Here is a 46175-nt window from a genome sequence, read left to right as displayed (position 1 = left end):
AAAGCTAGCTTGACTGCGAGAGTGACGGCTCGAGCAGGTACGAAAGTAGGTCATAGTGATCCGGTGGTTCTGAATGGAAGGGCCATCGCTCAACGGATAAAAGGTACTCCGGGGATAACAGGCTGATACCGCCCAAGAGTTCATATCGACGGCGGTGTTTGGCACCTCGATGTCGGCTCATCACATCCTGGGGCTGAAGTAGGTCCCAAGGGTACGGCTGTTCGCCGTTTAAAGTGGTACGCGAGCTGGGTTTAGAACGTCGTGAGACAGTTCGGTCCCTATCTGCCATGGGCGTAGGAAAATTGAGAGGGTTTGCTTCTAGTACGAGAGGACCGAAGTGAACGCACCGCTGGTGTTCGGGTTGTGATGCCAATTGCATTGCCCGGTAGCTACGTGCGGAATAGATAAGTGCTGAAAGCATCTAAGTACGAAACTAGCCTCGAGATGAGTTTTCCCTGAAGAGATTCAGTAAGGTCCGTTTGAGACTAAGACGTAGATAGGTCAGGTGTGTAAGTGTAGTGATACATTGAGCTAACTGATACTAATGAACCGAGAGTCTTAACCTTACAACTCGGAGTTGTTTTGGGATTATGCGATTGATAGTATAAAAGTTGAAATAACAGTTTGTTCCGGATTGAGAGATTAGTGCAGATATGAGATAATGTAGCTAATTGAAAAGAGTACAGGATATGTCTGGCGGTAATAGCGCGGTGGTCCCACCTGACCCCATGCCGAACTCAGAAGTGAAACGCCGTAGTGCCGATGGTAGTGTGGGTATTACCCATGTGAGAGTAGGGTGCCGCCAGACTTTTAAATTAGAGAGAGCCCAGCAGTGATGCTGGGCTTTTTTGCTTTCAATTATTTTATCGTGAGTAAATTATCATTTATCTATTTATAATAATCTTAATCAAAAATTAGTTATTGAAGATTATCAGTTAATAAGAGAACAAAATGAGTTCATTAATAGCCTTTAATAAACCGTTTAATGTTACGACTCAATTTTCACCACATGAAAAATATCAGACGTTAAAAGACTTTATAAACTTACCTAAGTTCTACCCTGCTGGGCGGTTAGATACCGATAGTGAGGGGTTATTATTGTTAACTAGTGACGGTAAATTACAAGCCAAAATCAGTTCACCAAAGTTTAAATTGCCAAAAACTTATTGGGTACAAGTTGAAGGTGTTATTAATCAACAGGCTATGGATATGCTAAGAAATGGTGTGCAATTAAAAGAATTTTATACAAAGCCAGCCATTGTAACCTTTCTTGATGAACCATTGCAATTGTGGAAAAGAGTTCCTCCTATTAGAGAGCGCAAAACAATACCAACTTCATGGATAAGTATGACAATTTCAGAAGGAAAAAATCGACAAGTTAGAAGAATGTGTGCGGCGGTCGGTTTTCCTTGTTTACGTCTAGTGCGTGTTCAGATTGGAAGGTATAATCTATTTACTCACCAGTTACCATTAAGTGAATGGCGATTCATCACAACTCGAGATCTTTATTTGTAATCAGCGATATTTACTGGTTATGGATCACGAAATATTTCTTTTATAATCTTTTTAAAAGATCGAATGCATTGGGCTTTATTCTAAAATAAGATACAATGATCTTTAAATGATCATGGGATAAATTATTTATGGTTGAACAAAAAAAAGAAGGGTTTTTCTCCCGTTTAAAAAAAGGTCTTTTTAAAACTAAACAGAATATTGGATCTGGTTTTTTAAGTCTGTTTAAAGGAAAAAAGATCGACGATGCTTTATTTGAAGAACTAGAAGAACAGTTACTTATTGCTGATGTTGGTTTTGATACAACACAAAAAATTATAGATAGCTTAACAAAGCAGGCCTCAAGAAAAGAACTAAAAGATGCAGATGCTTTACATGTACTTTTAAAACAAGAAATGAAATCTATTTTAGATGGGGTAGATAAACCACTTGATATTAATACTCATAACCCATTTGTTATCTTAATGGTTGGTGTTAATGGTGTAGGTAAAACAACGACAATTGGCAAATTGGCCCGTCAATTTCAGCAACAAGGTAAATCAGTTATGCTGGCTGCTGGCGATACATTTCGTGCTGCCGCTGTTGAACAATTGCAAGTTTGGGGGGAACGTAATCATATCCCTGTTATTGCACAGCATACCAATGCAGATTCAGCATCAGTTATCTTTGATGCAATACAAGCAGCGAAAGCAAAAAAAATAGATATATTAATAGCTGATACAGCAGGTCGTTTACAAAATAAATCTCATTTAATGGATGAGTTGAAAAAAATAGTACGAGTGATTAAGAAGCAAGATGAAACAGCTCCTCATGAAATCATGTTAACCATTGATGCAGGTACCGGTCAAAATGCGATTAGCCAAACTAAACTATTTAATGAAGCGGTAGGTGTAACAGGAATGACATTGACTAAATTAGATGGTACGGCAAAAGGTGGGATTATTTTTAGCATCGCAGATCAGTTTAATATCCCTATACGTTATATTGGTGTGGGTGAAAAAATTGAAGATTTAAGGCCTTTTGTTGCCAATGATTTTATAAATGCCTTATTTGATGAAGCAGATGAATAGAGAAAGGCCATGATCGAATTTCAGCGTGTAAGTAAAGTTTATTCTGGTGGTAAACCAGCATTACAGAATATAAACTTTACTTTATCATCTGGAGAAATGGCATTTTTATCGGGGCATTCTGGTGCTGGTAAAAGTACTTTAATGCGGTTAATTTGTGGTTTAGAGAAAGCCAATGATGGTCAAGTGTTATTAAATGGTATTAATGTTTCAAACCTAAAAAGACACGATATGCCATTTTTACGTCGCACTATTGGTATGGTATTTCAAGATCATCAGCTATTAATGGATCACACTGTCTATGATAATGTTGCTATTCCATTAATTATTTTAGGTAAACCAGTAGAAGAAATACGCAGACGGGTTTCAGCATCATTGGATAAAGTCGGATTGATAAATAAGATGAAATTTTATCCTATACAGTTATCAGGTGGAGAACAGCAACGAGTGGGTATAGCTCGTGCGATTGTTAATCGCCCTAGTGTCTTGCTTGCTGATGAACCGACCGGTAATTTAGACGATAAGCTTTCCAAAGATATCTTAAAGCTTTTTGAAGAGTTTAATCGGTCAGGTGTAACTGTTTTGATGGCAACGCACAATATGGGGCTTATTCGTCGCAAGCATCATAGAATACTGCATTTGAATCAAGGGCGTTTAGAGATTAAAAATTGATGCGTAATACCACTATCAAATCTACTAAATCGAAAGAAACGAAAAATAGTTTTTTATCACGTTGGAAAAGGCAAATTAGTTATGCTTGGCGCAATGCCTTTAATGATTTTACTCAACATCTTTTTGCATCATTACTGACTATTTTTGTTATTGCGATTTCTATTACGCTACCAACCATTAGTTATTTACTTTGGAAAAATGCCAGTCAGGCTGCACATCAATGGTATCCAACGCCTAATTTAACTATTTATATCAATAAAGAATTAACCTCGGAGCAAACTACAGAATTACTAGTCAAACTCAAATCTTATTCTGAGGTTGATAGCGTTGATTATCTTTCTCGAGATGAAACAAAAGAGGAATTTAAAACATGGTCTGGATTCAGTAGCGCATTGGATTTATTAGATGAAAATCCACTACCGGCAGTAGCCATTGTTACACCTAAAGAAGAAGCAAAAAAAACAGTTGTATTGCATCGATTACAAGTGGAATTACTCAATATTGATGGCATAGATGATATAAAGTTAGATGATAGCTGGTTTACTCGATTAACTGCACTAACTAATATGGTTAGATCTGTTTTTTGGATTATTTCCATCTTTATGATTATTGCTGTGTCACTTGTAATCGGTAATAGTATTCGCTTAAATATTTTTGCTAGAAAACAAACTATAATTGTTATGCAATTAATTGGTGCAACAGAAGGTTTTATTTTACGTCCTTTTTTATATAGTGGAATTTTTATTGGTTTTGTGAGTTCTGTTGTTTCGTTGGTGTTATCGGAAATATTTATCTTTCAAATAGAATCAATTATATTGAATGTTTCTGATGCTTTTGGGACAATTATTCATATTGAAGGCTTATTGTGGGATGAAAGCTTATTAATTATATTTATTACTATTATTATTGGATGGCTTTCATCGTTAGTTGCGACTAAAAAATATTTAAAAATGACACAAATTACCTAGCTATTTCGATATAACTAATTAGAATGTATATTAGTTTTAGTAATATGTAGATCCTCGCAACATGTTTTATTAATTTTAAATAAAAAATATGAACTAATTTATAGCTTGAAGGTCTAACTGATAAGTGAACATCAGTTTAACGTTTTTAATTGTTACATTTTATCAATGTGACAAAAACTAGTTAATTTAAGAGGGGGAGTTAAATGGGTACTGATATAAAAATGCAAGTAAGTGCTTTAATTCCACAAGGTAATATTGAATCATATATTCGTATGATTAATACCTATCCGATGCTAACAGCAGAAGAAGAAAAATTATTAGGTGAAAGACTTTATTATCATGACGATGTTGATGCAGCAAGACAATTGATATTATCTCATTTGCGTTTTGTTGCGCATATTGCTCGTGGGTATTCCGGTTATGGTTTACCGCAAGCTGATTTAATTCAAGAAGGTAATATTGGTTTAATGAAAGCTGTGCGCCGTTTTAATCCAGAGATGGGGGTGCGTTTGGTCTCATTTGCTGTGCATTGGATAAAAGCCGAAATTCATGAATACGTATTAAAAAATTGGCGTATTGTTAAAGTTGCAACGACTAAGGCACAAAGAAAGCTATTTTTTAATTTAAGGAAGACCAAACAACGTTTAGGCTGGTTTAATAATGCTGAAGTTGATATGGTGGCTGATGAGTTAGGTGTAAGCCGGAAAGATGTACTTGAAATGGAATCACGCATGTCAGCACAAGATATGTCATTTGATATAGATAGTGATGACGATGATAATTCAATTGTTGCACCAGCACTTTACCTAGAAGACAGTAATTCTGATTTTTCAAAATCAATAGAAAACGATAATTGGGAAAATGATGCAACAGATAAGTTACACGATGCATTATTAAAATTGGATGAACGTAGCCAAGATATTATCAAAGCTCGTTGGTTAGACTCAGATGATAGCAAATCTACATTACAAGTTTTAGCTGATAAATATAGTGTTTCAGCTGAACGAATTCGCCAACTCGAAAAAAATGCAATGAAAAAATTACGAGTTGCTATTGAAGCCTAATTTTTTCGTTAATGTTAACTTCCTAAGCCTTACCGATAAAAAAGTAAGGTTTTTTTTGTACTTAAATCTAATAAAACAATAAAAAATTATTGTTTTATTTTAATATTTTATTGTTTTAAATTTTGTTTATGTTATATTGTGTACAGTTTTATAAAAGAAAGGATATAAAGATGAACACAGATATGACTAAAACACATTCTCGATTGAATCAATATTGTCGCTTTATGGCATTATTAACATTAATTCCTATTCTAATTATGTTAATTAGCTCAATATTCCCATTCTTGTATTATTTTTTTGATATGCAAAATATTGGGCTTGAATTTGGAGGGTTTTCTTTTATCCAAAGTGGGATTGATAATGTTGATCCTAAATCGTTATCTGGATGGCAAGCGACTATCGCAACCTTAATCGATACTTCATTAATACTTATTTTAGCTTATGCGTTTTATCAACTTAGATTATTGTTTATTAATTACAGTCAATCAGAGTATTTTTCGGTAAAATCAGCTAACCATTGTTACGTATTTGGCAAATTGCTTGTTTTATGGGGGATTATAAATTTTTTATCTGAACCTTTATTGACAATGCTCTTAACTTATAATCAAGACGCATCAGCACGATACTTTTCTATTTCTTTTTCTAGTGATGATATTATAACGCTATTTTCTGCCATGAGTATTATGCTTATAGGTCAAATATTGAAAAAAGCTTGCCAACTAGCTGAAGAAAATAAACAATTTATTTAAAAGGAGCCATATGTGCCAATTATAATAAATTTAGACGTAATGCTAGCAAAACGTAAAATCAAATCCAAAGATTTAGCGGCGGCGATAGGTATTACAGAACAAAATTTATCATTACTTAAGCAAGGTAAAGTAAAAGGATTTAGACTTGCAACACTCGAGGCAATCTGCAAACATCTAGATTGCCAACCAGGTGATATATTAGAATATACAGATAAAGAGTAGATTAATGAAGGCAATGAAATCACAGTTATGGCTTGCAACTACTATTTATTTTATACTCTCCCTTCCCTGCTTTGCTTATCCAAAAGTGATTCATGTTTTGGTGGCACTTTGTGATAACAAATATCAAAAGATTGCACCGGTTCCTAAAGCTATAGGTAATGGTCAAGATCCAAAAAATAATCTTTATTGGGGCGCAGCCTACGGTTTTAAGACCTATTTTGCAAAGCAAAAAGAATGGCAGGTTATTCAAATTAATAAACCAAGCAAAGGTAAAATATTAGAAGAAATAATTTATAAACATCAACATCAAGATGTCTATATCGTAGCGCAAGCATATGATGGCAAATATATAGATGATACTGTTGATGATTTTCTAACCTATTCGGCAGGTAAAAAAAATCAATTGTATTTGCTTGGTGATAAAAAGATTATTGCTGGAGGAAAGGCTGACTTAGTTATTTATATTGGTCATGATTCATTAATGGAGTGGTCATGGCGTAAATATTTACCCGATAGCTTGCGCTGGGATACATTATCAAAAGAACAACAAGAAAAACAAAAATCACGTTATGCGGCGGTATTTGCTTGCAAAAGCCAACAATATTTTACACCACCACTATCTCGTTTAGGTATCACGCCTTTGATTTTGACTATGCATCGAATGGCACCAGAAGCGTATAGTGTTTATGCGATGATTGATAGTTGGTTGAAAGGTGAATCTAAAGAAGCTATCCGACTGAAAGTGGCAACTGCTTACAGCCAATATCAAAGACTAAATAAACCAGCATTACAGATGTTTACTACTGAATACAAGTAATAATTTTATTCACTTTTTTTAAAAAAAGTAATTACTATGGTTGATGTTATAACTTATAACAAAATAATTTAATAGCAAAGGAAAAGGTGTATATATCCATTATGAAGATACCTAAAATTGTCATTTTAACAGGCGCTGGTATTTCAGCTGAGTCTGGGCTATCAACATTCCGTGCACAAGATGGGTTGTGGGAAGGCTATAATGTCGATGATGTTGCCACTTATGAAGGGTATATTCGAGATCCTATAGCGGTTCATCAATTTTATAATATGTTGCGCAATAAATTACAAGATGCCAATGTTAAACCAAATGCAGCACATCTTGCTTTAGCTGAGTTAGAAAGAAAGTTAGGCTCAGAAAATGTATTAATTGTGACACAAAATGTGGATAATTTACATGAGCGAGCTGGATCTAAAAATATTATTCACATGCATGGGGAATTATTAAAAGTCCGTCATGAAAAAACAGGGCAAATTATTGAGTGCGACAAAGATGTGGATTATAAACAAAACCCATTCATTCGCCCGCATATTGTTTGGTTTGGAGAGATCCCACTACAGATGGATGAAATCTATGATGCACTTTCGCAAGCTGATCATTTTATTGCAATTGGTACATCAGGTAATGTTTATCCTGCTGCCGGTTTTGTGCAAGAGGCCAATTTATCTGGTGCTGAAACGATTGAACTTAATCTAGAACCTAGTCTTAAACAAAGTTTATTTCAAACAAAAATTTATGGTTCAGCAAGTAAAATTGTGCCTGAATTTATCCAAAAATTTATTTAGGAATAGGTGGCTATTTTAGTTTTTTGAGATAATTGTTATTGCCTAAATTACGCATTTGGGCATGAATCCATTTTGCTCTTTTTTGGACTCTCTCGCTTGGTGTTATTGGGCTCCAGCGTCTTGGATTAGGTAATACTGCTGCAAGTAAGCTTGCTTGCTGTGATGTTAACTGGCTGGCACTGACATTAAAATAGTGCTGAGATGCGGCTTCAATGCCAAAAATACCTTCTCCCCATTCTGCACAATTTAAATAGAGTTCGAGTATACGTTCTTTTGACCAAAATAGCTCTATCCATAATGTAAACCAAGACTCAATTCCTTTACGAATCCAACTGCGAGATGGCCATAAAAAGATATTTTTAGCCACTTGCTGAGTAATTGTGCTAGCGCCTTTAATCTTTTTACTATTTTGATTATGGTCTAGCGCTAGGCGAATGGCTTTAAAATCAAATCCCCAATGGGTAGGAAAATTCTGATCTTCTGACGCTATTACTGCAATTTTTATATTATCTGAAATTTTATCTAAATCTTTCCAGATTCGTTGTTGTGGTGTGTTCCAATGCATTATCTTGCGCTCTATCATTAACATAGAACCGAATGGAGGATTTACCCAGCGCATAACTAAGGTAGAAAAGAGAGATAGCAACATGAGTCCTATTATTACTTTTTTGCTAATGATTAAAATGCGTTTTAATTTTTTTAATACAGGAATCATGTAAATTTTATAGACTATAAAGTAAAAAACTGGTAAATAAGATACGCTATATTATTGTTTAAATAAATAGTTTTTTATAAATTCAACAATTTGAAGGGGGTGATTGATATCCAATACTGGTAAAGAAGTAGTTAACGGCTCATCACTGGCAACCGCTATTGTAAACTCATCAATATAAAGTGCTTTTTTATTTGTTTTGCGGTGGCAAATAATTTTAGGAATCTTTTCATGTTTAAAACCTTCTATCAGTATTATATCAATATCGTTAAATTGATTAATGAGTGTGATTAAATCAGTTGGCTTATTTGGTGTTTCATGAAACACAGCATATCGTTTATCACAAGCAACAATTGTTTGTAACGAGCCAGCCTTACGTAATTCATAACTATCTTTACCTGGAATATCGACTTCAATATCGTGATGAGCGTGTTTTATTGAGCCGACTTTAAAATTTTGTTCAACAAGCAATGCAATGATCTTTTTCAGCAATGTTGTTTTACCGCTGCCACTATAGCCACTAATGCCGATAATTTTTTGGTTGTTCATAGAACCCATCTTTTAAAAGTGTTATATTTATGTGTAATTAATATTACATTATTTTATACAAAGCTAAACGATAAAGGTAATCATATGTATGATTTTTTGAATGATTATAATCAGACTATTCATCCTACATTGCTCAAAAGTGTTATTGATATTACTGATAAGAAGTTCAGTGGATATGGTTTAGATCAATGTTGTAACCAGGCAAGAGAAAACATAAAAATACAGTTACAGTCGTCTAATGCTGATATTCATTTTATGCCGGGGGGGACGATTACTAATTTAGTGGTCATTTCACATATCTTAAGACCTTATCAGGCGGTGGTTGCAGCTGATACTGGGCACGTCAATGTGCATGAAACTGGGGCTATCGAGGCAACTGGGCATAAAGTATTAACAGTACAAACAGAAGATGGAAAGCTAACGCCAGAACTGATTAAGCCCGTTTTAGCTGATCATTGTGATGAACATATGGTGCAACCTAAGCTTGTATATATCTCAAATACAACAGAACTTGGCACTATATATACCAAGCAGGAGATCAAAAAATTATATCAATTTTGTCAAAAAAATGACCTTTATCTTTATTTAGATGGAGCGCGTTTAGCTATGGCTTTAGCGGCGAAGGATAATGATATATCTTTTCCTGACTTAGCAAAATACACAGATATATTTTATATCGGTGGTACTAAAGTTGGTGCTTTGGCTGGTGAAGCGGTGGTATTTAATAACCTTTCTATTAATCAAGATTTTCGTTTCAGTATGAAGCAAAAAGGTGCAATATTCGCGAAAAGTTGGATTGTGGCAGCACAAATGAATGCGCTAATGCAAAATAACCTTTATTTTGAGCTAGGCAAGCATAGTAATCAGATGGCCGATAAATTAAAAACGATATTTGAGAAAGCAGGATTAACATTTGCAGCTAAACCACAAAGTAATCAGTTATTTGTTAATTTCCCTAATCAATTGGCTGAAAAAATTCTCGCTCATTATTCTGTTGATAATCTTGGCCAAACTGATTGTAATCATATTGGCTTGCGTTTTTGTACTTCATGGTCTACTCAAAATGAAGAGATAGAATTATTTACTGAGCAATTTAAAAAATGGTTAACCTAATGTGTTGCTAGGTATTAGAAGCGGGCATGAACGAATTACCTTAGATCAGTGTTTCGGTGAAATTAACTATTGATAAATTATTGTTATATGGATTATATCGTTATCCTATTTGTATGTTTGGTTACTATGTCAGCTGATTTACTTGTTTAAGTTCTTCAGGCGTATTGATATTAATAAAACAAGACGCTTGATCATTAAAGTCGACCGATTTTGCATGGATTTGTTCTAAAAATAATATTAATTTACGATTACCCTGTTCTAAATAACTTCTAAGTTGTTGAATAACGCTCTTGTGAATAAGTAGAATGGTTGGGTGATGATATTTACCATCAATAGGATAAATTGCTTTATGGGTTAAGGTATGCACAGCTAAACGTGCGATTAAATCATTTGGTAAAAAGGGAGTATCACAACTAACAAATAAATTCCAATCAGTTGTACTATATAATAACCCACTGTAAATACCTGATAATGGACCAAAGTACCCGGTTAAAACATCGCTAAACACTGGATATCCAGCTGTTTGATATTGGTTAACATTATTATTACAATTAATCATGATTGAATCAGTTTGATGTTTGATGCGGTCAATGACATGCTGATACAGCGGTTTTTGATTTAATAACAATAAACCTTTGTCATCACCATTCATGCGTGTGCTTTTTCCTCCTGCTAAAATGATTGCAGTAATAGACAGTTTTTCCATAAATTATTTCTCTTTTACATTGCGAAAAAACAAAATAACATTACTATATAGCAAAGTTATTTTAAATTGCAGCATACACATTTTAAACAGATTGACTCAACTATTATTGAAACTGAGTATATATCAGTCTCTTTTTAAGGTGTAGTTTAATCAATTAAATATTATTATGATGTCGATTTTTAGGTTAGCAATAATGGGTATGCGAGTTATTGCCTTATGTTTTGGAATAATTTATTTAGATATATGTCAATAAGATTTTATATCATCTTCAATTAATTTGAGGATTAAAAAAGGTATTAATTATGAAATGTCACCGTATTGATGAAGTAATGGAATTATTACAACCAGCTTGGGAAAGTGATTCTGATCTTAACTTATTACAATTTTTGGCTAAATTAGGTCAAGAGGCTGGTTTTGAAGGTGAATTAAAAGATTTAAGTGACGAAGTTTTAATTTATCATTTAAAAATGCGAGGTTCAGATAAAAATGAGGCTATTCCTGGCCTAAAAAAAGATTATGAAGAAGATTTTAAATCCGCATTGTTAAAAGCTCGTGGGATTATAAAAGAATAAGGAGAATTATTAAGATGAAAAAAACACTTATTGCAATTAGTATTTTGCTTTCTTCTGTAAACTGTTTTGCAAATGAAAGTCCAACCATTACTAAAACTAACACACCACAAACAGCGGCTGCGAATGTACTTGATCCGATTGAATTAGGCAAACAATATGCGGCACTGCCAACTAATCCATCACCCGATAAAGAAGTTATTGAGTTCTTTTCGTTTAATTGCCCAAGCTGTTTTAGATTTGAGATTCAAAATAATGGCTCACAAACTATTAGTAAAGCTTTACCAGAAGGATTTAAGTTTAAACGCTACCATTTAGAGGATTTTGGACCATTAGCTAAAGAGCTTGCGCAAGCATGGGCTGTGGCTAATGTACTTGGTATTCAAGATAAAGCATCAGATGCACTTTATAATGCAGTGCAAAAAGATAAAACAATAAAAACTGCTGATGATATTAAAATGGTTTTTGAAAAATTAGGTATCAGTGGTGAAGTATATGATAAAACGAAAGACGGTTTTTTAGTTAAAGCGTTTATGGCACAGCAAGCTGATGCGATTAAAGAAATGAAACCAGAATCTATCCCTACTGTTATTGTCAATCGTAAGTTTTATATCATATCAAATCAGCTTAATATAACTAGTGATGAGGATTATATTAATGATTATGCTAGAGTGACTGCATTTGTTGCTGGGTTAGATCCTAATGAAAAAATAAAAGAAAAATCTCATTCTGATAAAAAATAAATGATTATCGAGTTTAAAAAAGCAACTTGCATAAATTAATGTTTAATCCCTTTGCATCATTATTTTGTGCAAAGGGATTTTTTATTATAGTAAGATGATTATTCTCGCTCTAAAGCATAAATAGGATCGAGTTTTGCTGCACGTTTTGCTGGAAAGTAACCAAAGATAATGCCAATTATGCTTGAGCAACTAAATGCCGCAACAATGGCGATAACGGAAAAACTCATGGCAAATGATGTAACAAAAGCGTTAAAAATAAATCCAATAGCAAACGAAAGTAAAATACCTATTGTGCCACCCGTTAAACAAACTAATACGGCTTCAATTAAAAATTGTTGTAATATGTCGCTTGAACGCGCGCCAACGGCCATACGTACGCCAATTTCTCGCGTTCTTTCTGTGACCGATACTAGCATAATATTCATCACACCAATGCCTCCAACAATCAGTGAAATGAGAGCTATAGCCGAAACCAAGAGTGTCATTACCCAAGCTGATGAGTTAATGGTTTCTCGTATATTATCTGAGTTAAAGATGAAAAAATCTTTTGTACCATGTCGTTTTAACATAATTTGATTGATGGCTTGTTCTGCAATTGCTAAATCGACATTATCTTGAACGCGTACTGTGATACTTTTTAACGAAGTTTGACCTACCATACGATTAATCACAGTGGTATAAGGTAACCAAATATTCAAGCTTTCATTACTACCAAACCCTTGTTTTTGTTTAGTCGCAACGCCAATGATTCTTACGGGTAGCTGGCCGGCCATTAAAATTTTTCCAATAGGGTTTTGATCTGCAAATAGTCGTTTAACGGTGTTTTCATCAATTACCGCATCTTGTGCTGAAGTAATAATACTTGTTTCATCAAATGATTTTCCTTGAGAAATAGTATAACCGCGAACAGCAAAAAATTGCTCTCCAACACCATTTACGGTTCCTGTTACAGCTAAATTGTTAATCCGAAAATAAACACCCGTTGAAAGGTTTGGCGTGGTGCTGTGAACAAAACTTTGCTGAGCCAAAAAATCGGCATCAGATGAGCGTAGTGTCGTGATTTTATCTGCATTGCGATCACCAAAGCCTGAGCCTGGATAGATTTCAAGCGTGCTTGTTCCCAACGAATTAATATTAGATAAAATTTTCTGCTTTGTGCCTTGCCCTAATGCAACAACTGATACCACAGAGGCAATACCAATAATGATACCTAACATCGTTAAGACAGTACGTAATCGCTGTGAAAGCATCGACAACATAGCCATCTTAAAAGCATCACGAAAACGATAATATTTTGCCAAGAAGTTATCTTGGGTTTTAGTTGCTTCGATTTGCTTAATTTGTCGATTATCACCTTGTTCAGATTGGTATTTGGGATTTATTGAATCAGAAATAATATTACCATCACTAATTTCAATAATTCGCTGGGCACTTTGGGCAATATTTGCATCGTGTGTAACAATAATAACTGTGTGGCCTTGTTGGTGTAACTCTTGTAATATTGCCATCACTTCTAAGCCACTTTTGCGGTCGAGGGCTCCGGTTGGTTCATCAGCTAAAATGATTTGTCCACCATTAATTAAAGCTCGGCCAATACTAACACGTTGTTGTTGTCCTCCTGATAACTGACTAGGTTTATTATGTATTTTATCGGCAAGTCCTAAACGTGTTAAAATTTCGTCCGCTCTTTTTTGCCGTTGTTCGCTGGTCACGCCAGCATAAATGGCTGGGATTTCTACATTGCCTTGTGCAGTTAGTGCATTTAACAAATGATAACGTTGAAAGATAAAGCCAAAATGCTCGCGACGTAATTCGGCGAGCTCATCAAGTGACAATTTACTTGTTGTCCGTCCGCCAATGGAGTAAGTGCCAGTGGTTGGTTTATCTAGGCAGCCTAATATATTCATCAAAGTGGATTTACCAGACCCTGATGCCCCAATAATCGCCACCATTTCACCTGCATTAATTGTCAGATTGATGCCTTTAAGAACTTGTATGGTTGAATCACCTGCTGGAAATTCACGAACAATATTTTCAAGCTTGATAAGAGATATATTATTTGTCATATTAGAATCGAATCCTTGGGGATCTTGCATTATTACCTATTGACGCTCCATTAATACTACTTACTACAACAATATCACCCTCTTTAATACCCGATTTTATTTCAACATTGACATTATTATCGATACCTAAAATAACTTCGTGTTCTTCAATTTCTTTACTTTTATTTAATAAATAAACAATAGCTTTATTATTGCCTAATTTTTTTTGGATTGCTTGAGAAGGAATGGTTAATACATCTTTTGCTTCAGATAGGACAATATAGACTTGTGCTGTCATTGAAATTCTTAACACATGGTCGGGATTATCTACATCAAATAATCCATTATAATAAATTGCGCTTTTTGTTGTTGATGATGAGCTTAACGAGGTTGTTTCGGTATTAATTGAGTCTGGTGCCGGCTCTATCGCACGTAGTGTTAAACCATCAAAACGTCTATTCGGTTGTCCTAAAATGGTAAAATAAACTGGCATCCCTTTTTTAACATTGACCACATCAGCTTCAGAAATTTGCGCTTCAATAGTCATTTTATCAAGCTGAGCTACTTTAACAATGGTTGGTGCACTTTGGACGGAATTAACGGTTTGTCCTTCATTGACGGGAATGGCGACAATCACACCATCAATGGGCGAGCGAATTTTAGTATATCCTAAGTTAACTTTCGCTGTATCAACCGCAACTTGCGCCTTAACAATATCGGCATTAAGCGCAGCAATATCGGCTTTGATAGCATCAAGTTCGGCTTTTGCTGCATCCAAATCTGATTGAATACCCACCCCCTTACTGACCAGTTTGTGCTGACGATCATAGGTTAACTGATAGTTAATAAGTCTTGCTTGTTTGGCTTCTCGTTGTGCTTCTAAACTATTAAGTGAAGCTTCTGATTGTTTTAAATCATTGCTTTGCTTAAGATCGTCAATTTCGGCAATCATATCGCCTTGTTTAACTTCATCGCCCAACTCAACATAAAGTTTTTTAATTTGACCAGAAACCTGCGCGCCAACACTAACCTGCTTAAAAGCGCTAATTGTACCATCAGCAAGAACCGTTTTTTCAATCTGACCTTTGGTCACAGGCGAGGTAATATAATTAACGGTAGGTTCTGAATGAGATGTGATTAAGTATGCAATATAAATAATTGCTAAGAAGATAATAGCAGTAACTATATGTTTAATTTTAATAAACTTTAACAATGCTTTTCATCCTTTAATTTAGTTGTCATTTTCTTTACATTTTATCGTAATAAACAAAAATGAAATTGATAACCATTCTTAATAAATTGTAATAATTATGAAAATTATCTTATACAAATTTTCCATTTTATACTAAAACGTATGGTTTTCTGAAAGTTTTTTACAATAATTGCGCATATCAATAAGTGATAATATGATCTTTATTCGGATTTATTGGCGATTGCGCTATAATGGCGCAAATTTTTTGCAGTATCTAAAGATAGAAGAGTAATGGCGTTAAAAATAACCAATAAATGTATTAATTGCGACATGTGCGAGCCTGAATGCCCAAATGAGGCTATCTCAATGGGTTTTGATACTTATGAAATTGATCCTAATAAATGTACCGAATGTGTAGGTTATTATGATCATTCGACCTGTCAGCGTGTTTGCCCTATTCAAAATGCGATTATTGCCGACCCTGAACATGTTGAAACACATGAAGCATTATTAGCAAAATTTCAGGGACTGAAAGCTTCTTCTTAAATTAGATTGGCTTAATATCAATCCGAAGCTCTTTGGGAATTTCAAAGGTGATATTTTCTAAAATGCCATCTGTTTCAATGAGTGATGTACAACCGAGGCTTTTTAAATGATTAATCACTTGCTGTACTAAAATATCAGGGGCAGAAGCGCCGGCTGTTACACCGATTGTCTGTGCATTTATCAACCACTCTTTGCGGATGTCAGAAGCAAAATCAATTAAATAAGCCTGTTTGCTGTTTCGCCTTGCTAGCTCGGCTAGGCGATTGGAATTAGACGAATTTTTAGAACCAACGACAAAGACAATATCGGCACGTGATGATAGCTGTTTAACGGCTTGCTGGCGATTGGTTGTCGCATAGCAGATATCATTTTTGCGAGGACTGCGAATATTAGGAAAACGTTTTTTTAAAGCAGTAATGATCTCGGCTGTATCATCAACTGATAACGTTGTTTGCGTGGTAAAGCAAAGGTTATTTTCGTTTTTTACCTGTAGCTTTTGTACATCATCAATCGATTCAATTAAATAGATGCCACCTTCGGGATTGTTATATTGCCCCATTGTACCATCTACTTCGATGTGACCTGCATGTCCGATTAAAATGACCTCTTCGCCACGATAGCTTGATCGAGCAACTTCCATATGCACTTTGGTTACGAGTGGACAAGTCGCATCAAAAACGCGGAGTTTGCGTTGTTTGGCTTCCTCTCGGATCGCTTTAGACACACCATGTGCCGAAAATATAAGAATGGTGTTGTCGGGTACTTCGCTAATATCTTCAATAAAAATCGCCCCTAACTCTTTTAGACGATTAACAACATAGCGATTATGTACAACCTCGTGGCGCACATAGACTGGTGCGCCAAATAATTCAAGTGCACGTTCAACGATGGTGATAGCACGATCAACACCAGCACAAAAACCGCGAGGATTAGCTAAAATAATTTGCATACTATACAGTCTTCTTCGGTTTTTTATAATTACAGATGATAAATAATCCAATACCCATGCAGATTGCACAGTCTGCGACATTAAAGGTTGGATAGTGCCAATCACCAAAATTGACATCAAGAAAGTCGACGACAAAACCATGATAAAGGCGATCAAACAAATTACCTAATGCACCACCTAAAATCAGCGATAATGAAAAGTTTTCTAATTTTTGCTGGCGAGTATTGCGGTATAACATATGCAAAATCACGGCACTGATAATCAAGGCGATAGCGGCAAGCATCGTACGTTGACCTTCAAGAATGCTAAAGGCAGCGCCAATATTGCGTACATAAGTAATTGAGAAGAAGGGTAATAGGTTCACTGATTCAAATAGCGAGAAGTTATTTAAAATCCAAAACTTACTTGCGATATCAATGATAAAAACAATGATGGCAAATAATAACCAGTAAAGTCCGTTATCTTTTTTCATATAAGTCTGTACTCATTATTATATTTCCGCCGACAATCGTCGGCGGAAAGGATACTAGATAGCTATAAAGAGAGGCTATAGCTTATTTTAATGTGCTAAATGGCTTATCGCTATGCAAAATGTCGCACTTCGCCTTGGCCGTGAATGTTTTCTGCACAACGTTTACATAAGTGTGTTGTTGGCTCATTATCGACGGTATAGTGCCAACAACGAGGGCATTTATCACCTTGCGCCTTAGCGAGTTCAATTTTCAGTCCTTGAATATCGCTTTGCACAGCATTGGCTGGCGCTGCTTGTAATGGTTTTACGCTCGCTTGTGATGTAAGTAAGACAAAGCGTAATTCATTCTCTAATTTAGCTAATGTTGCGACAATATCTTCATCAGCATAAAGCGTAACAGCAGCTTCAAGGGCGCCACCAATCACTTTATCATTACGACCTTGTTCAAGCACTTTATTCACTTCACTACGAATCGCTAAAATCTGCGCCCAATATTCGCTATTTAATGCTTCGTTATCTGACAAAGTAAATAGCGAGCTATACCACTCATCTTCAAAAACAAATTCTTGTTTATTTGCCATTGGTAGATATTGCCAAATTTCGTCTGCGGTAAAGGATAAAATTGGCGCGATCCAACGAACCATCGCTTGTGCAATATGATATAAAGCCGTTTGGCAACTGTGGCGAGCAATACTATCGCTTTTAGCTGTGTACTGGCGATCTTTGATGATATCTAAATAGAATGATCCCATTTCGATTGAGCAAAATTGCATAATACGCTGCACCACTTTGTGGAAATCATAATTTTCATAAGCCTGAATGATCTGCTCTTGTGCTTCTTTTGCCATACTCACTGCCCAGCGATCAAGTACAACCATATCTTCTGGTTTAACCATATCTTTCACTGGATCGAAACCATTTAAATTAGCGAGCAAAAAGCGCGCGGTATTACGAATTCGGCGATAACTATCAGCCGCGCGTTTAATAATTTCATCCGAATAACTCATTTCGCCTGAATAATCGGTCGATGCAATCCATAAACGTAAAATATCGGCCCCAAGTTTGTTCATAACTTCTTGTGGTGTGACAATATTACCAAGCGATTTAGACATCTTACGGCCTTGCCCATCAACCACAAAACCGTGCGTTAATACTTGTTTATAAGGTGCTTGGTTATTGATAGCCGTTGATAACATTAATGAAGACATAAACCAACCACGATGCTGATCAGAACCTTCTAGGTAAAGATCGGCTTCATGTCCTTCAAACTCAGGGCGTGAGGCTACGACCGAATAGAATGTCGATCCTGAATCAAACCAAACATCTAATGTATCGGGCACTTTTCGGTAATCTTCTGCATCAGGACCAAGCAGATCTTTAATATCGGCATCCCACCATGCTTGAATACCATTTTGTTCGACTAACTTAGCGATTTTTTCAACTAATGCTAACGTGTCTGGATGAAGTTCTTCGGTCTCTTTGTGAACAAACAACGTCATCGGCACGCCCCAAGTGCGTTGGCGAGAAATACACCAATCAGGGCGATTAGCAACCATGGTTTCAATGCGTGCTTGTCCCCAATCAGGGATCCAGCGAACTTGCTTGATCTCTTTTAATGAATTTACTCGTAAACCTTGTTTATCCATGCTGATAAACCATTGCGGTGTTGCGCGATAAATGACAGGTGTTTTATGACGCCAACAACATGGATAGCTATGTTCGATGTTTTCAAAGTGTAGTAACGCGTTATGCTCTTTTAATATTTCAACGACAACTTTATTGGCTTTGAATACAAATAAACCATCTAATCCAGCACCTGTACCCGGTAGGTAACAACCATTACCTCCAACAGGATTTGCTACTTCAAGACCATATTTTTGACCGACCATAAAGTCTTCTGTACCATGACCCGGTGCGGTATGTACTGCACCTGTACCTGCATCAATAGTAACGTGCTCGCCAAGTACCACAGGTTCATCAAAATCAAGGAATGGGTGTTTAAAACGTAATAACTCAAGTGCCTTACCTTGACAGCTACCTAACACTTTCCATTCGCTGATATTGGCTCGCTTCATCACTGATTCAACTAAATCAGTGGCTAAGATTAGGCTCTCTTTATCATTGATTTGAACAAGTTGATATTCAAAATCAGCATTTAAAGCAATCCCTCGGCTAGCTGGTAATGTCCAAGGGGTGGTTGTCCAAATAACAGCATAAATAGTTAAATTGGTATTGATACCAAATTTATTTGCGACAGCTTGATTATCAATTGCTTTAAATTTCACATCAATGGCTGGTGATGATTTATCATAATATTCAACCTCGGCTTCTGCCAAAGATGACATACAATCTGTACACCAATAAACCGGTTTTGCGCCTTTAACTAAATGACCATTTTCAATCACTTTACCTAAAGCTCGAATGATGTTGGCTTCTGTATCATAATTCATGGTGCGATAAGGATTTTGCCAATCACCAAGTACACCCATACGAATAAAATCGGCTTTTTGTAGTTCAACTTGCGAAGCCGCATAATCACGGCAAATTTGGCGAAATTCAGCCGGAGATACTTTAACCCCTGGTTTACCAACTTGCTCTTCAACCTTTTGTTCAATGGGTAAGCCATGACAATCCCATCCTGGAATATACGGGGAATCATAACCGCTTAAGCCTTTTGCTTTGATAATGATATCTTTGATAATTTTATTAACTGCATGACCAATATGAAGTTTACCATTTGCATAAGGAGGACCATCATGCAAAATAAAGCTTTTTTTTCCTTTTTTTACTTGGCGGATTTTGCGATAAAGTTCTTTATCGTACCAATTTTGTAACATTGCAGGCTCGCGTTTAGCCAAATCGCCTCGCATTGGGAATCCGGTTTCCGGTAAATTTAAAGTATTTTTATAGTCTGTCATGCTGATTTATTCCAGTTATATTTGTTGATACTACTTTTAATTGGTTAATTGTGCACTGATCTTTTTCGCAGTGCAAATATCTTGAGTAATTTGTTGTTTTAAGTCTGTTAATGAATCAAACTTTTTCTCATCACGTAATTTTTGGACGAAAGTTATGTCTAAATATTGTCCATAAATATCCTCTGAAAAGTCAAATATATTCACTTCTAAAATAGCCTTTTTTCCATTAATGGTTGGTCTTAAACCGATATTGGCGATACCATGGTAATGCTGGTTATTACAGATATTTTTGACTTTAACAAAATAAACACCTTGTAGCGCAGGCTTTTTTCGGTGTAAGTGGATATTGGCTGTTGGGAATCCTAATTGTCTAGCCAAAGCATTGCCATGGACTACGCGACCTTGTATTGTATAATCACGCCCCAACAGACAATGAGTCAATTCAAAATCACTATTTAAAAGTGCTTGGCGAACGGCAGTACTACTAATACGAAACTTATTCCAAACCAATGTTGGCATGCTTTCTACTATAAAGTCGTTGTTGTGGGCATATTGTTGTAGTAAGGTGATATCGCCTTTACGGTCAAATCCAAATCGAAAATCATCGCCGATAGTAATATATTTAGCTTGTAGCTTATTAACCAACCAATCTTGAATAAAATAATTTGCTGACATATGGGCAAATTTTTTTGTAAATGGAATAACAACAGTATAGTCAACACCTAACTTTTCAATAAAAATGATTTTTTCTTGGAATGAAGTTAACCGTGACGGTGCCTTATCTTGTGCAAAAAACTCTAGTGGTTGAGGCTCAAATAACATCACAACCGTAGGCAGGTTTCGTTTTTTTCCTTGTTTAATAATATGGTTAATTAATTGCTGGTGCCCTAAATGAACGCCATCAAAATTTCCCAAGGTTAAAACACATTGAGAGAATTGATTTTTTAAATTAGTTATACCACGGATAATCTTCATGAAAACAATGTTATTTATATTAAGTAACTAAGAATTATACCAATCTTTCTTGAAGATGCACGCAATATAAAGCTAGGTTTTACTGTTTTGCATCAAGCCTTTTACTCTATTTTACGCAAAAGGCTTGATTGCTAAGCTATGCCTTAAACCATTACTCGTCAAAAATAATGATTTATAAGATATAGCAAAATACCGAGTTGTTGACATTTTATGATTAAAATAATCCGCTAAAAATGTATAAGGTGTTTTCTCTGATTACTGTAAATAATGCAAATAATTCTTACATTCTAGCAATATTATATTAGCCATTACCTATTCGTATCTTCAAGGCATTTTCATTTTACCTAGTAATGTAATTGGTATAGAACATTTTATTTTTTGTGGTGTAGGTTTTGGACTTTTCAAACTTTTAGCGATAAAAATAACTATAGTATCAATAACCAAAAAAAGAACTAAAAGATCATTTTTTACAAAAAATGAGAGGTCAATTGCAGTTTTTATATTTCTTTACAAATTTATCTATTTAAAAGGTGATCAATTTTTTTAAGGCGTTATAATTTTGGTAATTAAAAATAAAATTAGTTGATTTTATGAGCTAATAATTATTAAAGAATAAAAAATAAAAACAATAAATTAATTGATGGAGGAGATATGCATTATCATTGTGAACATCAGGGGTGGCGGCTTGATGTATTAAATAGTTCTAAATGTTATTTTAGCCAAGTTTTCTCTTTAACTTCATTAGTATCATTAAAATTTCCTTTAGCATTAACATTGCTATTGCCGTATTCATTAAATACTCTGGCGTTATCGGCTACTACCACAAATATCATTCAAGGCTCAGCTCCGTATTTAACGTTTGATGGCGGCAGAACCAAAGCAACTACAACTGATGGTTTGTTAAGTATCACGTTATCAGATGGTAGAACTATTACGCCATCAACCAACACTTCAACTGTCAAAAAACCAATAGTGCTACCCAATGTAAGTGATACCTTTGCTAATGTTGGCATGTTTGTTCCCCCAACAACAGACAAAGTAGAATTAAATACGCTTACTGGTGCTCCCTATAACTACTTGGGTGATGACGATGGAGATGGGCAGGGGGAAGGAGGTATAAATGCAACAGGGAAATTGTTTGTTTATATTAAGGATAATAATAATCAAATGGTTAGTCGTAGCGATACATTAGATATTTGCAGATCACCTTATAAAGTGAAGTTAATTAACTCCAATGGTATATTAAGTACGCAGTATGGCGTACCTAACACCAGCACATTCAATAGTAGCTCGGTCATTTACTATATCGCTCCAAACATGCCGCCTAAAGTTTGCTATGCCAAGCCTGAATTGGGGTATGGGGAAAATTGGGGGGCAGGGAATCACGCTGGTCCTGCAGACATATGGAATCCAAGTAAAGGGTTTCTTGTTCAATCTACCTTGCCTATATCTTATGACCGTAACTTCCCGACCACAGGTGCTAACGGTTTATTCTTTGATTTAGTTATAGGAGGAGCAATTGACCTACTAACTTGGCCAACAGTTACGAATGGAGGTATCACCGCTACCGTGACACCCAATGCGCGTAGTAACACTGTTCGGGTTACACTAACAGGACCAGCGGCAACCGCGGCCGAGCAGCAAGCTGACAGTACAAGTCAAATTAGTAAACCAATTTTACCACAGACATTCGAGTTAGTCGGTTACGATATCAGTGGCAAAGAAGTGGTGAAATATGGCTTTGTCCTGCGGAAATGGTTTATTAACCGTGGAAATAAAAACATGCCTATTTCTAGCCATGCAATTTGGTGTGCTAGTATAGGTTATCGGCTTATAAAAGTAAACGATGTTACTAATGCTGTTTGTGCTGGTAAAGGATCAGGCGCTACCTGCGAAGGCGCAGTTGGCGCCTTACCGTCATCAAGTGACAACGTTTATCAGCGTCAAATTGGAGCAGGTCTATTTAGCGAATGGGGAAAAATGACAAGTTATTCTCATTCGGGCTTTGTTTCCAAATCTAAAAGTGATTATTGGACAAGTGATGCAATAGGAACAAAGCAGCTCTTTGTTTCCTCTCTTTTCGGTTCTGTTTATAGTAATTCCCCCTCTTATAACCTGTATGGGTTGTGCACCTATCCTTAGATTTTAGTGCAGAGTCCTTAATTTTTGAACTGAGAGCGGAATGCTAAGCCAATTAAGGTGAATTTGATAAAGAAAAGTTCCCCCCACTTAAGGGGGCACCGAGCTGATAACGTTAGCGAGTAACGCGCTTTTGTTCTAAATAACAAAAGTTACTAATATAATAGCAGCAATAAAGATACCTGAATCCTCAAAGATCAAATTCTATACTAAACCGTGTATCCACCTAAATCGAATAACTACCTCAAATTTTTTAATACAATTTTTAAGATTTTCACCGATTCCTCTTGAAGCAAATGTTATCGTAATAGCCATGTTTTATCAAAATTCAAAATCCAACGGTAATGAATATACAAAAAACTAACACCTTATTACCCGCAAGAGATATGGCAAGCATCATAAAGAAAAAATAACCATCACTGATTTGGTTAAACACTTTGTGATCAATCTTCCAACTATGTATAACTAGTCAAAAAAGTCCGATTGAAGATAAATATAATCTGGCAAGTGAAACACATAACAAAACTTATCTGGGCGAAATATTCATAAAATCTACCCACCCAAAAGCGAATAGGAAAGCTGAAAGCGTGATACGCACTTTAATGGAGAGACGGCATAATCAGCAAATACTTGAAAATAAAAACTAGATAAAACAAAAAATTAATCAATTTTTAGGAAAACGCCTTATGTGTTTTTAGCCGATTATTTTAATCATGAAGTATAAACACTCTAGCGTTTTCTTACATATAATATCAATAATGGTTTAGTGCTCGTAAAAACTCTTGTCTTGTACTTGGATTTGTTTTAAAACCACCTCCAAGCGCCGTGGTTGTTGTGGTGCTGCTCGAATCTTTAATGCCTCTGGCTTTTACGCAATAATGGATCGCATCAATTGAAACGGCAACATTGACTGTACCAAGTAACGTTTGCAGGGCAACTAAAATTTGCTGCGTTAACCTTTCTTGTACTTGGGGGCGTTGTGAAAAGAACTCAACGATACGATTGATTTTCGATAAACCAATCACTTTATCTTTCGGAATATAAGAAACGGTAGCTTTGCCGTCGATGGTAACAAAATGGTGTTCACAAACACTAGTTAGTGTAATATCGCGAACAGTGATCATCTCATCAACTTGCATTTTATTTTCGATTAGCGTGATTTTCGGAAAATTTTCATAATAAAGACCTGAAAAAATCTCATCAACATACATTTTTGATACACGATGAGGCGTCTCGGCAAGACTATCATCAGTCAAATCCAGCTCCATTAATTTCATAATTTCACGGAAGTGAGCCTCGATTTTTGCTTTACGCTCACTATTATCCATAGCTAGACGGCATGATGGTGTTTCAAGGTTTTTAGCGGCTAGTGCTTCTTTGACTTTTTGCGCGGCAAGAGTTAATTCTGTCATTTATCAAATACTCAGGCGAAATTAGAGGCGATATTATATAACACTCATGATGTAATATACAGTTCTTACAGATTTTTATACTAAAATGCATAGTTTCCTGAAACTTTTTTACATTATATTATTGTCTTCCTAAGAATATTCTAGCTAATTAGGTTATACTATCAGACATTGAATTGACTAACGTTTAGGTAACCATAATGCCAAATAACACACCGATTATTTTAATTGATGGATCATCTTATCTTTATCGCGCTTTTTTTGCATGTCCTCCGTTAACCAATGCTAAAGGTGAGCCAACAGGCGCTATTTTTGGTGTGATTAATATGGTTCGTAGTTTAATTAATCAATACAATTCTTCCCATATTGCTGTGGTATTTGATGCCAAAGGTGGATCATTTCGTAACGAGATCTATAGCGAATATAAAGCTACCCGAGAGGCAATGCCTGAAAATCTTCGTCCCCAAATTGAACCTATTCACACTATTTTGAAAGCCATGGGTTTACCACTACTTTGCGTTGATGGTGTCGAAGCAGATGATGTTATAGGTACATTGGCTAGACAAGCAGAAAAGGAAAATCTTGAAGTATTGATTAGTACTGGCGATAAAGATATGGCTCAGTTGGTGAGTGATAAAATCACGCTTATTAATACCATGAATAATACGATTCTTGATCCAAAAGGCGTTATGGAAAAATTTGGGGTTCCACCCGAAAAGATGATTGATTATTTAGCATTAAGAGGGGATTCTTCCGATAATATTCCTGGTGTACCGGGCATAGGTGAAAAGACGGCACAAAGTTTATTATCTGAATTTGATGGCATAACAGATATCTATAATCGATTGGATGATATTGAAAAATTATCGATCCGGGGCGCTAAATCTTTAAAGAAAAAATTGATTGACAATCAAAATGATGCAGATCTTTCTTATTTACTCGCAACAATCAAAACCGATGTGAAGTTAGATTTTACCAATGAGCAATTATTGGTAGGGGATATTGATGTTAAGGCTCTAATTGAGTTGTTTAATTACTATGGTTTTCATCGTTGGCAAAAAGAATTAATTGGTGGTACCTTTTTAAAACAGCAAAGAAATACCGCGGTAGAAGCCGATGATAATTTCTTCTTATCTACTCAAGAAGAACAACTTACACCAACTTCACAAAACATAAAAACTGATTACCAATGCATATTAACCCATGAACAACTAGATGAATGGCTTGTAAAATTAACAAATAGCAAGCAATTCGCGTTTGATACTGAAACCGATAATGTAGATCATGTGCATGCTAAATTAGTGGGCATATCACTCAGTGTTGAACCTTATCAAGCGGCTTATATTCCACTTGCTCACCAATATTTAGGTGTTCCGAAGCAATTGCCGCTCAATGATGTTTTAGCTAAATTAAAACCGATATTTGAAAATCCAAAAATCCAAAAAATTGCCCAAAATGCGAAATTTGATTACAGCGTGCTGGCAAACTATGGCATAACAGTGCAAGGAATTGCGTTTGATACCATGATTGAATCTTATGTATTAAACAGTAATGACCGTCACGATATGGATAGTTTGGCAAATCGCTATTTGAATCATAAAACCATTACTTATGATGAATTAACTAAATTTGATAAAATTCGAGTGACTATTGATAATATTGATGTAATAAAAACGACGCAATATGCTGCTGAAGATGCCGATATCACGTTACAATTGCATAATAAGTTATGGCCTGATCTTGAACGAGACCAAAAATTAAAAAATCTATTCACTAATATTGAAATGCCACTCACCATTATAATAGCCGAAATGGAAAGAACCGGTGTTTTGATCGATGCCAAGTTATTAAATAAGCATTCTACTGAATTGAACAACAAATTAAACGAAATTCAAGAAAGATTACAATTGTTGGCAGGTGAAAATTTTAATCCGGCATCACCTAAACAAATTCAAGCTCTTTTATTTGATAAGCATCAGTTACCGGTACTCAAAAAGACGCCAAAAGGCGAACCGTCAACCAGTGAAGATGTTTTGAGTGAGCTAGCTAATCAATACGAATTGCCGCGCATGATTTTGCTTTATCGTAGTTTAGCTAAGTTAAAAAATACTTATACCGATAAATTACCCTTGATGATTAGCCCTATCGATCATCGGATCCACACTAATTATAATCAAATCGGTACGATAACGGGTCGATTGTCGTCAAATGAGCCAAATTTACAACATATCCCAGTGAGAACCGAAGAAGGGCGCCGAATTCGACAGGCATTTGTTGCGCCAAAAGGTTATAAGATTATTTCTGCTGATTATTCGCAAATTGAATTACGTATCATGGCGCATCTATCACAAGATAAAAGCTTACTTAACGCTTTTGCTAACGATAAAGATATTCACCGAGTGACGGCTAGCGAAATTTTAGATAAATCTGAATCTGAAGTAACTTTTGAAGAGCGAAGACGGGCAAAAGCAGTTAATTTTGGATTAATTTACGGTATGAGTGCTTTTGGTTTATCTAAACAAATTAATATTACTCGTAAAGAAGCAAGCTTTTATATCGATCGCTATTTTGAACGTTACCCAGGCGTTCAAACTTATATGGACGAAATCCGCCTGCAAGCAGCAGAACAAGGTTATATTGAAACTTTATCTGGTCGACGTTTGTATCTTCCTAAAATTAAATCAGGAAGTGGTATTGAACGTCGCGGCGCTGAGCGTGCCGCCATTAATGCGCCAATGCAAGGTACGGCGGCTGATATCATCAAAACAGCGATGATTAAAGTAAGTGAATGGATTAAAAGCCTGCCTATAGGTAATATTAGGATGGTGATGCAAGTCCACGATGAACTCGTATTTGAAGTAAAAGAGGAATTGATTGAACAGTATCAAACTCAAATAAAATCAATTATGGAAAATTGTTATCAGCTATCTATACCATTAAAAGTGGATGTCGGCGTGGGCGATAATTGGGATGAAGCACACTAATGAGGCTAGATCAGTACTAAATAAATTAGCTTTAACTTAAATAAAATGGCTAAATGTTAATTTTATACTGAAACACATGCTTTTCTGAAACTTTTTTACACAGCATGGTTTAACTTTCTAACATTAATGGCACTATTGCCGAAACCTTTCGGCGTGTTAGAATAGGTAACTAAATCGAATTTATATCAAAATGTTATTCTGTCAGAGCAACAGGCAGAATAAGAAAAGGGAGCGTAAGCCACAGTCTGGTTAATGAGGCGCTCGTTTTTGTTATTTTTAGGATTATTTCATGAAAATCAAAACCCGTTTTGCACCCAGCCCAACAGGCTATTTACACGTAGGTGGTGCTCGTACTGCACTTTATTCTTGGCTTTATACTCGCCATGCAAAAGGTACATTTGTATTACGTATTGAAGATACCGATCTTGAGCGTTCAACACCCGAAGCGATTGAAGCGATTATGGAGGGTATGAATTGGTTAAAATTATCATGGGATGAAGGTCCTTATTATCAAACTAAACGTTTTGATCGTTACCATCAGGTCATTGATGAAATGTTAGCCAAAGGTACCGCTTATCGTTGTTATTGTTCTAAAGAACGCCTTGAAAAATTGCGTGAAGAACAAATTGCAAAAGGTGAAAAGGCGCGTTACGATGGCCATTGCCGTTGTGATTCGGTACAAAAAGAACATTCTCATGATGAACCTCATGTTGTTCGTTTTGCTAATCCTATTGATGGTACCGTTATCTTTAATGATTTAATTCGTGGACCGATTGAGATTGCCAATAAAGAGCTTGATGATCTTATTATTCGTCGCACTGACGGTTCACCAACTTATAATTTCTGTGTGGTTGTTGATGATTGGGATATGGAAATTACCCATGTTATACGTGGTGAAGATCATATCAACAACACGCCTCGCCAGATCAACATTCTCAAAGCGTTAGGTGCGCCATTACCTGAATATGGGCATGTATCGATGATTTTAGGGGATGATGGACAAAAATTATCTAAGCGCCATGGTGCAGTCAGTGTTATGCAATATCGTGATGACGGTTATTTACCCGAAGCGCTACTTAACTATTTAGTACGTCTTGGTTGGTCACATGGCGATCAAGAGATATTTTCAGTACCCGAAATGATTAGTTATTTTTCATTAGATGCGGTGAGTAAATCAGCCAGTGCATTTAATACTGAAAAACTACTTTGGTTAAATCACCATTATATTAATCATTTAGATGCAGATTATGTTGCTCAGCATTTAGTTTGGCATATGAATCAACAAGGCTATGATTTAGCTAACGGTCCCGATCTCATTACAATCATTAAGCTATTTGGCGAACGTTGTAAAACGCTAAAAGAAATAGCTGAATCTTGTTCTTATTGTTATCAAGACTTTGCTGAGTTTGATGCTGATGCGGCTAAAAAACATTTACGTCCAGTCGCCAAAGAGCCATTAGAAGCAATTAAAGCAAAAATTGAAGCGATTGCTGATTTTGATTGGCAAATTGATAAAATTCACCATGCCATTGAAGCAACGGCAACTGAGCTTGATGTTGGTATGGGAAAAGTCGGCATGCCTCTACGCGTTGCCGTAACAGGCATCGGGCAATCACCATCAGTTGATGCGACCGTTTTTGCAGTTGGTAAAAAGCGCACGCTTACTAGAATTGATAAGGCGCTGGCATATATTACACAGCGAGAACAATCTCAAAATTAATAGACATTTATTGCAGGGGATAGATACCCTGCAATTATTTTTGCCAAATCGAGAACTATTATGGTTCGCTTAAAAAAACGCTATTGGATATCACTGAGTATCTTATTTTTGATCGTACTATTTTGCTTGTATGGATGGCGTTATTGGCAGTCATTCAAGCAGAAACATGGGATTATGGTCGACTGGCATGGTGCTAGCATTGGTTTTAAAGGTCTTACTTTTGATGAACTTACTGTAAGTAAGCAATCTCAAATCTCTATAACGGCTAGAAATGTGTTAATTTCGTGGTCACATTTATCAGCAAACAATTTGGATGTTCACTGGCAAATAAATCAATCTGAAACGGTTTTAGATTCTGTCGGCAACGTAGTTGATACTGCTACTGAAAATCTTAATCAATCCGATCTTGATCTCTCTTTGATTCCAACGATTATTTATTGGTCACCTAAGACAATTCATATAGATACATTGCGATTTTATGAACAAGATAAAGAACAATTAGATTTAAAAGTCGATATCAGTAAACAGCAACAAGCTATACAACTTAATCTATCAACCAATACTCAAGATATCACACAATTATCGGCAACTTTATTCTTTGATCAAACTGCCTCACAGTTTAATGTACAAAACGGTCTTTTTAAGTCATCTTTAAATCAATTTGGTCTAAAAAATAGTCATGTAATATTGCCATTTACTGGCTGGGTATCTGGTAATCAATTGGCGTTAATGACTTCAGATAAAGCTTCAATTGACATAGAAAAGACGAATCTTTCTAACGATTTAATCCTTGACTCTGCCGCAGGGAATTTGAACATTCAACTTGAATCAAAAATTCCATTTGATCGTAATCAACTCTTTGTTACAGCAATGCTAACGATGAATAAACTCAATGGTATTTACAAAAGTAGTGAAATCAAATCGGTGACAGGTGATGTCAATATTATTGTTAAAGATAACCGATTTACGATTTCGACGCCGGCGTTAAATGTCCAAGAAGTAAATATGGGTATCGCCTTTAAAAAGGTAAAATTAGTGGGTAGTTATTCCGCTTCATTTAAAGCTCCTAGCAAAGGAGTAGTGACTTGGAAAAAGCTTCAAGCTAATATTTTTTCTGGTTCAATTTTTATTGAACCGAGTAAATTGAATTTAGCTAAATTACCCCAACAATTAAATTTAAAGATAAAACAGATACAATTAAAAGATATTCTTGCTAAATATCCAACAGAAGGGCTTGCTGGCGACGGTACGATTGATGGTTTTTTACCAATGACATTATTAAAAGCGAAAACAAAGAGTGAAGCGGCATTTGAAGTGGCAATTAAAAATGGGCAGCTAACTACAATTAATCAAGGTTATTTACAGTTTGAAAATTCGGCGTTAAAAAATTATGCGCAAAGTAACCCAAATATGAAAATACTCACTGATATTATTAAAAACTTTCATTATACTAAATTACAAGGTACAGTTGATTACGCTAACGACATTGCTAAATTGAAATTGAATATTCAAGGAAGTAATTTAGAAGCTGAAAATGGCAAAGCAGTGAATTTAAATATCAATCTTGAAGAAAATGTGGCTAAATTGCTGATGAGCTTACAGTTATCTGATCAAATTAGTGAGCCAGTTCGTAAACGAATTCAAGCCCGTTTAAAAAAGGAAGCTTCAAAATAAGAGGTCATTTTATGATACGAAATGTGATTGCAATAATGATGCTAAGTAGTGTGTTAATCGGATGTTCGCCAACAGTGAAAGTGCAAGCGCCGAGCGAACCCATTAATATCAATTTGAATGTTAAGATAGACCATGAAATTAATATTAAGGTTGATAAGGCGTTAGATAATATCATTAATAAATCTGGATTATATTAAATTAATCGGTTTTATTTTCATCTATCGATTTGAATGTGACTAATAGAAAAATCTGTATCCGCATTCAAATTAATAAAATATGATGTATTTATTAAGGAGTTTGTTATGACTATTTGTAAAAAAGCAACTGTAGCATTATTGTCTGTCGTTTTATCTTTTTCTACGTTTGCATTAAATTTAGAGCAAGCTATGGATTCATTGAGTCAAGCCAAAGCACAAGGGGTTGTTGGTGAACAGGCTGATGGTTATTTAGGGGTTGTGAAAAATGAAGGTAATGCCACTGAAATTGCGCAACTGATTAATCAAGCTCGTAAAGCTCAGTATCAAAAAGTATCCGCTGAAAGCAATGTTCCTTTAAGTGAAGTAGAAAAAAAGGCGGGTAGTAAAGCGCAAGAAAAAACCCCAGCAGGTCAATATATAAAGCAACAAGGTCAATGGCTAAAAAAATAATGATTACTTTTTGCAATGATAGAAAAAGTATAATGACATTGCGCTTTAATTGTGTATTATTAGTGTGTATGCTGTTTGTTTAAATATTTGTTCATCCTTTTTCTTTTATTTAATAAAAATAAAAAATAGTGTGAAGTTTTTATATAGTTAGTTTTTTTACTTGTAATAGTATCGCTTATGCGATTTGAAATGGAGAAAATCAATGTGTTCGATTTTAGGTATTCTTGATATTAAATCAGATCCAGAACAATTACGAACAAAAGCATTAGAGCTATCATGTCTACAGCGTCATCGTGGTCCTGATTGGTCTGGTATTTTTGCGTCTGATAAAGCTATTCTTGCTCATGAACGTTTATCAATTGTGGATGTTAATACTGGATCTCAGCCTCTTTATAATAAAGATAAAACCCTAGTTTTAGCGGTAAATGGCGAAATTTATAATCATCAAGAACTCCGAAATCAGTACAAAGATCGTTATGAATTTCAAACTGGTTCAGACTGTGAAGTGATTCTGGCTTTATATCAAGAAAAGGGTATTGACTGTCTTGATGAATTACAAGGCATGTTCGCTTTTATCCTTTATGACATCAACAAAGGTAGCTATTTTATCGGTCGTGACCATATTGGTATTATTCCAATGTATACAGGCCATGACGAAAATGGCACATTTTATGTCGCTTCTGAAATGAAAGCGCTTGTGCCTGTTTGTAAAACGATTGAAGCTTTCCCTCCGGGGTGCTATCTATCTAGTACTGACGGTGAAATCAAAACCTATTACAAACGTGACTGGATGGATTATGACAACGTTAAAGATAATAAAGCAGACATCAATGAACTTCGTGTTGCATTAGAAGAGTCAGTAAAAAGTCATTTAATGTCTGATGTTCCTTATGGAGTATTATTATCAGGCGGACTTGATTCTTCAGTCATTTCAGCCATCACTAAAAAATTCTCAGCACGTCGTGTTGAAGATCACGAAAAATCGGAAGCATGGTGGCCACAGTTACACTCATTTGCTGTTGGTCTAAAAGGCGCACCCGACCTTAAAGCTGCGCAAGCGGTTGCGGATCATTTAGGTACGGTTCATCACGAAATTAACTTTACCATTCAAGAAGGTATTGATGCGATTCGTGATGTAATTTATTTCATCGAAACCTATGATGTAACAACCATTCGTGCGTCCACACCAATGTATTTAATGGCGCGTAAAATCAAAGCTATGGGCATTAAAATGGTACTTTCTGGTGAGGGTGCTGATGAAGTGTTTGGTGGTTACCTTTATTTCCACAAAGCACCAAATGCCAAAGAGTTCCATGAAGAAACCGTACGCAAATTAGCAGCGTTACATATGTATGATTGTGCTCGTGCTAATAAGGCGATGGCGGCATGGGGCGTTGAAGCTCGAGTTCCATTCCTTGATAAGAAATTCTTAGATGTTGCTATGCGTATTAATCCAAAAGATAAAATGTGTGGCAGCAATGGCAAAATGGAAAAACACATTGTGCGTGAAGCCTTTGAGTCTTACTTACCTGCATCAGTTGTTTGGCGTCAAAAAGAACAATTCTCTGACGGTGTGGGTTATAGCTGGATTGATACATTAAAAGAGATTGCCGAAAGTAAAATTACTGATCAGCAATTAGAAAATGCAAAGTTCCGTTTCCCATACAATACGCCGACCTCAAAAGAAGCCTATATGTATCGTGAGATTTTTAATGAACTATTCCCACTGGAAAGTGCAGCGCATTGCGTGCCGGGTGGCCCTACAGTTGCTTGCTCAACTGCGAAAGCAATTGAATGGGATGAATCATTTAAAAACCTAAACGATCCGTCTGGACGTGCTGCGGTTGGTGTGCATAACGATGCGTACAAAAAATAATCGGCTTATTGTCCAGTAATATAGCCTAATAAAAAACGGGGACTATCCCCGTTTTTTATTGTTTAAATTAAGTTAAATTTATTAATGTGCAGCGCTTTTAGGTGCACCAATCGGTAAAACAGTACGACCAAATTGCTCATTAATCACTTCTGCCATTGCTAAATAAACAGCACTTGCTCCACAAATAATGCCTTCAAAACCGGCAATATGGATAATGTCATGGTTACCTGAAATATTACCAATGGCTAATAAAGCAAATAAAACCGTTAAACTAGCAAAAACAAATTGTAATGCGCGGTTGCCTTTTAATGTACCAATAAACATAAAGCCAGTAAAAATTCCCCATAAAGCAAGGAAAATACCAACAAAGGTAGCATCAGATGGTGCTGTCGCTGATGAAGTTGGTAAATACCAAATACCCACTAACGCAATCCAAAAGAAACCATAAGAAGTAAATGCTGTTGTACCAAACGTATTGCCTTTTCGAAATTCTAAAATGCCAGCAATGACTTGCGCAAGACCACCATAAAAAATACCCATTGAGACAATAACTGTCATAGCTGGGAAAAATCCAGCATTATGAATATTTAATAAAATTGTTGTCATACCAAATCCCATTAAACCAAGTGGGCCAGGATTTGCAAGTTTTGTTTGTTCCATAAGGATCCTATAAGTTAAATTTGATGATTAAAAAAGAGCGGCAATGATAAGTGCAGAAAACGCGATAATCAAGATTTCAGGGAAAATTATTTTTTTCCCCCCCTTGATATTAATAATAATGTTCCCATTTATGTGAAAACAAAAACATTTCTTTGTGAAATAAAGGCTTGAAAATTAATATTTAAGACCTATATACAAGAAATAAAATACAGATTTTGAGGAGAAAAGATTATGGGTAAAATTATTGGTATTGATTTAGGTACAACAAATTCATGTGTTGCTGTCATGGACAATGGCCAAGCAAAAGTATTAGAAAATGCAGAAGGTGATCGCACAACCCCTTCCATTATTGCTTATACTCAAGATGGTGAAATCTTAGTTGGTCAACCAGCAAAACGTCAAGCAGTAACTAATCCACAAAATACACTATTTGCCATTAAGCGTTTAATTGGCCGTCGTTTTGAAGATGCCGAAGTACAACGTGACGTTAGCATCATGCCATATAAAATTGTAAAAGCCGATAATGGTGATGCATGGGTTGATGTTAAAGGTCAAAAAATTGCGCCACCACAAATTTCTGCTGAAGTTTTAAAGAAAATGAAAAAAACAGCAGAAGATTATCTTGGTGAAGCCGTAACTGAAGCGGTGATTACTGTTCCAGCTTACTTTAACGATGCACAACGTCAAGCAACCAAAGATGCTGGTCGTATTGCAGGACTTGATGTAAAACGTATCATCAACGAACCAACAGCGGCAGCACTTGCTTATGGTTTAGATAAAGATGTAGGTAACCGTACTATTGCTGTTTATGACCTTGGTGGTGGTACATTTGATATTTCTATTATCGAAATCGATGATGTTGATGGCGAAAAAACCTTTGAAGTGTTAGCAACAAATGGTGATACTCACTTAGGTGGTGAAGACTTTGACTCACGTTTAATCAATTATTTAGTTGACGAATTTAAACGTGAACAAAACTTCGATCTAAAAAATGATCCGCTTGCAATGCAACGTTTAAAAGAAGCAGCAGAAAAAGCGAAAATTGAATTATCATCAGCCCAACAAACAGATATTAATCTACCGTACATTACCGCTGATGCAACAGGTCCAAAACATTTAAATATCAAAGTAACACGCGCTAAACTTGAGTCTTTAGTTGAAGATTTAGTTAAACGTTCAATGGATCCTGTAAAAACAGCATTACAAGATGCTGGTCTTTCTGTTTCTGACATTAAAGACGTTATTCTTGTTGGTGGTCAAACACGTATGCCAATGGTTCAAAAAGCGGTTGCTGATTTCTTTGGTAAAGAGCCACGTAAAGATGTAAACCCTGACGAAGCGGTTGCAGTTGGTGCAGCTGTTCAAGGTGGTGTACTTGGTGGTGATGTTAAAGACGTGTTATTACTTGATGTTACGCCATTGTCTTTAGGTATTGAGACTATGGGGGGGGTAATGACAACTTTAATTGAAAAGAACACAACTATTCCAACTAAACATAGTCAAGTGTTCTCAACCGCTGAAGATAATCAATCAGCTGTAACCATTCATGTGTTACAAGGTGAACGTAAACGTGCGGGTGATAACAAATCATTAGGTCAATTCAATCTAGATGGTATTCAAGCGGCTCCTCGCGGTATGCCACAAATTGAAGTCACTTTTGATATTGATGCTGACGGTATTTTGCATGTATCTGCGAAAGACAAAAATACTGGACGTGAACAAAAAATTACGATTAAAGCCTCTTCAGGATTAAGTGAAGAAGAGATTCAAAAAATGGTAAATGATGCGGAAGCTAATGCTGATGCAGACCGTAAATTTGAAGAACTAGCTCAAACTCGTAACCAAGCCGATCATCTTGTTCACTCAACACGTAAACAAGTGACTGAAGCTGGTGATCAGTTATCAGCTGATGATAAAAAAGCAATTGAAGATGCCGTAAGTGCTTTAGAAGTTGCCGCTCGTGGCGAAGATAAAGCAGAAATTGAAGCAAAAATTAATGCATTAATGGAAGCATCTAAAAAATTGCTTGAATTAGCACAACAACAAGCCCAAGCAGCTCAAGGTGCGGGTCAAGCAAATAGTGGAAACACTAATGCGCAAGATGATGTTGTTGATGCAGACTTCAAAGAAGTTGATGATGATAAAAAATAAACATTAACTACAATGTTTTTTAATGAGTTATTTCAACAAGTTTTAAACATATAACAAGTTAAACGGGCGCGAGGTAACTCAAGCCCGTTTAGTTGTTTATACAATCATAAAAAATAAAGGTCAATTATGGCGAAGAAAGATTATTATGAAACATTGGGCGTCAGTAAAAGTGCCAGTGAAAGTGAGATAAAAAAAGCCTATAAACGCCTAGCGATGAAATATCATCCTGATAAAAATCAAGATAACAAAGCCGAAGCAGAAGCAAAGTTCAAAGAGGTGAAAGAAGCTTACGAAATCCTAACTGATCCGCAAAAAAAAGCGGCTTATGATCAATATGGTCATGCTGCTTTTGAACAAGGGCAGGGCGGATCGGGTGGATTCGGCGGATTTGGTGGCTTTGGCGGTGGTGCGTTCGACGATATATTCAGTGATTTTTTTGGTGGCGGTCGTGGGCGTAGTCAAACCGCCTCTCGTGGTAATGACTTACAATACAATATCACCCTAACATTAGAAGAAGCCGCGGCAGGTGTTAGTAAAGAAATTAAAGTACCAACTTGGGTAAGTTGTGATACTTGCCATGGGCAAGGAGCTGAAAAATCTTCTGATGTGGTCACGTGTAATACCTGTCATGGTGCAGGTGTTGTACAAATGCGACAAGGTTTTTTTGCCGTGCAACAAGAGTGCCCAACTTGTCATGGACGGGGTAAAGTGGTTAAAAATCCATGTAAAAAATGTCATGGTGAAGGTCGCATTGAAAAAACGAAAACATTGTCTGTTACTATTCCAGCGGGTGTTGATACTGGCAACCGTATCCGATTATCTGGTGAGGGCGAAGCAGGTTTAAATGGTGCACCATCAGGTGATTTATATGTTCAAATGCAAATTAAACCGCATGCTATTTTTGAGCGAGACGGCACAAATCTGCATTGCGAAATTCCAATTAATATTGCATTGGCATCACTTGGTGGCGAAGTTGAAGTGCCAACCCTAAATGGTAAAGTCAGCTTAACGATTCCTGCTGAAACACAAACTGGTAAAATGTTCCGACTACGAGGCAAAGGCGTCAAATCATTACGCGGTAGTGCGGTAGGTGATCTTTACTGTCATGTTGTGGTTGAAACGCCAGTTAACTTAACCAGCAAACAAAAAGAGCTGCTTAAAGAATTAGGTGAAAGCTTTAAAGCCGATAAAAACTCTAAACACAGCCCCAAAGAAAAAAGCTTTTTTGACAAAGTGAAAAAGTTTTTTGAATAAAACTAATCATAGTTGAAATAATAGCGAGATTAGGTTGCTAATCTCGCATTTTATTTTTATCTTACTGTTTAAGTTTAATATTTTTTACTTTCCTATTTCCATAAAATAATATTTCCTTACAGCAATATTTAAATTAATAATCTTATTAGATAATCGATAGTTATTAACTTTAAATGAATATAGTATACTTTAGTTAAATTATTAATATTAGTTTTGTATGATTTTAATGACATGAAGAGAATAATATCTATGTTTTTTAAAAAGTTTTGGAAAAAATCACCGCCTGATATTAAAGACACACCAAAAGAGCAACAAAGCTCACAAGATCATTTAAGTGTGATAATTCAGAATTTTTGGCAACAGGTAAAGAAATCTGAACAATCTCTTAATGAACTTGAACTTATCGATATAATGGAAAATATCAATAAGCTATTAGATGAAAATCAGTTAGATGTCATTGCTGAAATTACTGTAGGGGATACTAAGAAGCATAAAATTATTTTTACTGCGGATGGAAAAATTGATCGATTCGAGTATGTAATGGAAATTTCCCGACAAGCACCTGATCTTCAGTTTTTCGAAGTAGAAGCATTTCGTCAGCGCATTAATAATGTAGATACATTTGTTATAAAATCTAAAGAGAGTTCTTTCTCATTAGGTGCAACTGATTTATTAATTCAATATAAAGAAAGTTATCGTAAAATATCTATTGGCATTATGCTCGCTAAGACTGTTCCTGAAGATATGGTAAAACAAGCAGAAACGATGGCATTGATTTATCTCGATCATCTATTGGGTGAATATGATTTTGCTATTAGAGTAGAATCTATTGAGTTTTTAAAGACAGATCAAAATGCTGCTACCGTTCCTGCTAACCAATTTGTAACTATTTTTGATCGGTTATGGAAAGAAGATTTAAAACACACAGGTGTACTTAATGCTCAAGAGGATCAATGGATTGTATTTGAATTAATGGATCTTAAAATGTTAGTGCATCGTAATGAAGCGGCTAATTCTTTGGTAGGGCATGAAAATTATTGTTATGCACTTAATGTTATTGTTGATATTGATAGTAAAGAGACTCTTTCAGCTGTTTATGAATTAGAAGATGCTATCAATCTTGCTTTACGTGCTGATGAGCGAGGCATTCATTGTCAAAATAGTTTTAGTCAAGGTGTAAGGAATATGTTATGGCATGTAGGAAATAAACACTCAGCACTTCAATTAGTACAACAGATAACAAACCGATATAATACATTATCAGTTAAAATTGAATGTGAGTTCGATCCTTTCTGGCGACAGTATTTACGTTGGGTTGAATGTCATCAAGCATAAAAAGTATCTACGATTAATAGATGCTTTTTCGCGTAATAACAACTGTGTTAGCATATTGTGATATTTAAGTTATAAAAAAAGGATAACCTAATTACTTAGATTATCCTTTATAAACTTACACTCGATTTAATTAGATTTTAGTCGTAAATGTACGAGCAATAACGTCGCGTTGTTGTTCTGCTGTTAGTGAGTTAAAACGCACGGCATAACCAGACACACGAATGGTTAATTGTGGGTATTTTTCTGGATGCTGTACGGCATCTTCCAAAGTTTCACGACGAAGAACGTTCACATTTAAGTGTTGACCGCCTTCAACTTTAATCGTTGGTGCAACATCTAATGGAACTTCACGATATTCGAATTGACCTAGTTCTGTAGTCGGGATCACTTGATCTTCTTTATAAACTGATTTAGCAGCTACACAGCGCGCTTCTTTTGTCGCGTCGTCTAATAACCAGAAAGAGTTAAGAAGTGCTGCATTGTCTGCTTTAGTAATTTGGATACCTTTAATCATTTTAAATCCTCCTAACGGGGCCTTATTGCCCTAAAATAATTAGGGTTAATATAGCACTTTGAATATTTGATTAAAGTCAAAAAAAGCTATCGATTCAATAAGTAATACCTTTGTTTAGTATTTTAGTTATGATTGTATAAACACACTTTATTATATTAATTATTTCTTGATTTATTAACCATGTCTATTGTCTTTTAAAAAATAAAGGGACGCAACAGGATATTTATTTAGTCAAACTTGTTGTGATTTAAAATATTGTCAAAATATGCCATTAGTATTGAGGCATTAAATAATGGGTTGTTATTGTATGCCTAACTGAATATTTAACAATTTTGATTTAGCGCGGTTTAAGCTCAATAGCATTAGGTTTATTATGATTTTTAGGTATAATTATTGCAATCAGCAAATAGTGTTGTTGAGTCATATAAAATTATAGTATAGGTATTGTATGAATAATCAATTAACATGGCATGACGTTATCGGCGGTGAAAAACAGAAGCCCTATTTTCAACATATAATGCAATTTGTGGCATCTGAGCGCGCTAATGGTAAGATTGTGTATCCACCACAGCATGATGTGTTTAATGCGTTTCGTTTCACGCCATTTGATCAAATCAAAGTCGTGATTTTAGGGCAAGATCCTTATCATGGTCCTAATCAAGCCCACGGACTTTCATTTTCTGTTTTACCTGGAATTAAGCCACCGCCATCGTTAATGAATATTTATAAAGAGCTATCAACGGATATTGATGGATTTACAATTCCTTCTCATGGCTATTTAGCTTCTTGGGCGACTCAAGGCGTATTATTATTAAATAATGTGCTGACGGTTGAAGCAGGGCAGGCGCATTCTCATGCAAAAATAGGTTGGGAAACCTTTACTGACCATGTGATAGCCGCAATTGATAAGCATCTTGAGGGTGTGGTTTTTTTATTGTGGGGAGCACCTGCACAAAAAAAAGGTCAGTTTATTAATCGTCAAAAGCACCATGTATTAACGTCAGTGCATCCATCGCCGTTATCTGCTCATCGTGGCTTTTTGGGGGGTAAGCATTTTTCAAAAGCGAATGATCTTATTATACAACAAGGCAAAGCAGCCATAGATTGGCAGCCAAGACTACCGGAAAAAGTGAATGAATAGCCATAAAAAACGTCGAACGGGTTTGCAAGAAATCGCCAATTTAATTGGGATTAGTAAAATGACAGTTAGTCGTTTTTTACGTGATCCCAATCTAGTCTCTAAACCACTTCAATTACAAATTTCAGCTGCGATAGATGAGCTTGGTTACATTCCGAATAAAGCACCCGATATGCTGTCTAATGCCAAAAGTAATGCGATTGGTATTGTGTTTCCTTCTTTTACCAATCAAGTTTTTGCTGATATTTTAAAAGGTATTGAAACGGTGACTGATGCTAGGGGATATCAAACCATGATTACCCATACTGGCTATAGTGCAGAAAAAGAAGAATCACGTTTACGTTCATTACTTTCTTATAATATTGACGGATTAATTTTAACCGAAAGAACACATACTCCAGCAACATTAAAAATGATTGAAATTTCGGGTATACCTGTTGTTGAAATTATGGATAGTGTTTCACCTTGCATTGATATGGCGGTTGGCTTTGATAATTTTACTGCGACTAAAAAGATGATTCAGCGAATGATAAATAAAGGGCATCGAAATATTGTCTATTTTAGCGCAAGGCAAGACCAACGAAGTATTATTCGTCAACAAGGTTATGAAAAGGCAATGGAAGAAGCAGGATTGACACCTCGAACGCTAGCGACTAAAGAAGCATCGTCTTATGAATTAGGGGCAAGATTTTTGCATCAAATTTTAACAGAGTTTCCTAGTGTTGATGGTATTTTTAGTACCAATGATGATTTGGCTTTAGGGGTGCTGCTTGAGTGTCAGAGGATAGGGATTGAAGTGCCAAAACAGATAGCGATTGTTGGGTTTCATGGACATCAAATTGGTCAATTTATGAATCCTAAATTAGCGTCTATACAGACACCCAGAATTGACATGGGAAAAATTGCCGCAGAACTATTATTAAAACGAATTAATGGCGAGCAGGTCGATCAAAAAGTGATTGATATGCCAGTTGAGTATTTAGACGGCGAAAGTATTTGATAAAACAGAAAGTCGGATTGAGAATCATCTAACCTTACCACATTTAGTAATAAGGTTATTCGTAAATTATAAACCTTTAGGGTTTTCACCATATTGGTTAGGACCAGAAGTTGAATCGGTATACATAAGTTTTAATAGCGTATAAGGTGTTGCGGTCCAAAAGTACCAACCCGGTTTATCAACATCATGCAAACGGCGTACTGTAACTGCGCAATTAGGAACAAATAAAGTCAATGTCAAGCTCAAAGTTAAAACGAGGTTATTTTTCATCATATTATCAATAATTATCATCAAAATAATTAGAACAATATAGATCGAAGAGAACATCCAATATTCTTCACGGCAAGCTCGCCCATTAAAATTTGCATAATTTATTGTAATACAATCAATAAACCAATTCATTCCCTATCCCTTTTTATTTAATAACTGACAATCATTCTAATGAAATAAAACGAAAATTAAACGATTTTTATTGTTGATATTTTTACTAATATTTACACTGTCGATAAACCTGTTGATTTCAGGTTTTCATAAAGTGAGATCTATGTTAGAATCGCCCCTCAGTGGTTATTTATACCGACTAACAGATTATAGAAAATAACACTGAGGCCCTCCATGAAAATAGTTGAAGTAAAACACCCTCTTGTACGCCATAAAATTGGTTTAATGCGTGAACACGATATTAGCACCAAAGACTTTCGCGATCTTGCCAGCGAAGTTGGCAGTTTATTAACTTATGAAGCCACTGCGGATCTACCTACCGAAACAGTAACGATCAATGGTTGGTGTGGGCCTGTTGAAGTTGAACGTATCAAAGGTAAAAAAATTACGGTGGTACCTATTTTACGCGCAGGTTTAGGTATGATGGATGGTGTGCTTGAACATATACCAAGTGCGCGTATTAGCGTTGTTGGTTTTTACCGTAATGAAGAAACGCTCGAACCTGTTCCTTATTTCGAGAAGTTAACCTCAGATATTGGAGAGCGAATGGCTTTAGTTGTTGATCCAATGCTAGCAACAGGTGGGTCAATGGTAGCGACAATCGATTTGCTTAAAAAAGCAGGTTGTAAAAATATTAAAGTATTAGTTTTGGTTGCCGCACCAGAAGGAATTAAAGTGCTTGAACAAGCTCATCCTGACGTTGAACTTTATACTGCATCGATTGATGAGAGGTTGAATGAAAAAGGCTACATATTGCCCGGCCTGGGTGATGCAGGAGACAAAATCTTCGGCACAAAATAGAATCTCAAAATTTAGACCGGTTTATCCGGTTTTTTTATGCCTGTTAATCAGACAAATTATATACAAACTTAGTTAAGTAAGAGAGGCGCAATGTGAGTAATATCACAACAGACAAATCAAAAAATATAACATCACTGCATAAGCATTCTTGGCAGGATATTTTTACTGGCGCACAAATGTTATTTGTCGCATTTGGAGCATTGGTATTAGTACCGTTGTTAACGGGGTTAAATCCCAATGTAGCGCTTTTTACTGCTGGAGTAGGTACTTTATTATTTCAATTAACCACGAAAGGTAAGGTACCGGTATTTTTAGCTTCATCATTTGCGTTTATTGCCCCTATCTCATTTGGTGTTGCGCAGTGGGGGATCCCCGCTACTTTAGGCGGTTTAGTTGCCGCGGGGTTAGTTTTTATGTTTTTTGCTTTTTTAGTCAAAATGAATGGTAGCCATGTTATTGACCGCATCTTACCGCCGGTTGTGACAGGTCCAATTATTATGGTTATTGGCTTATCGCTTGCGCCGGTTACCGTTGGGATGGCAATGGGTAAAAATAGTGGACTACAAGCTGAAAATTATCAATTGATTCTTATTTCAATGGCTTCACTATTAACAACGTTAGTGGTGGCTATTTGGGCAAAAGGTTTTTTAAAATTATTACCTATTATTTCGGGTATTGTGGTTGGTTATACGCTTTCTTGTATGTTCGGTATTGTCAATTTTCAACCGGTGATTGATGCTCCGTGGTTTAAAATACCTGATTTCACGTTTCCTGAATTTCACTGGCAAGCAATTTTGTATATGCTGCCAATTGTGATTGCACCAACCATTGAACATGTTGGTGATATTATGGCAATTAGTACTGTCACAGGTAAAGATTATACGCGTGATCCTGGCTTACAGCGCACATTACTCGGTGATGGATTGGCAACTTCGACAGCGGGATTTTTTGGTGGACCACCCTGTATTACTTATGCGGAAGTAATTGGTGCGGTAACGTTAACGCGTAATTTTAAAACTCGCGTCATGACATGGGCGGCAATTTGGGCCATTTTAATGTCTTTTATTGGCAAAATTGGTGCATTTTTAGGCTCAATTCCAACTGTAGTCATGGGGGGAATTATGGTGCTATTGTTTGGTTCCATTGCATCAGTGGGCATAAATATTTTAGTTAAACACAAAGTGGATCTTTCCGTGCCTCGAAATATGTGTATTGTCTCATTAGTTTTAGTTTTTGGGATCGGTGGAATGATCTTTGATTTTGGATCGTATGCCCTACAAGGTATCAGTTTATGCGGTATCTTAGCGATTGTGTTAAATCTAATTCTGCCACATCAAGCCAAACCGACCAACTCTCACTAAATGAACAAATATATCGTTGGCCATGTTTATCGCCAACGATATTTGCAATGTAACGGTATACACTCCTCAACGTTTTTACAAAACTAAATAATTAAATTAAAAAACAAAATGGTTGAGTAAGCTGAGTCGTTTTTTATATCTAAATCTTTTTTCATTTTTTTGCACTATTTTAGGGAGAGTTACAATACTAATCCATTTTCTTGCATGATTCGACCAATTCGGCGACGGGGTAATATTATACTTTTCTTTCTAAGCTCTACTTGTAGTTGTCTTGTTCCATAGGATTGATAGTTATCGTTAAATACCGCTTTCACTTTTTCATCAAGCATTTTGTCTGTTTTTTTACTGGTTAATTGTGGTTGATAATAGAAGCTATTTCTTGACACTTGTAAACATCGACATAACGCACGTAAGCTATATCGATGTTGATTCTCGGTGATTAATTTGATTTTCGTCCTATTATCAACGCAGCTTGCTTTAGGATGTCATGCTCCATTAACAAATGCTTATTTTCTTTACGTAGGGCTATAAGCTCATTTTCTTGAGCACTACAATTAGCTTGAGCTGTAAATTCACCAGTGGTTTGATATTGCTTAATCCACTTATTTAATGCAGATTTAGTCAGGTCATATTCGGCGACAATATCCGCTCGTTTTTTGCCATTTTGATATAGCATCACCATCTGTTTTTTAAATTCATTAGTAAAACTGCGTTTTTCTCTTCTTGAAATGGGATTTGTCATTGTTGGTTCCTTTTGTTTTTTGGGTTATCATAACAATGACCTTATTAGACTGGACTAATTAGTGTAGCCGATCCAGAATATACGGAGAATCCTATAGGGTTTGAAGGTATTTATTCTAGGGAACCTACTAAATATTTATTCCAATACTCAAGATGATTAAATATTATGAAAAATAAAATATTATATATTTGTATAGTATCAAGTATATTGCCTCTTCTTGATTCTAGTGTAATAAATATTACACTAGAATCAATATCAATAACTTTTAATAGAAGTGTGGAAATTATATCATGGGGTATTACTACTTATATTATAGGTACATCAATTGGTATCCCATTAGTTCCTTATCTATCCAAACAATATGGATCCATTAAGCTATGGCGGTTTGCAATTTTGTTTTTTTTAATTGGATCATTTATATGTGGATTAACAAGCAATTTTTACTTATTTATTATTGGTAGAATAATACAAGGCCTAAGTGCTGGTTTATTAATACCTTTAGTGCAAGTAATTTTAGTCTCATACTTCGGAAAAGAAAATGCTAGATCGACTATGGCACTTGTGGGAATCCCTGCTATTTTTGCTCCAGCTATTGCACCATTACTTGGTTCTATAATAACTGAATATTTTTCTTGGAGAGTTTTGTTTTTTATAAATATACCATTAATAATACATGTGCTTTTTTTATCTAAAAAAATGTGTTTTACTTCTGAAAAATGTATACAACAAAAAATCATTTTTTTTGATATCATGTTAATATCAATTGGGTATGCACTATCTTTATATGCTTTATTTCAAATTAATATAAATAATTATAGTATAAGGAACTTGAGTACCTTTTTGCTTGGTATATTTTTGATGTAAATACCCCAAACTTAGTACACAACTTACGTAGAAAATTAAGCTGCCTGTTTTAATGTTTTATACTCAATCGGTGTCATGTTATTTAATGCCTCATGCGGTCTTTCGGTGTTATACACTGTT

42 protein-coding genes, 2 rRNA genes and 1 pseudogene are annotated in these 46175 nt (G+C 35.6%); 30 read left to right on the top strand and 15 right to left on the bottom strand.

Translation table 11 applies throughout. The features are described 5' to 3' along the window. The 11 genes and pseudogenes from A9G24_RS07210 to cobB form a co-directional block, all read left to right on the top strand. A 23S ribosomal RNA gene (locus A9G24_RS07210) occupies window positions 1–566 on the top strand; the annotation flags it as partial. 126 nt (window positions 567–692) lie between these two features. Continuing rightward, a 5S ribosomal RNA gene (rrf, locus tag A9G24_RS07205) occupies window positions 693–808 on the top strand. A 143-nt stretch (window positions 809–951) separates the two neighbouring features. After that, entirely contained in the window at window positions 952–1515 is a 564-nt protein-coding gene (locus tag A9G24_RS07200) for a pseudouridine synthase (protein WP_065638404.1), read from the top strand. A gap of 143 nt (window positions 1516–1658) precedes the next feature. After that, window positions 1659–2582 (top strand): annotated as a pseudogene (gene ftsY, locus A9G24_RS07195) (signal recognition particle-docking protein FtsY); the annotation flags it as partial. A gap of 9 nt (window positions 2583–2591) precedes the next feature. Next, window positions 2592–3251 (top strand): cell division ATP-binding protein FtsE, encoded by a 660-nt coding sequence (gene ftsE, locus A9G24_RS07190; RefSeq protein ID WP_065638403.1) that lies wholly within the window; start codon window positions 2592–2594, stop codon window positions 3249–3251. Then, window positions 3251–4219 carry a permease-like cell division protein FtsX gene (ftsX, locus tag A9G24_RS07185; protein WP_065638402.1) on the top strand — a complete coding sequence of 323 codons (969 nt, stop codon included), beginning with the start codon at window positions 3251–3253 and terminating at the stop codon, window positions 4217–4219. The genes ftsE and ftsX overlap by 1 nt, the downstream gene beginning before the upstream one ends. A gap of 203 nt (window positions 4220–4422) precedes the next feature. Then, window positions 4423–5283 carry an RNA polymerase sigma factor RpoH gene (gene rpoH / locus A9G24_RS07180; RefSeq protein ID WP_065638401.1) on the top strand — a complete coding sequence of 287 codons (861 nt, stop codon included), beginning with the start codon at window positions 4423–4425 and terminating at the stop codon, window positions 5281–5283. Between the two features lie 170 nt (window positions 5284–5453). Beyond that, complete coding sequence (locus A9G24_RS07175) at window positions 5454–6032, top strand: DUF2975 domain-containing protein (protein WP_065638400.1); 579 nt, start codon at window positions 5454–5456, stop codon at window positions 6030–6032. 12 nt (window positions 6033–6044) lie between these two features. After that, a complete protein-coding gene (locus A9G24_RS07170; protein WP_065638399.1) occupies window positions 6045–6254 on the top strand; it encodes a helix-turn-helix domain-containing protein in 210 nt (69 codons plus the stop codon). 4 nt (window positions 6255–6258) lie between these two features. Continuing rightward, a complete protein-coding gene (locus A9G24_RS07165; protein WP_081303122.1) occupies window positions 6259–7071 on the top strand; it encodes a hypothetical protein in 813 nt (270 codons plus the stop codon). Window positions 7072–7172: 101 nt separating this feature from the next. Continuing rightward, complete coding sequence (gene cobB / locus A9G24_RS07160) at window positions 7173–7856, top strand: Sir2 family NAD+-dependent deacetylase (RefSeq protein WP_065638398.1); 684 nt, start codon at window positions 7173–7175, stop codon at window positions 7854–7856. Window positions 7857–7866: 10 nt separating this feature from the next. Here the strand turns inward: cobB and mtgA are convergent, their stop codons facing one another. Then, window positions 7867–8571 (bottom strand): monofunctional biosynthetic peptidoglycan transglycosylase, encoded by a 705-nt coding sequence (mtgA, locus tag A9G24_RS07155; RefSeq protein ID WP_065638397.1) that lies wholly within the window; start codon window positions 8569–8571, stop codon window positions 7867–7869. Between the two features lie 51 nt (window positions 8572–8622). Continuing rightward, entirely contained in the window at window positions 8623–9117 is a 495-nt protein-coding gene (mobB, locus tag A9G24_RS07150) for a molybdopterin-guanine dinucleotide biosynthesis protein B (RefSeq protein WP_065638396.1), read from the bottom strand. A gap of 84 nt (window positions 9118–9201) precedes the next feature. On the opposite strand from mobB, the gene A9G24_RS07145 reads away from it, so the two are divergent. After that, window positions 9202–10230, top strand: coding sequence for a threonine aldolase family protein (locus tag A9G24_RS07145; RefSeq protein ID WP_065638395.1), 1029 nt, complete (start codon window positions 9202–9204; stop codon window positions 10228–10230). 124 nt (window positions 10231–10354) lie between these two features. On the opposite strand, the gene mobA is transcribed toward A9G24_RS07145, so the two are convergent. Then, window positions 10355–10936 (bottom strand): molybdenum cofactor guanylyltransferase MobA, encoded by a 582-nt coding sequence (gene mobA, locus A9G24_RS07140; protein WP_065638394.1) that lies wholly within the window; start codon window positions 10934–10936, stop codon window positions 10355–10357. A gap of 302 nt (window positions 10937–11238) precedes the next feature. On the opposite strand from mobA, the gene A9G24_RS07135 reads away from it, so the two are divergent. Further along, window positions 11239–11508, top strand: coding sequence for a YihD family protein (locus tag A9G24_RS07135; protein ID WP_065638393.1), 270 nt, complete (start codon window positions 11239–11241; stop codon window positions 11506–11508). A gap of 14 nt (window positions 11509–11522) precedes the next feature. Further along, a complete protein-coding gene (locus A9G24_RS07130) occupies window positions 11523–12248 on the top strand; it encodes a thioredoxin domain-containing protein (RefSeq protein ID WP_081303121.1) in 726 nt (241 codons plus the stop codon). A gap of 98 nt (window positions 12249–12346) precedes the next feature. Here A9G24_RS07130 and A9G24_RS07125 read toward each other — a convergent pair whose 3' ends face one another. After that, window positions 12347–14314, bottom strand: a complete 1968-nt coding sequence (locus tag A9G24_RS07125) for a MacB family efflux pump subunit (protein ID WP_065638392.1) — start codon at window positions 14312–14314, stop codon at window positions 12347–12349. Window position 14315: 1 nt separating this feature from the next. Then, the gene (locus tag A9G24_RS07120) at window positions 14316–15506 is read right to left on the bottom strand and encodes an efflux RND transporter periplasmic adaptor subunit (protein ID WP_065638391.1); all 1191 of its coding nucleotides are present in this window, start codon (window positions 15504–15506) and stop codon (window positions 14316–14318) included. A 270-nt stretch (window positions 15507–15776) separates the two neighbouring features. Between A9G24_RS07120 and A9G24_RS07115 the strand changes: the two genes are divergently transcribed. Beyond that, window positions 15777–16031 (top strand): YfhL family 4Fe-4S dicluster ferredoxin, encoded by a 255-nt coding sequence (locus A9G24_RS07115; RefSeq protein WP_065638390.1) that lies wholly within the window; start codon window positions 15777–15779, stop codon window positions 16029–16031. A 1-nt stretch (window position 16032) separates the two neighbouring features. Here A9G24_RS07115 and ispH read toward each other — a convergent pair whose 3' ends face one another. The 4 genes from ispH to ribF all read right to left on the bottom strand — a co-directional run bounded on the left by ispH (window position 16033) and on the right by ribF (window position 21345). Continuing rightward, window positions 16033–16980: a 4-hydroxy-3-methylbut-2-enyl diphosphate reductase gene (ispH, locus tag A9G24_RS07110; protein ID WP_065638389.1), complete on the bottom strand. Its 948-nt coding sequence runs from the start codon at window positions 16978–16980 to the stop codon at window positions 16033–16035. Between the two features lies 1 nt (window position 16981). Next, window positions 16982–17452 (bottom strand): signal peptidase II, encoded by a 471-nt coding sequence (gene lspA / locus A9G24_RS07105; RefSeq protein ID WP_065638388.1) that lies wholly within the window; start codon window positions 17450–17452, stop codon window positions 16982–16984. Between the two features lie 110 nt (window positions 17453–17562). Continuing rightward, window positions 17563–20370, bottom strand: a complete 2808-nt coding sequence (gene ileS, locus A9G24_RS07100; RefSeq protein WP_065638387.1) for an isoleucine--tRNA ligase — start codon at window positions 20368–20370, stop codon at window positions 17563–17565. 36 nt (window positions 20371–20406) lie between these two features. Next, entirely contained in the window at window positions 20407–21345 is a 939-nt protein-coding gene (ribF, locus tag A9G24_RS07095) for a bifunctional riboflavin kinase/FAD synthetase (protein WP_065638386.1), read from the bottom strand. Window positions 21346–21996: 651 nt separating this feature from the next. Here ribF and A9G24_RS07090 point away from each other — a divergent pair. Further along, entirely contained in the window at window positions 21997–23487 is a 1491-nt protein-coding gene (locus A9G24_RS07090) for a hypothetical protein (RefSeq protein WP_065638385.1), read from the top strand. 749 nt (window positions 23488–24236) lie between these two features. On the opposite strand, the gene folE is transcribed toward A9G24_RS07090, so the two are convergent. Beyond that, window positions 24237–24896, bottom strand: a complete 660-nt coding sequence (gene folE, locus A9G24_RS07085) for a GTP cyclohydrolase I FolE (RefSeq protein WP_065638384.1) — start codon at window positions 24894–24896, stop codon at window positions 24237–24239. A gap of 197 nt (window positions 24897–25093) precedes the next feature. Between folE and polA the strand changes: the two genes are divergently transcribed. The 6 genes from polA to asnB all read left to right on the top strand — a co-directional run bounded on the left by polA (window position 25094) and on the right by asnB (window position 33794). Further along, complete coding sequence (gene polA, locus A9G24_RS07080; RefSeq protein ID WP_065638383.1) at window positions 25094–27877, top strand: DNA polymerase I; 2784 nt, start codon at window positions 25094–25096, stop codon at window positions 27875–27877. A gap of 289 nt (window positions 27878–28166) precedes the next feature. Further along, window positions 28167–29597, top strand: a complete 1431-nt coding sequence (gene gltX, locus A9G24_RS07075) for a glutamate--tRNA ligase (protein ID WP_065638382.1) — start codon at window positions 28167–28169, stop codon at window positions 29595–29597. Window positions 29598–29657: 60 nt separating this feature from the next. Beyond that, window positions 29658–31271 carry an intermembrane phospholipid transport protein YdbH family protein gene (locus A9G24_RS07070; protein WP_065638381.1) on the top strand — a complete coding sequence of 538 codons (1614 nt, stop codon included), beginning with the start codon at window positions 29658–29660 and terminating at the stop codon, window positions 31269–31271. An 11-nt stretch (window positions 31272–31282) separates the two neighbouring features. Then, window positions 31283–31468: a YnbE family lipoprotein gene (locus A9G24_RS07065; protein ID WP_065588281.1), complete on the top strand. Its 186-nt coding sequence runs from the start codon at window positions 31283–31285 to the stop codon at window positions 31466–31468. 105 nt (window positions 31469–31573) lie between these two features. Next, the gene (locus tag A9G24_RS07060; RefSeq protein ID WP_065638380.1) at window positions 31574–31918 is read left to right on the top strand and encodes a YdbL family protein; all 345 of its coding nucleotides are present in this window, start codon (window positions 31574–31576) and stop codon (window positions 31916–31918) included. 202 nt (window positions 31919–32120) lie between these two features. Then, a complete protein-coding gene (gene asnB, locus A9G24_RS07055; RefSeq protein ID WP_065638379.1) occupies window positions 32121–33794 on the top strand; it encodes an asparagine synthase B in 1674 nt (557 codons plus the stop codon). An 81-nt stretch (window positions 33795–33875) separates the two neighbouring features. Here asnB and satP read toward each other — a convergent pair whose 3' ends face one another. Then, window positions 33876–34454 carry an acetate uptake transporter gene (satP, locus tag A9G24_RS07050; RefSeq protein ID WP_065638378.1) on the bottom strand — a complete coding sequence of 193 codons (579 nt, stop codon included), beginning with the start codon at window positions 34452–34454 and terminating at the stop codon, window positions 33876–33878. Between the two features lie 231 nt (window positions 34455–34685). Here satP and dnaK point away from each other — a divergent pair, with 231 nt between their 5' ends. The 3 genes from dnaK (at window position 34686) to A9G24_RS07035 (ending at window position 39194) form a co-directional block, all read left to right on the top strand. Continuing rightward, entirely contained in the window at window positions 34686–36605 is a 1920-nt protein-coding gene (dnaK, locus tag A9G24_RS07045) for a molecular chaperone DnaK (protein WP_065638377.1), read from the top strand. Window positions 36606–36731: 126 nt separating this feature from the next. Next, entirely contained in the window at window positions 36732–37859 is a 1128-nt protein-coding gene (dnaJ, locus tag A9G24_RS07040) for a molecular chaperone DnaJ (protein ID WP_065638376.1), read from the top strand. 249 nt (window positions 37860–38108) lie between these two features. Next, window positions 38109–39194 carry a hypothetical protein gene (locus A9G24_RS07035; RefSeq protein WP_065638375.1) on the top strand — a complete coding sequence of 362 codons (1086 nt, stop codon included), beginning with the start codon at window positions 38109–38111 and terminating at the stop codon, window positions 39192–39194. Window positions 39195–39324: 130 nt separating this feature from the next. On the opposite strand, the gene grcA is transcribed toward A9G24_RS07035, so the two are convergent. Then, window positions 39325–39708, bottom strand: a complete 384-nt coding sequence (gene grcA, locus A9G24_RS07030) for an autonomous glycyl radical cofactor GrcA (protein ID WP_065638374.1) — start codon at window positions 39706–39708, stop codon at window positions 39325–39327. Window positions 39709–40156: 448 nt separating this feature from the next. Here grcA and ung point away from each other — a divergent pair, with 448 nt between their 5' ends. Together ung and gntR are read left to right on the top strand one after the other, a co-directional pair. Then, on the top strand, window positions 40157–40849 hold the full coding sequence (ung, locus tag A9G24_RS07025) for a uracil-DNA glycosylase (RefSeq protein ID WP_065638373.1): 693 nt from the start codon (window positions 40157–40159) through the stop codon (window positions 40847–40849). Next, complete coding sequence (gene gntR / locus A9G24_RS07020) at window positions 40842–41846, top strand: gluconate operon transcriptional repressor GntR (RefSeq protein WP_065638372.1); 1005 nt, start codon at window positions 40842–40844, stop codon at window positions 41844–41846. The genes ung and gntR overlap by 8 nt, the downstream gene beginning before the upstream one ends. A gap of 66 nt (window positions 41847–41912) precedes the next feature. Here the strand turns inward: gntR and A9G24_RS07015 are convergent, their stop codons facing one another. Further along, on the bottom strand, window positions 41913–42248 hold the full coding sequence (locus A9G24_RS07015) for a DUF805 domain-containing protein (protein ID WP_065638371.1): 336 nt from the start codon (window positions 42246–42248) through the stop codon (window positions 41913–41915). 213 nt (window positions 42249–42461) lie between these two features. Between A9G24_RS07015 and upp the strand changes: the two genes are divergently transcribed. Both upp and A9G24_RS07005 read left to right on the top strand, forming a co-directional pair. Further along, window positions 42462–43088 carry a uracil phosphoribosyltransferase gene (gene upp, locus A9G24_RS07010; protein WP_065638370.1) on the top strand — a complete coding sequence of 209 codons (627 nt, stop codon included), beginning with the start codon at window positions 42462–42464 and terminating at the stop codon, window positions 43086–43088. Window positions 43089–43189: 101 nt separating this feature from the next. Continuing rightward, window positions 43190–44449, top strand: coding sequence for a uracil-xanthine permease family protein (locus tag A9G24_RS07005; RefSeq protein WP_065638406.1), 1260 nt, complete (start codon window positions 43190–43192; stop codon window positions 44447–44449). 179 nt (window positions 44450–44628) lie between these two features. On the opposite strand, the gene A9G24_RS12500 is transcribed toward A9G24_RS07005, so the two are convergent. Further along, window positions 44629–44835 (bottom strand): IS3 family transposase, encoded by a 207-nt coding sequence (locus A9G24_RS12500; RefSeq protein WP_141673102.1) that lies wholly within the window; start codon window positions 44833–44835, stop codon window positions 44629–44631. A gap of 53 nt (window positions 44836–44888) precedes the next feature. After that, window positions 44889–45191: a transposase gene (locus tag A9G24_RS07000; RefSeq protein WP_081303119.1), complete on the bottom strand. Its 303-nt coding sequence runs from the start codon at window positions 45189–45191 to the stop codon at window positions 44889–44891. Between the two features lie 165 nt (window positions 45192–45356). On the opposite strand from A9G24_RS07000, the gene A9G24_RS06995 reads away from it, so the two are divergent. Next, window positions 45357–46055: an MFS transporter gene (locus A9G24_RS06995; RefSeq protein ID WP_065638369.1), complete on the top strand. Its 699-nt coding sequence runs from the start codon at window positions 45357–45359 to the stop codon at window positions 46053–46055. Window positions 46056–46175: the final 120 nt, after the last annotated feature.

It is taken from the genome of Gilliamella sp. App6-5 (assembly GCF_001690525.1).
GTDB lineage: Bacteria > Pseudomonadota > Gammaproteobacteria > Enterobacterales > Orbaceae > Gilliamella > Gilliamella apicola_H.
This window is presented reverse-complemented; position numbering and strand designations above follow the sequence as displayed.

What these genes read in the sequence shown, in the direction of transcription:
- A9G24_RS07200 (WP_065638404.1), top strand. Translation starts at nt 952, where the DNA reads ATGAGTTCATTAATAGCCTTTAATAAACCGTTTAATGTTACGACTCAA.
- ftsE (WP_065638403.1), top strand. Translation starts at nt 2,592, where the DNA reads ATGATCGAATTTCAGCGTGTAAGTAAAGTTTATTCTGGTGGTAAACCA.
- ftsX (WP_065638402.1), top strand. Translation starts at nt 3,251, where the DNA reads ATGCGTAATACCACTATCAAATCTACTAAATCGAAAGAAACGAAAAAT.
- rpoH (WP_065638401.1), top strand. Translation starts at nt 4,423, where the DNA reads ATGGGTACTGATATAAAAATGCAAGTAAGTGCTTTAATTCCACAAGGT.
- A9G24_RS07175 (WP_065638400.1), top strand. Translation starts at nt 5,454, where the DNA reads ATGAACACAGATATGACTAAAACACATTCTCGATTGAATCAATATTGT.
- A9G24_RS07165 (WP_081303122.1), top strand. Translation starts at nt 6,259, where the DNA reads ATGAAGGCAATGAAATCACAGTTATGGCTTGCAACTACTATTTATTTT.
- cobB (WP_065638398.1), top strand. Translation starts at nt 7,173, where the DNA reads ATGAAGATACCTAAAATTGTCATTTTAACAGGCGCTGGTATTTCAGCT.
- mtgA (WP_065638397.1), bottom strand. Translation starts at nt 8,571, where the DNA reads ATGATTCCTGTATTAAAAAAATTAAAACGCATTTTAATCATTAGCAAA.
- mobB (WP_065638396.1), bottom strand. Translation starts at nt 9,117, where the DNA reads ATGAACAACCAAAAAATTATCGGCATTAGTGGCTATAGTGGCAGCGGT.
- A9G24_RS07145 (WP_065638395.1), top strand. Translation starts at nt 9,202, where the DNA reads ATGTATGATTTTTTGAATGATTATAATCAGACTATTCATCCTACATTG.
- mobA (WP_065638394.1), bottom strand. Translation starts at nt 10,936, where the DNA reads ATGGAAAAACTGTCTATTACTGCAATCATTTTAGCAGGAGGAAAAAGC.
- A9G24_RS07135 (WP_065638393.1), top strand. Translation starts at nt 11,239, where the DNA reads ATGAAATGTCACCGTATTGATGAAGTAATGGAATTATTACAACCAGCT.
- A9G24_RS07130 (WP_081303121.1), top strand. Translation starts at nt 11,523, where the DNA reads ATGAAAAAAACACTTATTGCAATTAGTATTTTGCTTTCTTCTGTAAAC.
- A9G24_RS07125 (WP_065638392.1), bottom strand. Translation starts at nt 14,314, where the DNA reads ATGACAAATAATATATCTCTTATCAAGCTTGAAAATATTGTTCGTGAA.
- A9G24_RS07115 (WP_065638390.1), top strand. Translation starts at nt 15,777, where the DNA reads ATGGCGTTAAAAATAACCAATAAATGTATTAATTGCGACATGTGCGAG.
- ispH (WP_065638389.1), bottom strand. Translation starts at nt 16,980, where the DNA reads ATGCAAATTATTTTAGCTAATCCTCGCGGTTTTTGTGCTGGTGTTGAT.
- lspA (WP_065638388.1), bottom strand. Translation starts at nt 17,452, where the DNA reads ATGAAAAAAGATAACGGACTTTACTGGTTATTATTTGCCATCATTGTT.
- ileS (WP_065638387.1), bottom strand. Translation starts at nt 20,370, where the DNA reads ATGACAGACTATAAAAATACTTTAAATTTACCGGAAACCGGATTCCCA.
- ribF (WP_065638386.1), bottom strand. Translation starts at nt 21,345, where the DNA reads ATGAAGATTATCCGTGGTATAACTAATTTAAAAAATCAATTCTCTCAA.
- A9G24_RS07090 (WP_065638385.1), top strand. Translation starts at nt 21,997, where the DNA reads ATGCATTATCATTGTGAACATCAGGGGTGGCGGCTTGATGTATTAAAT.
- folE (WP_065638384.1), bottom strand. Translation starts at nt 24,896, where the DNA reads ATGACAGAATTAACTCTTGCCGCGCAAAAAGTCAAAGAAGCACTAGCC.
- polA (WP_065638383.1), top strand. Translation starts at nt 25,094, where the DNA reads ATGCCAAATAACACACCGATTATTTTAATTGATGGATCATCTTATCTT.
- gltX (WP_065638382.1), top strand. Translation starts at nt 28,167, where the DNA reads ATGAAAATCAAAACCCGTTTTGCACCCAGCCCAACAGGCTATTTACAC.
- A9G24_RS07070 (WP_065638381.1), top strand. Translation starts at nt 29,658, where the DNA reads ATGGTTCGCTTAAAAAAACGCTATTGGATATCACTGAGTATCTTATTT.
- A9G24_RS07065 (WP_065588281.1), top strand. Translation starts at nt 31,283, where the DNA reads ATGATACGAAATGTGATTGCAATAATGATGCTAAGTAGTGTGTTAATC.
- A9G24_RS07060 (WP_065638380.1), top strand. Translation starts at nt 31,574, where the DNA reads ATGACTATTTGTAAAAAAGCAACTGTAGCATTATTGTCTGTCGTTTTA.
- asnB (WP_065638379.1), top strand. Translation starts at nt 32,121, where the DNA reads ATGTGTTCGATTTTAGGTATTCTTGATATTAAATCAGATCCAGAACAA.
- satP (WP_065638378.1), bottom strand. Translation starts at nt 34,454, where the DNA reads ATGGAACAAACAAAACTTGCAAATCCTGGCCCACTTGGTTTAATGGGA.
- dnaK (WP_065638377.1), top strand. Translation starts at nt 34,686, where the DNA reads ATGGGTAAAATTATTGGTATTGATTTAGGTACAACAAATTCATGTGTT.
- dnaJ (WP_065638376.1), top strand. Translation starts at nt 36,732, where the DNA reads ATGGCGAAGAAAGATTATTATGAAACATTGGGCGTCAGTAAAAGTGCC.
- A9G24_RS07035 (WP_065638375.1), top strand. Translation starts at nt 38,109, where the DNA reads ATGTTTTTTAAAAAGTTTTGGAAAAAATCACCGCCTGATATTAAAGAC.
- grcA (WP_065638374.1), bottom strand. Translation starts at nt 39,708, where the DNA reads ATGATTAAAGGTATCCAAATTACTAAAGCAGACAATGCAGCACTTCTT.
- ung (WP_065638373.1), top strand. Translation starts at nt 40,157, where the DNA reads ATGAATAATCAATTAACATGGCATGACGTTATCGGCGGTGAAAAACAG.
- gntR (WP_065638372.1), top strand. Translation starts at nt 40,842, where the DNA reads ATGAATAGCCATAAAAAACGTCGAACGGGTTTGCAAGAAATCGCCAAT.
- A9G24_RS07015 (WP_065638371.1), bottom strand. Translation starts at nt 42,248, where the DNA reads ATGAATTGGTTTATTGATTGTATTACAATAAATTATGCAAATTTTAAT.
- upp (WP_065638370.1), top strand. Translation starts at nt 42,462, where the DNA reads ATGAAAATAGTTGAAGTAAAACACCCTCTTGTACGCCATAAAATTGGT.
- A9G24_RS07000 (WP_081303119.1), bottom strand. Translation starts at nt 45,191, where the DNA reads ATGACAAATCCCATTTCAAGAAGAGAAAAACGCAGTTTTACTAATGAA.
- A9G24_RS06995 (WP_065638369.1), top strand. Translation starts at nt 45,357, where the DNA reads ATGAAAAATAAAATATTATATATTTGTATAGTATCAAGTATATTGCCT.